General features: G+C 35.2%; 56 protein-coding genes, 1 tRNA gene, 1 other RNA gene and 1 pseudogene (1 of these 59 only partly in view). 29 read left to right on the top strand and 30 right to left on the bottom strand.

Features of this window, described 5'->3' with window-relative positions:
* Window positions 1–118: 118 nt before the first annotated feature.
* Entirely contained in the window at window positions 119–925 is an 807-nt protein-coding gene (locus tag R3E91_06125; protein MEZ5315761.1) for a SpoIID/LytB domain-containing protein, read from the bottom strand.
* 2 nt (window positions 926–927) lie between these two features.
* Window positions 928–1,932 (bottom strand): Holliday junction branch migration DNA helicase RuvB, encoded by a 1,005-nt coding sequence (gene ruvB, locus R3E91_06120; protein MEZ5315760.1) that lies wholly within the window; start codon window positions 1,930–1,932, stop codon window positions 928–930.
* Window positions 1,933–1,996: 64 nt separating this feature from the next.
* On the opposite strand from ruvB, the gene dcd reads away from it, so the two are divergent.
* From dcd to R3E91_06100, 4 genes are read left to right on the top strand one after another with little or no spacing between them, the layout of a single operon-like run.
* A complete protein-coding gene (gene dcd, locus R3E91_06115; protein MEZ5315759.1) occupies window positions 1,997–2,566 on the top strand; it encodes a dCTP deaminase in 570 nt (189 codons plus the stop codon).
* Window positions 2,567–2,575: 9 nt separating this feature from the next.
* On the top strand, window positions 2,576–2,887 hold the full coding sequence (locus R3E91_06110) for a hypothetical protein (protein MEZ5315758.1): 312 nt from the start codon (window positions 2,576–2,578) through the stop codon (window positions 2,885–2,887).
* Window positions 2,884–4,122: a hemolysin family protein gene (locus tag R3E91_06105; protein ID MEZ5315757.1), complete on the top strand. Its 1,239-nt coding sequence runs from the start codon at window positions 2,884–2,886 to the stop codon at window positions 4,120–4,122. Before R3E91_06110 ends, R3E91_06105 begins: the two co-directional genes overlap by 4 nt.
* Window positions 4,115–5,332, top strand: a complete 1,218-nt coding sequence (locus R3E91_06100) for a hemolysin family protein (GenBank protein MEZ5315756.1) — start codon at window positions 4,115–4,117, stop codon at window positions 5,330–5,332. Before R3E91_06105 ends, R3E91_06100 begins: the two co-directional genes overlap by 8 nt.
* A gap of 90 nt (window positions 5,333–5,422) precedes the next feature.
* On the opposite strand, the gene R3E91_06095 is transcribed toward R3E91_06100, so the two are convergent.
* The gene (locus tag R3E91_06095; protein ID MEZ5315755.1) at window positions 5,423–6,556 is read right to left on the bottom strand and encodes a glycoside hydrolase family 3 protein; all 1,134 of its coding nucleotides are present in this window, start codon (window positions 6,554–6,556) and stop codon (window positions 5,423–5,425) included.
* Window positions 6,557–6,646: 90 nt separating this feature from the next.
* On the opposite strand from R3E91_06095, the gene R3E91_06090 reads away from it, so the two are divergent.
* The gene (locus R3E91_06090; protein MEZ5315754.1) at window positions 6,647–7,426 is read left to right on the top strand and encodes a hypothetical protein; all 780 of its coding nucleotides are present in this window, start codon (window positions 6,647–6,649) and stop codon (window positions 7,424–7,426) included.
* A 25-nt stretch (window positions 7,427–7,451) separates the two neighbouring features.
* On the opposite strand, the gene R3E91_06085 is transcribed toward R3E91_06090, so the two are convergent.
* Window positions 7,452–8,555, bottom strand: coding sequence for a cysteine desulfurase family protein (locus tag R3E91_06085; GenBank protein MEZ5315753.1), 1,104 nt, complete (start codon window positions 8,553–8,555; stop codon window positions 7,452–7,454).
* Window positions 8,533–9,300 (bottom strand): Stp1/IreP family PP2C-type Ser/Thr phosphatase, encoded by a 768-nt coding sequence (locus tag R3E91_06080; protein ID MEZ5315752.1) that lies wholly within the window; start codon window positions 9,298–9,300, stop codon window positions 8,533–8,535. The genes R3E91_06085 and R3E91_06080 overlap by 23 nt, the downstream gene beginning before the upstream one ends.
* Window positions 9,301–9,571: 271 nt before the next feature.
* Between R3E91_06080 and R3E91_06075 the strand changes: the two genes are divergently transcribed.
* Window positions 9,572–10,426 carry a hypothetical protein gene (locus tag R3E91_06075; protein MEZ5315751.1) on the top strand — a complete coding sequence of 285 codons (855 nt, stop codon included), beginning with the start codon at window positions 9,572–9,574 and terminating at the stop codon, window positions 10,424–10,426.
* A 26-nt stretch (window positions 10,427–10,452) separates the two neighbouring features.
* Here the strand turns inward: R3E91_06075 and R3E91_06070 are convergent, their stop codons facing one another.
* A complete protein-coding gene (locus R3E91_06070; protein MEZ5315750.1) occupies window positions 10,453–11,316 on the bottom strand; it encodes a type II CAAX endopeptidase family protein in 864 nt (287 codons plus the stop codon).
* Window positions 11,317–11,358: 42 nt separating this feature from the next.
* Window positions 11,359–11,459: signal recognition particle sRNA small type (gene ffs / locus R3E91_06065), an RNA gene on the bottom strand.
* Window positions 11,460–11,633: 174 nt separating this feature from the next.
* Here ffs and R3E91_06060 point away from each other — a divergent pair.
* Window positions 11,634–12,128: an NUDIX domain-containing protein gene (locus tag R3E91_06060; protein ID MEZ5315749.1), complete on the top strand. Its 495-nt coding sequence runs from the start codon at window positions 11,634–11,636 to the stop codon at window positions 12,126–12,128.
* 107 nt (window positions 12,129–12,235) lie between these two features.
* Here R3E91_06060 and R3E91_06055 read toward each other — a convergent pair whose 3' ends face one another.
* Window positions 12,236–12,463, bottom strand: a complete 228-nt coding sequence (locus tag R3E91_06055; GenBank protein MEZ5315748.1) for a hypothetical protein — start codon at window positions 12,461–12,463, stop codon at window positions 12,236–12,238.
* 178 nt (window positions 12,464–12,641) lie between these two features.
* A complete protein-coding gene (mutY, locus tag R3E91_06050) occupies window positions 12,642–13,655 on the bottom strand; it encodes an A/G-specific adenine glycosylase (protein MEZ5315747.1) in 1,014 nt (337 codons plus the stop codon).
* Window positions 13,656–13,681: 26 nt separating this feature from the next.
* On the opposite strand from mutY, the gene R3E91_06045 reads away from it, so the two are divergent.
* Window positions 13,682–14,767 carry an AAA family ATPase gene (locus R3E91_06045; protein ID MEZ5315746.1) on the top strand — a complete coding sequence of 362 codons (1,086 nt, stop codon included), beginning with the start codon at window positions 13,682–13,684 and terminating at the stop codon, window positions 14,765–14,767.
* A gap of 51 nt (window positions 14,768–14,818) precedes the next feature.
* On the opposite strand, the gene R3E91_06040 is transcribed toward R3E91_06045, so the two are convergent.
* Window positions 14,819–15,811 (bottom strand): glycosyltransferase family 9 protein, encoded by a 993-nt coding sequence (locus R3E91_06040; GenBank protein ID MEZ5315745.1) that lies wholly within the window; start codon window positions 15,809–15,811, stop codon window positions 14,819–14,821.
* A gap of 94 nt (window positions 15,812–15,905) precedes the next feature.
* Here R3E91_06040 and R3E91_06035 point away from each other — a divergent pair, with 94 nt between their 5' ends.
* A complete protein-coding gene (locus R3E91_06035; protein ID MEZ5315744.1) occupies window positions 15,906–16,715 on the top strand; it encodes an RluA family pseudouridine synthase in 810 nt (269 codons plus the stop codon).
* A gap of 93 nt (window positions 16,716–16,808) precedes the next feature.
* Complete coding sequence (locus R3E91_06030; GenBank protein ID MEZ5315743.1) at window positions 16,809–17,714, top strand: enoyl-[acyl-carrier-protein] reductase; 906 nt, start codon at window positions 16,809–16,811, stop codon at window positions 17,712–17,714.
* 18 nt (window positions 17,715–17,732) lie between these two features.
* On the opposite strand, the gene R3E91_06025 is transcribed toward R3E91_06030, so the two are convergent.
* The 3 genes from R3E91_06025 to R3E91_06015 are packed head-to-tail and all read right to left on the bottom strand — an operon-like array spanning window position 17,733 to window position 19,662.
* Window positions 17,733–18,455, bottom strand: a complete 723-nt coding sequence (locus tag R3E91_06025) for an SDR family NAD(P)-dependent oxidoreductase (protein ID MEZ5315742.1) — start codon at window positions 18,453–18,455, stop codon at window positions 17,733–17,735.
* A complete protein-coding gene (gene folB / locus R3E91_06020; protein ID MEZ5315741.1) occupies window positions 18,452–18,808 on the bottom strand; it encodes a dihydroneopterin aldolase in 357 nt (118 codons plus the stop codon). Before folB ends, R3E91_06025 begins: the two co-directional genes overlap by 4 nt.
* 23 nt (window positions 18,809–18,831) lie before the next feature.
* A complete protein-coding gene (locus R3E91_06015) occupies window positions 18,832–19,662 on the bottom strand; it encodes an HAD family hydrolase (GenBank protein ID MEZ5315740.1) in 831 nt (276 codons plus the stop codon).
* Window positions 19,663–19,767: 105 nt separating this feature from the next.
* On the opposite strand from R3E91_06015, the gene R3E91_06010 reads away from it, so the two are divergent.
* The 9 genes from R3E91_06010 to R3E91_05970 all read left to right on the top strand — a co-directional run bounded on the left by R3E91_06010 (window position 19,768) and on the right by R3E91_05970 (window position 25,534).
* On the top strand, window positions 19,768–20,193 hold the full coding sequence (locus R3E91_06010) for a flagellar biosynthetic protein FliO (protein ID MEZ5315739.1): 426 nt from the start codon (window positions 19,768–19,770) through the stop codon (window positions 20,191–20,193).
* 41 nt (window positions 20,194–20,234) lie between these two features.
* Complete coding sequence (fliP, locus tag R3E91_06005; GenBank protein ID MEZ5315738.1) at window positions 20,235–20,858, top strand: flagellar type III secretion system pore protein FliP; 624 nt, start codon at window positions 20,235–20,237, stop codon at window positions 20,856–20,858.
* A gap of 33 nt (window positions 20,859–20,891) precedes the next feature.
* Entirely contained in the window at window positions 20,892–21,182 is a 291-nt protein-coding gene (locus R3E91_06000) for a flagellar biosynthetic protein FliQ (protein MEZ5315737.1), read from the top strand.
* Window positions 21,163–21,909 carry a flagellar biosynthetic protein FliR gene (locus R3E91_05995; GenBank protein ID MEZ5315736.1) on the top strand — a complete coding sequence of 249 codons (747 nt, stop codon included), beginning with the start codon at window positions 21,163–21,165 and terminating at the stop codon, window positions 21,907–21,909. The genes R3E91_06000 and R3E91_05995 overlap by 20 nt, the downstream gene beginning before the upstream one ends.
* 46 nt (window positions 21,910–21,955) lie before the next feature.
* A complete protein-coding gene (locus tag R3E91_05990; protein MEZ5315735.1) occupies window positions 21,956–22,108 on the top strand; it encodes a hypothetical protein in 153 nt (50 codons plus the stop codon).
* 138 nt (window positions 22,109–22,246) lie between these two features.
* The gene (locus tag R3E91_05985) at window positions 22,247–22,924 is read left to right on the top strand and encodes a DUF3820 family protein (protein MEZ5315734.1); all 678 of its coding nucleotides are present in this window, start codon (window positions 22,247–22,249) and stop codon (window positions 22,922–22,924) included.
* Window positions 22,925–23,092: 168 nt separating this feature from the next.
* Window positions 23,093–23,842, top strand: a complete 750-nt coding sequence (locus R3E91_05980; protein MEZ5315733.1) for an MqnA/MqnD/SBP family protein — start codon at window positions 23,093–23,095, stop codon at window positions 23,840–23,842.
* The gene (locus R3E91_05975; GenBank protein MEZ5315732.1) at window positions 23,794–24,438 is read left to right on the top strand and encodes a hypothetical protein; all 645 of its coding nucleotides are present in this window, start codon (window positions 23,794–23,796) and stop codon (window positions 24,436–24,438) included. The genes R3E91_05980 and R3E91_05975 overlap by 49 nt, the downstream gene beginning before the upstream one ends.
* Before the next feature lie 163 nt (window positions 24,439–24,601).
* On the top strand, window positions 24,602–25,534 hold the full coding sequence (locus tag R3E91_05970; protein ID MEZ5315731.1) for a hypothetical protein: 933 nt from the start codon (window positions 24,602–24,604) through the stop codon (window positions 25,532–25,534).
* A 211-nt stretch (window positions 25,535–25,745) separates the two neighbouring features.
* Here the strand turns inward: R3E91_05970 and R3E91_05965 are convergent, their stop codons facing one another.
* The 5 genes from R3E91_05965 to tyrS form a co-directional block, all read right to left on the bottom strand.
* Window positions 25,746–27,668 (bottom strand): ABC transporter ATP-binding protein, encoded by a 1,923-nt coding sequence (locus R3E91_05965; GenBank protein MEZ5315730.1) that lies wholly within the window; start codon window positions 27,666–27,668, stop codon window positions 25,746–25,748.
* The gene (locus R3E91_05960) at window positions 27,631–28,623 is read right to left on the bottom strand and encodes an acetyl-CoA carboxylase carboxyltransferase subunit alpha (GenBank protein ID MEZ5315729.1); all 993 of its coding nucleotides are present in this window, start codon (window positions 28,621–28,623) and stop codon (window positions 27,631–27,633) included. Before R3E91_05960 ends, R3E91_05965 begins: the two co-directional genes overlap by 38 nt.
* A 338-nt stretch (window positions 28,624–28,961) precedes the next feature.
* Entirely contained in the window at window positions 28,962–29,891 is a 930-nt protein-coding gene (locus R3E91_05955; GenBank protein MEZ5315728.1) for a hypothetical protein, read from the bottom strand.
* Window positions 29,892–29,953: 62 nt separating this feature from the next.
* Window positions 29,954–30,253 carry an HU family DNA-binding protein gene (locus R3E91_05950; protein MEZ5315727.1) on the bottom strand — a complete coding sequence of 100 codons (300 nt, stop codon included), beginning with the start codon at window positions 30,251–30,253 and terminating at the stop codon, window positions 29,954–29,956.
* Window positions 30,254–30,563: 310 nt separating this feature from the next.
* Window positions 30,564–31,820 carry a tyrosine--tRNA ligase gene (tyrS, locus tag R3E91_05945; GenBank protein MEZ5315726.1) on the bottom strand — a complete coding sequence of 419 codons (1,257 nt, stop codon included), beginning with the start codon at window positions 31,818–31,820 and terminating at the stop codon, window positions 30,564–30,566.
* Window positions 31,821–31,903: 83 nt separating this feature from the next.
* Between tyrS and R3E91_05940 the strand changes: the two genes are divergently transcribed.
* The gene (locus tag R3E91_05940; protein ID MEZ5315725.1) at window positions 31,904–32,290 is read left to right on the top strand and encodes a hypothetical protein; all 387 of its coding nucleotides are present in this window, start codon (window positions 31,904–31,906) and stop codon (window positions 32,288–32,290) included.
* Window positions 32,291–32,351: 61 nt separating this feature from the next.
* On the opposite strand, the gene R3E91_05935 is transcribed toward R3E91_05940, so the two are convergent.
* A complete protein-coding gene (locus tag R3E91_05935; GenBank protein MEZ5315724.1) occupies window positions 32,352–33,104 on the bottom strand; it encodes a Nif3-like dinuclear metal center hexameric protein in 753 nt (250 codons plus the stop codon).
* A 54-nt stretch (window positions 33,105–33,158) separates the two neighbouring features.
* Here R3E91_05935 and rpiA point away from each other — a divergent pair, with 54 nt between their 5' ends.
* From rpiA to R3E91_05895, 8 genes are all read left to right on the top strand, one after another.
* Window positions 33,159–33,866 carry a ribose-5-phosphate isomerase RpiA gene (gene rpiA / locus R3E91_05930; GenBank protein MEZ5315723.1) on the top strand — a complete coding sequence of 236 codons (708 nt, stop codon included), beginning with the start codon at window positions 33,159–33,161 and terminating at the stop codon, window positions 33,864–33,866.
* Window positions 33,867–33,881: 15 nt separating this feature from the next.
* Window positions 33,882–34,301: a DUF151 domain-containing protein gene (locus tag R3E91_05925; GenBank protein ID MEZ5315722.1), complete on the top strand. Its 420-nt coding sequence runs from the start codon at window positions 33,882–33,884 to the stop codon at window positions 34,299–34,301.
* 92 nt (window positions 34,302–34,393) lie between these two features.
* Window positions 34,394–34,723, top strand: coding sequence for an HPr family phosphocarrier protein (locus R3E91_05920; GenBank protein ID MEZ5315721.1), 330 nt, complete (start codon window positions 34,394–34,396; stop codon window positions 34,721–34,723).
* A 9-nt stretch (window positions 34,724–34,732) separates the two neighbouring features.
* Window positions 34,733–36,556: an oligoendopeptidase F gene (pepF, locus tag R3E91_05915; GenBank protein ID MEZ5315720.1), complete on the top strand. Its 1,824-nt coding sequence runs from the start codon at window positions 34,733–34,735 to the stop codon at window positions 36,554–36,556.
* 168 nt (window positions 36,557–36,724) lie between these two features.
* Window positions 36,725–37,033: a co-chaperone GroES gene (locus R3E91_05910; GenBank protein ID MEZ5315719.1), complete on the top strand. Its 309-nt coding sequence runs from the start codon at window positions 36,725–36,727 to the stop codon at window positions 37,031–37,033.
* 24 nt (window positions 37,034–37,057) lie between these two features.
* Window positions 37,058–38,683: a chaperonin GroEL gene (groL, locus tag R3E91_05905; GenBank protein MEZ5315718.1), complete on the top strand. Its 1,626-nt coding sequence runs from the start codon at window positions 37,058–37,060 to the stop codon at window positions 38,681–38,683.
* Between the two features lie 147 nt (window positions 38,684–38,830).
* Window positions 38,831–38,902: transfer RNA gene (locus R3E91_05900), tRNA-Asn, on the top strand.
* A 289-nt stretch (window positions 38,903–39,191) separates the two neighbouring features.
* Entirely contained in the window at window positions 39,192–39,710 is a 519-nt protein-coding gene (locus R3E91_05895) for a methylated-DNA--[protein]-cysteine S-methyltransferase (GenBank protein MEZ5315717.1), read from the top strand.
* Between the two features lie 170 nt (window positions 39,711–39,880).
* Here R3E91_05895 and R3E91_05890 read toward each other — a convergent pair whose 3' ends face one another.
* A complete protein-coding gene (locus R3E91_05890; GenBank protein MEZ5315716.1) occupies window positions 39,881–40,867 on the bottom strand; it encodes a DMT family transporter in 987 nt (328 codons plus the stop codon).
* A 165-nt stretch (window positions 40,868–41,032) separates the two neighbouring features.
* Between R3E91_05890 and R3E91_05885 the strand changes: the two genes are divergently transcribed.
* Window positions 41,033–43,165, top strand: coding sequence for an ATP-dependent RecD-like DNA helicase (locus R3E91_05885; GenBank protein MEZ5315715.1), 2,133 nt, complete (start codon window positions 41,033–41,035; stop codon window positions 43,163–43,165).
* Between the two features lie 59 nt (window positions 43,166–43,224).
* Here R3E91_05885 and metG read toward each other — a convergent pair whose 3' ends face one another.
* From metG to prmC, 10 genes and pseudogenes are all read right to left on the bottom strand, one after another.
* Complete coding sequence (metG, locus tag R3E91_05880; protein MEZ5315714.1) at window positions 43,225–44,913, bottom strand: methionine--tRNA ligase; 1,689 nt, start codon at window positions 44,911–44,913, stop codon at window positions 43,225–43,227.
* Window positions 44,914–44,920: 7 nt separating this feature from the next.
* Window positions 44,921–45,139 carry a hypothetical protein gene (locus R3E91_05875; GenBank protein MEZ5315713.1) on the bottom strand — a complete coding sequence of 73 codons (219 nt, stop codon included), beginning with the start codon at window positions 45,137–45,139 and terminating at the stop codon, window positions 44,921–44,923.
* Between the two features lie 2 nt (window positions 45,140–45,141).
* Window positions 45,142–45,735, bottom strand: coding sequence for a guanylate kinase (gmk, locus tag R3E91_05870; GenBank protein ID MEZ5315712.1), 594 nt, complete (start codon window positions 45,733–45,735; stop codon window positions 45,142–45,144).
* Window positions 45,728–46,636, bottom strand: coding sequence for a YicC/YloC family endoribonuclease (locus R3E91_05865; protein MEZ5315711.1), 909 nt, complete (start codon window positions 46,634–46,636; stop codon window positions 45,728–45,730). The genes gmk and R3E91_05865 overlap by 8 nt, the downstream gene beginning before the upstream one ends.
* A 137-nt stretch (window positions 46,637–46,773) precedes the next feature.
* Complete coding sequence (locus R3E91_05860; GenBank protein MEZ5315710.1) at window positions 46,774–47,448, bottom strand: ribonuclease HII; 675 nt, start codon at window positions 47,446–47,448, stop codon at window positions 46,774–46,776.
* Between the two features lie 25 nt (window positions 47,449–47,473).
* A pseudogene (rplS, locus tag R3E91_05855) lies at window positions 47,474–47,830 on the bottom strand (50S ribosomal protein L19).
* Window positions 47,831–47,866: 36 nt separating this feature from the next.
* On the bottom strand, window positions 47,867–48,538 hold the full coding sequence (trmD, locus tag R3E91_05850; protein MEZ5315709.1) for a tRNA (guanosine(37)-N1)-methyltransferase TrmD: 672 nt from the start codon (window positions 48,536–48,538) through the stop codon (window positions 47,867–47,869).
* 8 nt (window positions 48,539–48,546) lie between these two features.
* Window positions 48,547–48,888 (bottom strand): 30S ribosomal protein S16, encoded by a 342-nt coding sequence (gene rpsP, locus R3E91_05845; GenBank protein ID MEZ5315708.1) that lies wholly within the window; start codon window positions 48,886–48,888, stop codon window positions 48,547–48,549.
* Entirely contained in the window at window positions 48,879–50,201 is a 1,323-nt protein-coding gene (gene ffh / locus R3E91_05840; GenBank protein ID MEZ5315707.1) for a signal recognition particle protein, read from the bottom strand. Before ffh ends, rpsP begins: the two co-directional genes overlap by 10 nt.
* A 23-nt stretch (window positions 50,202–50,224) precedes the next feature.
* Window positions 50,225–50,283 carry the final stretch of a peptide chain release factor N(5)-glutamine methyltransferase gene (gene prmC, locus R3E91_05835; protein ID MEZ5315706.1) on the bottom strand. 754 nt of this gene lie beyond the right edge of the window, so 59 of the gene's 813 nt are visible here — the last part of the coding sequence; the start codon falls outside the window, past its right edge; the stop codon is at window positions 50,225–50,227.

Below are 50,283 nucleotides of genomic sequence, written 5' to 3'. Positions count from 1 at the left end.
AGAAAACCAAGCCCCGGTTCATAGTAAAAATACTATCATTCTTGACCCCCATTCATCGGTTGTTCTAAAAACTTATCTCATCTAAAACAAATCGATATACTGATTAAAAAATATGGAATTATCTATATACCACTTCATTTTCATTAAGGGTGATCGCCATTTTATGTTTTGGAAAGAAAAAATGAAGAATTTTTTGTGCATCATATCCCTCATGAGCAAGCTCTTGTGCTTTGGAACGAGAAAAATCAAGGCTTTGAATCTGATCTTTTTGGCTAGAGGATTCTAACACCATATAACGGGTCCAATCTACCGCTTTTTCGACGCCATGATTGCATTTTTGAATCACCCCAGAATAACCAGCTTCTTGAGCTGTAATAGACCAAGGAAGATTCAAAGACTGACTTTTTAATAATCTATTATAAGCTTCAGTACGCGCTGTAATGGCAATTGCGCACATCGCCTCTTTATCGAAAGGAAGTTGATCATCAAATGCTAATGTTGACTTCAAAAAGTCTTCAATTGCCACTTCATTTACAATAGCAATTTTATGATTACGCACATGGTAAACTGAGACTGTTCCTTTGTATTGAATCCCATCAACATATAATAAAGTGTGAGGATGAGTAGGAAGAATGGTAATCTGATAAACATCTGGGTATTCTTCACCCCAACGCAATCCATCCTGTAAAGCATGAATCATATAATGCTTTTCTGATCTACCTAAACTCAAAGTAGAGCCAGTATCCTTTCTTATCACGCGATAAGGGCCTTTGACTTCTAAAAAAGCTGATTCAGCATTTTTTTGAAGAAGAACTTTAATTTTTGGACCAACGGGCATAGCATTAGCAGTCTTTTTCGGACTACAAAGGGGAGCAGCACCGAGAGGTATCATCAACAATAATCCACAAAACACTAATGTTCGCATATCTATTTCCTCTTTTTCCCTAAATGAAGATAAGCACGATTAGTCGCCACTCTTCCTCTAGGTGTTCGTTTTAAATATCCTTGTAAAATAAGAAAAGGTTCATAAACTTCTTCAACGGTTTTTCCTTCCTCTCCGATTGCTAAAGCAAGTGTATTGAGGCCAACCGGTCCCCCTCCATAGTGATTAATTAAGACTGTAAGAATCCTAGTATCTATCTCATCAAGCCCTTTTTCATCAATAGCTAATAATTTAAGTGCATTATGCACAATTTCTTTATTCACTGGATGACCATCCGCACGCATTTGAGCAAAATCTCGTACCCAACGAAGAAGACTATTTGCAATCCGAGGGGTTCCTCGAGCTCGATGGCTAATTTCAGATAATCCTTCTTGATCAATTTCAAGATTAAGCAACCTCCCAGTACGAGCTAAAATTTTTTCGAGAACACCTGGAGGATAATAATCCAGACGGCAAGTAAATGCAAACCGAGAACGCATGGGAGCTGTGATTAAACCAGCACGAGTTGTAGCTCCTACAAGAGTGAATCTATTGAGCTTTACCCGTACCGAACGAGCGTTTGGTCCACTATCAATCATAAGATCAAGTAAATAATCTTCCATCGCAGAATAAAGATACTCTTCAATAGATCTTGGCATCCGATGAATCTCATCAATAAATAGAAGATCTCCTTCTTGAAGATTAGTTAAAAGCCCAGCGAGATCAGCTGCCTTCTCAAGGGTAGGTCCTGAGGTCACAATTAAAGAGCCACCCATCGTTTTAGCAATAATATTAGCAAGGGTTGTTTTCCCAAGACCAGGAGGGCCAGCAAGAAGGCAATGGCCAAGTGTTTCAAAACGTTTTTTTGCCGCTCCTATGAAAACATCAAGGCGTTCTTTAATTTCATCCTGTCCTAAAAATTCCTCAAGTGACTGAGGGCGCAAAGGAACTTCAAAATTATGGTCCTCTACGACAAAAGTCGATTTAGTAAAATTTTTCTCCTTTTCCATTAAGAAGATAAACTAGCAAAAAACTGATTCAAAAGCTATATATTATTCAAACAATGGAGTTCTTATGAGCGTCAAAGAAGATCAATGGATCCGAAAGATGGCAATCGAAAAAAAGATGATCGAACCTTATGTTGAAAAACTTATAAGATTTGACCCTCATGGTGAAAAAATCGTAAGCTATGGGCAATCTAGCTATGGATACGACATTCGTCTCTCAGATGAATTTAAAGTTTTTACAAATGTTTATAACTCTATTGTAGATCCTAAGAATTTTACAGAAGATGCTTTTATTGATATTCAAACACAGGCATGCATTATCCCTCCTAATTCTTTTGCTCTTGCACGCAGCATGGAATATTTTCGAATTCCAAGAAATATTTTAACTATTTGTCTTGGAAAATCGACTTATGCCCGTTGCGGAATCATTGTCAATGTCACTCCTTTTGAACCTGAATGGGAAGGACACGTCACTATTGAGATTTCTAACACAACTCCCCTACCTGCTAAAGTATATGCTAATGAAGGAATCGCTCAAGTGATCTTTTTTGAAGCGAAAAACATCTGCACAGTTTCCTATGCAGAAAGAGGTGGAAAATATCAAAAGCAGACTGGAATTACTATTCCAACAGTCTAGGGAGGTAGATTGGAGACGATACCAAGATCGCGTTTGTTTGACGAGATGGTTTTTAAATCATGGTGGGTGATTCTCTTTTTTTTCTTATGTTATTTTACCTATGATCAGGCTGTCCAACACAAAGCTTTGGAAGAAAAAAAACTCTTGAAAAAACTCCAATCTTTGGAAGAAAAAAAAGAGAAATTACTAGTTAAGCAAGAAGACTTAAAACTTCAAATCACAAGTCAAAAAGATGATAGCTTCATTGAACTCACATTAATGAAATGTATCGGTCTAGTTCCTGAAGGGCAAACAAAAGTACACTTTATTCAAATTCCATGATGCTCTCATCATTCATTCTATTACTCATTTTTACATTGAGTTCAGGTTTTTTTTCGCTTTCTCAGATTGCATTGTTCTCTATTTCGTCCACTGAATTAAAACTCTATAAGTATGATTCCGATAAGAGAAAACAATTGATTGCTTCTATCCTCTCTCGCCCTCGCGATCTTCTTGTGACTCTGCTTTTTTGTGATATTGGCTCTAACATCTTAATTCAAAATACGGCAGCTAACCTCTTTGGTAGCTATTCTAGTTGGTTATTGAAAGTCAGTATTCCTCTTTTAATCACTCTTTTGATTGGCGAAATTATTCCAAAAACACTTGCTCTTTCTTATAATAAAAAACTTGCACAACGTGTGGTTGGAATCATCATCTTTTTAGAAAAAATCTTAGGTCCCACTCTACGTCTGATGACTATGATCACAACGCATATTTCTCATTTCCTTTTCTTTTTCTTAAAACGTGAAAAAGAATTATCAAAAGAAGAACTCCACCATCTCCTTCATTCTTCTGAAAAAACAGGGATTTTAACTTTGGAAGAAACCAAATTAATTGGAGGATATCTCTCTCTTACTGAATATACAGTCAAAGAACGGATGCATCCACGTGATGAAATTCTTTATTATAATATTTCTGATCCGATTAACAAACTCATTTCTCTATTTATTGATAAAGAATGCACTCGTGTACCTGTTTGTGACGGTGATTTACAAAATATGGTTGGAATTATTGGAGCAAAAAAATTTTTTCTCTACCGCAAAAACATGTCAACAGGCAAAAACCTCATTCCTTTTTTAACAAAACCCTACTATGTACCTGAGACAATTTTAGCTCGAACACTCCTCCATCAATTTTTTTACCATGACGTGACCATTGGAATTGTTGTCGACGAATATGGATCAATTTCTGGAATTATCACTCAAGAAGATTTGTATGAAATTGTAGTAGGTGAAATTACCGATAGTAGAGATGAAAAAACTCGCTACACGATAGCAGGCAGTAATGTGATTATCACAAGTGGAAAATTCGAATTAAGCGAATTTGAGGAGCTATTTCGTGTTAAACTGACAAGTGAAAATAATACTGTTACACTAGGGGGATGGTTAACTGAAAAATTAGGAGATATTCCTAAAAGTGGAACAAAGTATCAATCACAAGGATTTCTATTTCAAGTTTTAGCTGCCGATCCTAATAGAGTAAGAAGAATTTATGTCCGGCGGTTAAAAAATGAATAATGGTCTCATTTGGCTATTCGTTACCTTATTTTGCATTGCTGTGCAAGGGTTTTATTCTATGCTTGAAATGGCTATCGTATCCTTTAATCGAGTTCGGCTTCAATATTATGTTAATCAAGGAATTAAACGGGCTATTTGGCTTCAGTATATTCTTCAGAAACCCTCGCGTTTGTTTGGGACAATCATGCTAGGAGTGAATATTGCTCTACAAATTGGTTCTCAAAGTGCGCGTGATTTTTATCGAATGATTGGCCTTAATCCTGACTTTGCACCTATTACCCAAATTTTTTTAGTTGTGATTTTTGCTGAACTTGCTCCTATCTTTGCTGCCAGACGTTTTTCTGAACATGTCATTATGCTAGGGATTCCTATTGTCTACGCGACACATCGCCTCTTTGCACCATTGATCTGGATGATTGGACTTATTACCCGCCTGATTCATCTCTTCTTTGGCAAAAAGGAAGAGAATTTTGACTTTTTTTTGAGTCGTGAGGAACTCCAGAAAGTCTTTGAAAGCCACCAAGAAGAAAGTGAGTTAAATATTGTTGTCTCTAATATTTTTTCCCTTCGTCATAAAACTGCTGCACACGTCATGACACCTCTCAAACAAGTGCAAATGATTCATTTAAATACAAAAATCTCCGATCTATATTCTCGACTACCTGGATTAACTCAAAAATATATTCCCCTATTTCATAAAAGCCGCTCTAACATTGTAGCCATTGCGATTCCAAGAGATTTTGTCAGTTTATCAGATCATCATTTCATACGAGAAAATGCACGTCCTCCATGGTTTATTACTTCTTCAACAAAACTTTTACCAATTCTTAGTCAATTTAGACAAAATAAACAAACAGTGGCAATTGTTCTTGATCCAAATGGTGCAGCAATAGGCATGCTAACTCTTGACGCAATTTTGGAGGAAATTTTTGGTCACCACCATCCACTCGAAGAAAGAAAAAAAAGAACCAAAGACCCAATGATTCATCGCACATTTCCTGGTAATAAAAAAATTCTTGATTTAAATAAAGAGTACGGAACTTCTATATGTTCACATGAAGTAGAAACACTAGCACAATTAATGATTTCTCAACTTGATCATAAACCTATTGAGGGAGATACGATCACTGTTGGTGAATTTGAATTAATTGCTGAAGAAACAACTCTACTCGGCATTAAATCTATTACTGTAAAAACATTAGAAAATTAGTGACCTAGTTGATTCATCATGAAATCACAATGAACATGAAAAACACTCTTACCATCATTCCTTAGAATACACATCATCTTTTCAATCGATCTATCCTTTTGACTTCCTTTTTAGATATTTGATTTTGATCTGCAAAATACGTGCAACTGCCTCATTTAACTTAGATTCACTGATGATACCTGCGGTCACTGCGCAAACAATAGATCGATGAATTTTTTGAAGATCCGATAGATTCAATTCATATCCTTGCTTTTCTTCAAGCAACTGTTTCCCTCCTAAAAGTAAGATGTCACATCCTGCGTTAAATGCTCTAATTGCAATTTCATCTATAGATTCAGAGCCTTTTTGGATCCCTTTCATCACCAATGAATCAGAGATGATTAATCCTTTAAAACCCATGGTATTCCTTAGATAAGATAAAATTTTAGATGAAAGTGTTGCACAATGTTTAGGATCTAATGCTGGGACTAAAATATGGGCAGTCATGATTGCATCAACTTGGCTGGCAAGTTGAAAAAATGGCCACAAATCTATCTTTTCTAAATCTTTTAAAAGACGGCCATTAGTTGGCAAATCAACATGTGGATCTATGGAAACATTTCCATAACCAGGGTAATGTTTAATCGTGGGAATGACACTTTTATCTTGATATCCTTTAATTGCTGCTTTAGCAAAAGCAGTCACTATTTTAGGATCATTTGCAAAACATCGTTCTCTTAAAACTCCATCATTGTTGACATCAACAACAGGAGCAAAATTCATATTGACTCCCACATCCATAAGTTCTTTAGCAATAATAGAAGAATAGATTTGTGCGAGAAAAGGATCTCCACTCATACCAATCGCTCGACTAGATGGAATGACTGTAAATCCTTCCTTCAATCTACAAATAGAACCCCCTTCTTGGTCGATAGCAATAAATAGTTCTAATGCTAGGGGTGTCTCTAATGCACATTTTTGTAAACTCTGACTTAACTCTCTGACTTTTTCAGGATTGGAGAGGTTATTCGCCCATCCATAATAAATGATTCCACCAATATGCAGATCTTCTATCAATATTTTTGCGATCTCATTACATTCTTCTCCTTGAAAATGGACAATCAATAATTGACCTACTTTCTCTTCTATCGTCATTTTACTGATTAAATTGTCTATAAAAGGGTCTTTTTGATAGATATCAATTGCACAAAGTGTTTCATATCCAAAAAGAAAACAAAAAAGCATACACGTAAGCTTTTTAATCACTAACAGTGAATAGAAAGTATCGTGAAAAAATGATGAGCGGATCATAATAAATGATGTTTAGGATTTTTTATGAAAAGATGTTTTATTTTTCAACTTGCTTTATTTTTATGCTATTTATCTCCTGTCTTTTCAATCACAAATCAAGATTTAGAAAAAATTGGAGAAAAAATATGGGATAACGAATGTAAAAAAAGTCTCAATGGTCTTACCAGTTGGAATGATAGAGAAGATTTTGCCTCAATAGGCATAGGCCATTTTATCTGGTACCCTGACCATAAGGAGAGAAAATTTGAAGAGTCTTTTCCTCAATTCATTGGATTTATTAAACAAAAAAAACCTCAAGGTCTCCCACAATTTTTACTCGATCATCAATCTTGCCCTTGGAATTCAAAAGAAGCATTTTATGAAAATTTTTATTCCTCTGACATGCAAGAATTAAGAGAGTTTTTAATTGCAAATAAACATTTGCAAATTGGATTTATGTTTCATCGTTTAAAATTGAGTTTACCAAAAATGATTAAAGCCTGTTCTAAAAAAGAAAAAAGAAAAGTGACCATGCTCTTTAAAAACCTCTCTAAAAGTATAAAAGGACTCTATGTTCTTATAGACTACTTAAATTTTAAAGGATCAGGTATCAATCCTGAAGAAAACTACGAAGGATATAGATGGGGACTCTTACAAGTTTTACTTCTAATTCCAGATCATTCTTCAGAGCCTATTGGGGATTTTGTAAAAACAGCAAAAACTCTATTATTAAGAAGGGTCTCTCATGCTCCTGTCGAAAGACAAGAAGAAAAGTGGGTTAAAGGGTGGATGAATCGACTTAATACTTATCTAGAAGATATTTAATCATATATAATAAAAGTAGGATTTTTTAAAATTTTTTTGCATTTCTTATACATTTGGTCACAATGGACAGAGCTTTATCAATTTCACTCAATGTCGTAAACCTACTGATCGAAAAACGAATAGAGCTACGTGCAAGACTAGGTTCAATTCCCATGTTGAGCAAAACCCGAGAAGTTTCTAAAGCGCCAGATGAGCAAGCTGATCCATGACTCGCACTAATCCCTAATAAGTCTAGTTGCATCAGTAGAGTTTCGCCATCAACGCCTTCAAATGCAATATTCGATGTATTACAAAGCCTTGATTCATTGATTCCATGAATAAAAATCCCAGATAGATTTTGAGTTAAACCATTCTCAAAATAATCGCGAAGATCTCTCATTTTCTTACCAGAAGTGGGTAAAAACTTTAATGCTTCTGCAAAACCGAGAATCCCCGCTAAATTTTCTGTCCCTCCTCGCATACGATATTGTTGAGGACCACCAACTATTATTGGATGACATGTATATGATTTACGAATCACAGCCACACCTACTCCACTTGGTCCATGAATTTTGTGTCCACTAAAACAAGCTGCTGACACTCCTTTAGGTAAAACCCAATTTCCTTTTCCAAGGCGCGCTACCCCATCAATAATTAAAGCAACTCCATATCTTTGAGAAAGATCAGCAATAAGTTCAATATCTGTAATAATCCCCGTTTCATTATTGGCAGCTGTTAGAATAATGGCAGAAGTATTAGAACGCATAGCCTCTTGTACTTGAAGAGATGTTATGGAGCCATAACCAGGGCATGGATTGAGATAGTCTATTTCACAATGAATCATTTTTAAAGCCTCTAGTACAGCAATATGCTCGAGCGAAGAGGTGATAACATGACTTTTAGCAGGAAGACTACGTATGACCATATTTAGTGCTTCAGTTGCTCCAGAAGTAAAGACAATTTCAGAGGGTTGGACAGAAAAAAAATTCGCTACATCTTTTGTAGCTTTAGCTAAAATTGCTCGACCAATTTGTCCATAAGAGTGAATGCTAGATGGATTTCCAACTTTTTGTCTCAATAAAGCTTCAATTGAAGCTAAGACTCGAGGATCAAGAAAAGTGGTTGCATTATTGTCTAGGTAGATCGTCATTTATTTTTACAAGAATCACAGTGATATTATCTCTGCCTCCACCTTCTTTTGCCAAATCAACAAGCAACTGTGCACGCACACTCAGAGGAATATTTTTATTTAAAATGGATTCAATAGTATTGTCGTCGACATGGTTATTTAAACCATCAGAACAGATAAGAAAACAATCCTGAAAATCTATTTTTAGATAGTTCACTCGAGGTTTGACATGTGGATGAATACCTATCGCACTTGTTAGAATATGTTTGTAGGGAGATGTCGCACGCTCGTCATCTTTCAACGTGCCAAGAGCAATTAAATTGGATACAAGGGAATGATCTTCTGTTAATTGCCTCAATACACCCTCCCTTAAATGATAAATTCTGCTATCTCCTACATGTGCAAAAGTCGCATAGATTTCATCAATATAAAGTGCACAAATTGTCGTTCCCATCCCAGCACAAGCAGATTCTTGCCTTCCTTTTTCATAGATTGCGTTGTTGACTTCAATAAGAGCATGATAAAAAAAATCAACCGTTTTTTCAGGAGCACTTTCTTTACTAGGGTGCCATTTTTCTACCAGTCTATACAGATAAGAAACTGACTCATCAGCAGCCACCTCTCCTGCAGCATGACCACCCATCCCATCAGCTAGAGTAAAGAAACCAAGATTTGGATAGGCTTTCCAAACATCTTCGTTATGATCACGAATAAGGCCAATATCACTGATACCGACACATTCTATTACAGAGGTTGGCTGGATCACATTGATTACCTAAAATGCACAGTGTTTTAACATAATATATCAATTTGGTTATAATAAAAAAAAGTTTATCCTAAAATAATTCTTTCAAAAAAAATATCGGTCTCTTTTTCTCAGCTTAAGCAAGATCATTCAATAAAAAACTGATCTCCTGATTGAAACTTGTTCTACTTCTAATCAGACTCATTTTTCTTATTGAAATTCCATAGAAAAACACCTATATCTAAGTTGTTCTATCAGATATTTTAATAAATGTGGTTTAGAAACATCGAAGATGAAAAAATATATATTAGCTTTCTTGATCATTCTAACAACAGGTGTTAGTCATGCTCTTCCGGTTAGCAATCCTGCTGATCCATGCTTAATCTGTGATGGATTATTTTTAGAGGGTCATTGTGGAGACCCTTCTGATCCCTCTTTAACTTGGCTCGACACTTTCAGTGTCAGATTTGGTTTTTATGGAAACTATGTCTTTAATAGACATATGGAAGTAGATAGTAGTCGATATCGTTGTGATATTGAAGAGACAAAAATTAATACAAATGCAGGTTTTTTAGCGTGTAACTTTTGGGATTACTTTGATATCTTTGCTACTTTTGGTGGAACAAATATCTTAATTAATACAAATGAACAAGCATTTGCATTAAACGGGTCAGGTCGATTTCAAATTGAAACTAACACCCAATTTTCTTGGAGTATTGGAGTCCGGACGCTGATTTGGGATTGTGGGTCGACAACATTGGGAGCAGAAGCACAATATTTCTATACAAAACCCAATATTAGTCGCTTAACTCAGACAGATTCTCTCAGCATTTACCCTAATGAATTAAACGGAAAATATCAAGAGTGGCAAATTGGTCTTGGAATTTCCCATCGCATTAACCTGCTTGTTCCTTATATCGCAATTAAATTTTCTCAATCACAACTGCAATTCAACCACACTATTGTAGATGGATTTTTTAATGAAGCACTCCCAGCTGAAGCCATCTTATATAATTTAGGTAGTAAAAAAAGATGGGGTTATACAATAGGAGTCTCTTTTGTCAACTGTGAGAAAATTAGTTTAACTGCTGAAGGAGATTGGGGTGATGAGAAAGGCGCCTATTTAAGTAGCCAAATTCGATTCTAAGATTTTATTTATAAAATTCTAAAAATTTATTTTGAAAACGTAAGTAGTATTAAACTAAACCCATTAAATGTAGCGTGTAAGGCTATTGGAGCCCAAAGAGTCTGTTCTTTTTCGTAGATAAAACCAAGAAACAGAGAAAGAATAAAAAGAGAAGCAATGAGTTGAAAATTCCCTAAACCCTGGCTGAGAGAAAAATGGACCAATGCAAATATGAGTGCTGTGAGAATAAGACTCCAGGTACGTCCTATATAAAGTTTTAATAATGTTTGTAGAAACCCTCGGAATAAAAGCTCTTCCATAAAAGGAACTAAACCTACCACGAAAAACACCATACAAATAAACATAACTGGATAGCCTTGAGTCATTTTTATTTGATTCACAGCTACTTGTTCAACTGCCACCTCTCCCCAAATCCAAAAAGAGATTAATCCTGTGAAAAAACCTATCCACAAAACAAAGGGGTAGCTTATTAAAAAACTCAAAAAACCTAGTCCTATTGATCTAAAAAACCTCTTTGAAGAGGGCTTATGATGTCCCCAAAAGATATAGCGACGCAACCCACTTCGGATGGAAAAGCAATAAGTTAAAAGAGAAAGGAAAATAATAAAAAGAGAGGAGATTTGAGCCCATCCTAACCAATGGTTAGAAATACGTGTTTCTCCAAATGCAATATAGAAAATCCCTCCATTGATGGCTGGTAAAATCAAAAATGCAAGGGAGAGGTAGATCAAAAATATTCCCATGACCTCTTGCCATCTAATAGAATAGGGATTGACTAACGATGAAAGGCGAAAATAGTCTGAACGTAAAATGAAAAAGAGAAACAAAAGAATGAACAGAGAAGCAGATAAAAGATTGCCAAGAGACTGTTTGATTTCAATGATTTCCATGACTAATAGAGCTGATTCTTTCTGATAAAGATCGGATGAAAAAAAGCCGGAGATATTCTCTGAGGCAGACTCATCCATCCTTAAGGCTGCTACCTTCCGATCCTGACCTAGTTCAGAGTTTCATCTTCCACGAGGTCCCCGGCAAAAAAATGATCTTTATTTATTTATAAAAATACAATCTTTTTCTTCTCTACAGATGAAAAAATTTTTCACAAAAAAAATGAAAAACATTCATAATTTCTTTCTCTAAAATCTCTTTAAAACTCATTACTGAATGAAAAAAAATTTGGAAATACAAAATACCTCTTAAAAAAACGATGATCCAACATACTGCAACTGTCTTTATCCTTGAAAATCAACAAACTTTGCTTATCTATCATAAAAAAATGAAAAAATGGCTTCCACCTGGAGGGCATTTAAAATCAAATGAATTGCCTCCTGAAGGAGCTATTCGTGAAGCAAAAGAAGAAACTGGCTTAGATATTCAACTCATCTCTCAAGAAAATATCTGGGTCAAGCCACGATTTAATGGAAAAAGCTTTCAACGTCCTTACATGTGTTTATTAGAACAGATTCCTAAATATAATAATGAACCTGCTCATCAACACATCGATTTTATCTATTTAGGAAAACCATTGGCTGGTCAGCTAAGATGTAATCAATACGAGACATGTGGGTTAAAATGGTTTACTTTAAGAGAAATTGAGACCTTAGATAGAGGCATAGAAATTTTTGATGAAACTTATCTAATCATCCACCATCTCATAAAGAATAAATCTGATTCATCCTATTTCACATATGAAGAAGTGTAAAATTCTTTACTGCAAGCTTTTTTCCATTCTATCCAAAAGGATGAAAAAAGACAGCCAGTAAAAATCATACTCTTCTCCAAACCTAATTCTCTATCTTCTTTTAAAAATTACTTTTTGCTGATTCCTGATCCGACAACTATCCATTTAAGTTGAGGAAGATTTTTTAAAATGTTTGCTGCATCAAGAAAATCAAAAATTCTTTCCCAACCTCTTAATATACCTAGTATACCTACTAGGCAATCCTCTGGATCAATTTCTAGTGGGCATACTACGGTAACGATTCCGAATAGTGCTTGAAAATGAGATAATTCAGATAAAAGATTTGGAGCATTCATCTCTTTTTAAAGATAAGCTTATGGACAAAAAAAGCCAGCTTCTCTTGCCTTCTGTACTAACTTCCTTCCACCTTGAATTGCTAAAATTAATTTATGGTCATGTCTATACATCCCCTCATATTCGATCAAAATAGGCATTTCCTGCCCTAACCAAGTGAGATTTTTGTATCTATAATACTCATCTTTTTGATAATGATTTTAAAATTCTTTTATGACCTGCAGAAAAAGGTAGTTCATTGAGCTCTTCTAATGTCTTCCACTCAAAACGTTCATCTTGCTTAGATGTCTGAAATAGATGTGGATAAAGGTATGCATGAAAATGGGTAAAGGTATGTTTTTGTTCAGGAAGTGGATAACTATAATCCAGTGGAAGAGCAAAATTTTCTTGAAAAACCTCTTTTACATCTCCTTTTCTATCTACATATGGAAATTCATACAAATCCGCCATGATTTTTCCTTTTTCTCCTTTTTGAATCATAAATTTTCCTCTACAATTAATAATTGCAACATATCTGTGCAAAAACACCGTTTTTTGACGTGAGATTCGGACAGGAAACTGATCTGTTTTTTTATACCGAAACGCCAAACAATCTTCAATTAAAGGACATTGCGAACAAATAGGCTGTTTTTTACAAACTAAGGCTCCTAGCTCAATCAATCCTTCACTTACAAGCCATGGCTCTTCATTAGGTAGGAGATTTTCCGCAAGTTGTTGAATTTTTTTACGTGTTGTCTCTCTATCAATTGGTTCAATAATTGCAAAAAAACGACTTAAAACTCGCAAAACATTACCATCAATAGCGATTGTCTTTGCTTTAAAAGCAAAGCTTCGTATAGCTGACTGTGTATATGGTCCTATTCCATGAATTTTCGCTAAGTTCATCGGATCAGAGGGAAGCTCACCTCCATATTCAGAGACTAAAAAACGCGCTCCTTCATGGAGATAACGAGCACGAGAATAATACCCTAATCCTTCCCATATTTTTAAAACATCTGTTAAAGAGGCAGAAGCCAAAGCATGGATTGTAGGAAATACCTTCATCCAATGTAAGAAATAAGGAATCACGATACTCACCTGTGTCTGCTGAAGCATCACTTCTGAAACCCATACTCTATAAGGAGTTGGATGATCTCGCCAGGGAAGCGAACGACGATGAGACAAAAACCATTGTTTTATGTTATTAAAATTCATCGGAAAAACAAGATAGAGTTTTTAGCATGTCAAGAAAAGCAATTTTTGTAGCTGCAACAGGGCAAAATGTCGGAAAAACTACAATTTGTTTAGGTATAATCGCAGCCATGAAGAAAAAAATCCCACAACTCGGATTTATGAAGCCAGTAGGACAACAACATGAATGCGTTGATGAATGTCTACTTGTTGATAAAGATGTTGTTTTATTTAAAGAATACTTTCAACTACCTGCTAAGTATGAAGAGATGAGTCCTGTCATTTTTTCACGTGGTTTTACCCGAGAGTATTTAGATGGAAGAATCGATGCTAATCTATTAAAGAAAAAAATTATTGACTCGTTTCAACATATTTCTTCAAAGAATGACTTCACAATTGTTGAAGGAACTGGCCATATTGGTGTAGGTTCTATTATTCAACTGAACAACGCAACTGTTGCGAAAACTCTTGGCCTTGACTTAGTGATTATCGCAGAAGGAGGCCTTGGAAATACTTTTGATCAGCTTGCTCTGAATAAAGCTCTATGTGACAGATTAGGTGTAAAAATTTCTGGTGTAATCCTTAACCGGGTCATTCCTGAAAAACAAACAATGGTTAATAGCTATATCAATAAAGCTCTTAAATGTTGGAATATTCCTCTTATTGGGAGTATACCTTATAATAAATTCTTAAACACCCCAACAATGGGAGATTTTGAAACTCTCTTCAAAACACATCTTTTATCTGGTGAAACCTACCATTATCGTCATTTTGAATCAATACGCCTTGTTGCAACTTCTCTAGAAGCATTTAAAAAACGACTATCTGCGAATCAACTCATTATTACCCCTGCAATAAGAGAAGATATTATCTTGTGTATGATTAATCACCGAAAGAATCCCAATGAAGAACCTCAAAATGGCTTAATCCTTACAGGGCATTATCCACCATCTGCTAACTTAGTTGAAGGGTTAAAAAAAGCTAATATCCCGAGCCTCTATGCTAACCATTCTAGCTTTAATGCGATGCGTATGATCACATCTTTTACTGCAAAAATCTGCAAAGAAGATATTTCAAAAATTAAAAAAGCCATTGAGCTAGTCGAATCAAATCTCGATTTTTCGAAATTTTTATAATCTATGGATAATTGATCCGAGATTAAAAAATAGAAACATATTCATATATACTTAGATTAGAGTTTCGTCAATAACCAGTGTTTTCAGACACGCTCCCGTTTTGCAAGTTCTTAATTTAGGGCATCTCTTTTCAAATTTTATTTTATAGGGACAATCTCCTTGAATTTTCCGATGCATTTCCCCAATAGGTCCATATTTTTTTGCTAATGAAGGTCCAAAAAAACCAATCGTAGGGGTCTGAGTAGTTCCACATAAATGAAGGGGAAGAGAATCCATCGCAATGACACAAAGAGATTTTGCCATCATATGTTGTAAAACTGGTAAGCGATAGCGTTCTAAAACTAGACTACCAGAAAAATTTTTAACTAAACGCATACTGATCTCTTTTTCTTTCTGATTTCCCCAAATAAATATATAAAAACTTTTTCCAAGTATTTTTAAAAAAGCATGGATTTGCTCATAAGAAAGCTGTTTATTTGGCCAAGCCGTACCTGGACAAACCATGGTTCCACCTGAAGGAAAAGCTTTGATAAGAGGCTGTTCCGAATCATGAATACGTAATTTAATCGGTTCAATAGGGAAAAAATTTTCATCTTTAAAATAACTCTGAACGATTGATAAATAATCTTCTCGAATGTTTCTCCCTTGTGGTGGGTTGATTTTCTGTGTAGTAAAAAGAGCATTAGGCCATTCAGAAAGTGTTTTCCAACCAAATCCCACTTTAATCTTAGCTCTAACTTGTGCAAGTATCATTGCAGATTTAATATTGCCCTGCAGATCAAACACTACATCATAAACAGACTGATGGAGAGACGCACGAAAAGCTTTGATCTCTTGCCAATGAGTACAAGAACGTAACCATTTTTTACTCTCAACTGTTAAAACTCGATTGACATGAGGGTGTGCCTCTATTATTTCAGTTAAAGAAGCTTCAACAATCCAATCGATCTCAGCCGAGGGAAATCGTTGCCTAAGATAACTAACTACAGGAAAAGTATGGATTAAATCCCCTGCTGCTGACATTTTTACAATTAAAATCTTCATCAAAAATGCAGAATGCCATTTATGGGATACAAAGATCGTCCATCGATTTGAATATCATTTTATGTTCAAAATGATATAAAATGTTCTATTAATCATGAAGAAATTAAAGGTTTTGGGTTCTACTCGTCTTCTTACTTTTATAAAAAATCACTGTGATTTTTCAACAAAAGATCTACGTTGGTCTATTGAGCATGGTAGATGCTTCGTTAATGGGAATACTGAACGTTTTTGTTCTACTTATCTGAAAAAAGGAGACGAAATCCTAGTTTGGCCAGAAAAACACCCTATCTTTGTTAAAGATCAACAACGTATTCTTTTTGAAGATGATTCTATTCTTTTTTATAACAAACCTGCCTTTATCTCTTCTTCAGATCTCGCGCAGATATTAAAACTCAATCTTGTTCACCGTCTAGATCGTGATACAACTGGTGTAATTTTGTTTTCTAAAAATCATCCAATACCCTATGAAAACCTTTTCCGAGAAAGAAAAATCAAAAAAACTTATCATCTTTTAGTGTCAGGTGTCCCTGTGGATCAAAAGGGGATTTTTAAGGGGAAAATGAAGAAAATACAAACACGTGATGGCGCAGTAAAATGGGGGATGTCTAAGAATGGAGTTTTTTCAGCAACCGAATGGGAATGTGTGGAGTCAAATCGACAGTATTCCTATATCTGCTGTCATCCTATTACAGGACGCACTCACCAAATTCGTCTCCATATGAAAATGCTAGGATCTCCTGTCATTGGAGATCGTGAATATGGCAATAAAAAAGGAATACCCGGGCTCTTCCGACCACTTTTACATGCATCTAAGCTTGCCTTCGGACCTTATGAAGTATCTGCTCCTTTTCCAAATGATTTGATTCGATGGAAGAAAAAATTGATTGATAATTTTGATCACTGATCTTTTGATTTGATGACTATTCAACCATTTTTCTTGAGGAATCTATCTTGATTAGTTATAAATAGCCCTTTTTAATTTCATTAGGTGAATAAGATGTTAAAAATTGATCTAAGTGGGAAAAAAGCATTTGTTGCTGGAATTGGCGATAATCAGGGATTTGGGTGGGCAATTGCCAAAGCTCTTGCTGAAGCTGGCGCTCAAATTCTTGTTGGAACTTGGACACCTATTTTAAATATTTTTACAAATGGAATGACCTCAGGAAAATTTGACGAATCTCGTCGTTTGCATGACGGATCACTCATGGAATTTAAAAAAATTTATCCTCTTGATGCAAGCTTTGATAGACAAGAAGACATACCTGAAGATATTAGAAATAACAAACGCTATAAAAATACAATCGGTTATACGATTTCTGAAACTGCTGAAAAGATCAAAGAAGATTTTGGGAATATTGATTTTTTAGTTCATGCTCTTGCAAATGGTCCTGAAATTAAAAAACCTTTGCTTGAAACCAGTCGTCAAGGCTATCTAGCAGCAATGAGCTCATCAGCCTATTCTTTTGTGAGTCTACTTGCCCATTTTGGTCCTCTAATGAATCGAGGAGGAGCCACCCTATCTCTTACTTACCTTGCTTCTGAACGCACTATTCCTGGTTATGGTGGAGGGATGAGTTCCGCAAAAGCTGCCCTTGAAAGTGATACTCGTACTTTAGCATGGGAAGCTGGTCGTAAATGGGGGCTTCGTGTAAATACGATTTCTGCAGGCGCTCTAGCTAGTCGAGCTGCTAAAGCAATTGGATTTATTGAACAAATGATCGACTATACAAAAAAAGGAGCACCTCTTCCAAAACCCATGGATGCAATGGAAGTTGGAAATGTTGCTGCTTTTCTTCTTTCAAATTTGGCTAGTGCAATCACTGGGGTAACTCTGTATGTCGATAACGGGATGCATGTTATGGGAGTTGGACCAGAGATGCTCTCTACTGAAAAATCCTTATGATCTTTCCCAATACTAGTTTTATAATCCAAAGCCACCAGCGACTTCTATATTTTGTCCTGTGATATATTGATTTTCAGGTTCGAAAAAAAAAGTTACAACTGAAGCTACCTCTTCCAATTTAGCAGGTCTTCCCATAGGTAAAATAGGGACGAATTTTGAATTTTTATCTAAATCAATTGCTGTTTCCAAAAAACCAGGCGAAACCATATTCACAGTGATGTGATCGTTGGCTAACTCTTTTGCAAGCGAGCGTGTATATAACCAAAGTGCTGATTTTGTGATCGCATAAGCTGTAATATTTAAAAATGCTTTCATAGGCAAAAGACCACTTGTTCCTAAGTTAACAATCCTACCTTTCTCTTGCTTTAATTGAGGTAAAATGCTTTGAATCAGAGAAACTGGTGCAAAAAAATTCGTCTGAAAAAGCGATTGCCAATCCTCTTTCTCTACTTTTGAAGGTAAAGAAATTAAATAGTTCCCTACATTGTTTACAATTCCTTTTGTAGAAGGAAACCTATCTAAATATTCTTGAGTAAACAGATCTAGAGAAGATGTTGTAGAAAAATCCCCCTGAATGGTTTCAGCCATCACTCCTAGATTCTGACAAACCTTCATGGTTGACTCGGCTTCGCGTTCACTTTTATGAAAATGAATCACGATTTCATGCCCTCTTGCTGCTAATTGCTTACAAAGCATAGCACCCAAACCCTTAGCTCCACCAGTGACAAGAATTGGTTTCATTCTTTTCCCCTTTCAAATTCCACAGCAGCAGAGTAAAGAAAAGGGAGGGTTTGCTTCTTGCGGACACATACTTTTATCCATATCAAAGGAAATTTTGCAGAAACTGCTTCAAGAGCCTCATAAGCAAAAGTTTCAATCAAATGATAAGCCCGAGATTGGGCTAATTGCGCACATATGATACACACTTTTTGGTAATCTACAGTATCAGTAATTGAATCACTTTTAGTAGCTTCAGTTAAATTAATTTTCATAGATAAATCAAGAGACAGTTCTTGCGTATTAATGCGTTCATGAGCATGCACTCCTATGATACATTGAATGCGAAAATCTTCAATCTTAATGATCCCATTCATAAATCACCGATAGAAAGATGGGTTTAAAAAAAATTCCTGTCTATTATCTCTTTAATGGCATCAATAATTCCAAAATTTTCTACTGGAGGAGCTATTAAATGGGCTAGATTTTTCAGCTCTTCAGGAGCATCAGGCATGACAATCTTAAAAGTGCTTCTTTGTAACATATCTAAATCATTTAAGTCATTGCCTGCACTAATCACAGGTAAGTTAGAGGGATAAAATTGTTGAAAAGCTGCAAGTATATTTCCTTTTGATGCCTGAATATGATTGAGAAAAATGATGTATTGGTCTAGCTTGAAGGGATCACGTATTAGTTGAGTACGTAGTTCTGTAAATTGATTCATTTTTTTTATAAAAACATTCACTTTTCTTTTATCACCAAAATATTTTCCAACCGCAAAATCTGTAATGTCTAAATTCTCAAATCCATGAACTACAACCCATTTTTCAGGAAAAAAAGAGATTCGAGAGTGAATCAATTCTAATTCTTCTCTCCTAAAATCCATTGGACAATAATAGCAAAGATCATCATTTTCTTTTCCTGATTCAATCACAATATTTCTAGGAAGTTTGGTAAGAAGATGAATCGGTAGATAATGTTTTTTAACCAGTTGGATAAGAGGCATTTTATAAAGAGCAGCCCCATTTTGTACAGCAAGATAATATTCTCCTTTTAATTTTGATAACACTGGATAGGCAAAAGAGAACATCCTTCCGGTTAAAAAAATTAACTGCCATCCATCTTCTATTAAAAAATTAAGAAAATCTTGCACTTTTTCATGAATCTGAGACTTATCAATCGTAATTGTTCCATCAATATCAAGGGCAATAATTCCCTTAAATTCTTGCATTATCTATCCTAATCTTAAATTTTTACTAAGATAGAAAATTTATAAAAAGAAAGATAGACTGATTCTATGAATTTATTTTTTTTTTTTGATATAAGGAGTTAAAAGATGGTTTTTTTAGGAACAGGTTTGGTAACTGAAACAGTGTCTGAAGAAGTTGTGGGACAAAGCTACGATTACTGGGGGCAGTTTATAAATATGTTAACCATGTTAGGACTGATTCTCATTTTGATTTTTGTGAGTGTTTATATCATGAAATGGTTAATGCGTTCGCGTATTGCTCATCTTAATCGTTCAACTGGAATTAAAATTCTTGAACGACGTGCATTAAACTCAAAATCTTCTCTTTATTTAATTGATGTTTTCGGTACAGGTGTATTAATTGCTGAATCACAAGCTGGAATTCAACTCGTGACTCAACTACCTCCTGATATCAAAATAGAGGAGAAAATGACTGAATACAGTCAAGAAAAAAGCCTGACTAAAGAACCCTTGATAAAAAGATTAAAAAAACTAGCCTCTAAGAATAATTAATCGATTGGATCTTTTTCCGAATCGAGAATTTTGGAAAATATGTGAATAACCCTTATCTTGTTGGTTCTACTCTTTTTCTCATTCTTATCCCTTTTGTATTTATTCTCATGACATCATTTACTCGTATTTCGATTGTTTTGACATTTTTACGTCAGGCATTAAGTACATCTGTTCCCTCCTCACAAATTATTATTGGCCTCTCTTTGATTTTGACAGGATATATCATGCATCCAGTCATTACAGAAATCTACGAAAAAGCCATTACTCCTTATATACAAGAGAAAGAAACCCCTTATGAAAAAATCCTGGAAAAGGCATGGCCTCCCTTAAGAACATTTATGATTTACCATACTCGTGAGAAAGATTTAGAGCTTTTCTTAGATATGGCTCGTATTAAACTAATGAATAATAAATTAGATGAAATTCCTTGGTATTGCGTGATTCCTGGGTTTGTCCTCTCTGAACTTCGCACTGCTTTTATGCTTGGTTTTCTACTATTTTTACCCTTTCTTGTGATTGATATGGTCATTACCTCATTATTGATGTCGATGGGAATGGTAATGCTTCCACCAGTCATGATCTCATTCCCTTTTAAAATCCTCTTCTTTGTGGTAGTCGATGGATGGAGACTTGTGGTACAACAAATTGTTGGAGGCTATCAATGAATCGACCTTCAAATTTAAATAAGTATTTCTAAAATGACACCAGAGCAAATCACATACATCGTACGTCAAACGCTTTATACAGCAATTGAAATTAGCACCCCTTTTCTTCTTCTAGCCATGATTGTTGGTTTAATCATTTCACTGATTCAGTCGATTACACAAATCCAAGAGATGACCTTAACGTTTGTTCCAAAAATCCTTCTCCTTGCGTTTGCTTTAACACTATTTTTTCCATGGATACTTAAAATTCTTACTAAGTTCACAAACAATCTTTTGATTCACCAATGGGATAAGGTCTCCTCACTTGTCAATTATATCCAATGAATTTTTACCTTTCTTGCTTCTATTTTCTCGTAGTATAGGATTTTTTCTCTTTTCTCCTTTTTTCCATAAACACAATATCTCTTTATGGATCCGTATTGGGCTGGCCCTATCCTCTTCTCTTATTCTTTTTCCACCCTTCTTTGTTCAGTCGAGACTTATACCAGATCATCCTCTCCTTTTAGCTATGCAAATCATGCGTGAGGCGATGATCGGTTATCTGATCGGTTTTCTTTGCTCTCTAATCTTTCAAGCAGCTGCTTTTGCTGGACAAATTATTGGAACATTAGGAGGGTTTTCTGCTTATGAAATTCTCAATCCTTTATCTCATAATGAGTATCCTCTTATGTCTTATTTTTTTATGACCACAGTTTTCACTATTTTCTTTTCTCTTGACTTTCATCATGTTGTACTACGTTTGTTATACGAGAGCCATTTTGTTTTTTCTTTTCATCTTATCACGGGATTCACTGAAGCCTTTGGAAAACTTTTTATACAAGGCCTCTCATATGCACTTTTTCCAATGATTTTTCTCCTAATCTTGATCTCTTCTTTTGCTATTTTGGCCCGTTTTTTCCCTTTCTTACATATCTTTTGGAACGGATTTCCAATCCAAATCTTTGTTGGACTGACAATCATTGCTGTTACAGGAGGATTTTTTAGTCAAATTTTACAAGGAGCATTTAATGAAATCATTGCAATTGCAAAAAAAGCTCTTTTTTCATTGTGATTATCTTTTCTATTGATTAATGTCCTCACTAAAATTAAGGTTTGTTATGAAACTGAGTCTTCTCTCTCTTACTATCCTTTTTACCCTCACTAGTTGTATCTATAAAATGCCAAATAACGATTCTATTTCAACGCTGCCTAATACAAATAACCCTCATGTTACAGGTGAAAAACCCCGATCACTGATTCCAGGGAGATAATAGAATTAAAAGATAATAACCTATTAAAAGTGTATATTGGTTTTTTATCCATAGTGTGTGATTGCAGAATCACAGAGATAAGCATTAAGATGAATGATTGTTTAAAAACCCAATGAGTTAAAAATTCCTAAGCATTTTATTTATTACGATACTGAAACGACTGGAATAAGGCCTGATAAAGATCGTATTGTCGAGATCGCGGCCTATGATCCAACAACAGAGCGTACCTTTTCAAAGCTTGTGAATCCTGGAATCCCTATTCCTAAAGAAGCTTCTGATATCCATGGGATTACGAATGATATGGTAGCTCAAGCCCCCTCTTTTGCTGAAGTAGGAAATGCATTTCTAGCCTTTTGTAATGAAGACACTATTCTCGTGGCACATAACAATGAGAATTTTGATAAACATTTTCTGATTCAAGAATTTAAACGAAATCAAATTGAACTACTTAATTACGATATGGTTGATTCTTTGAAATGGGCTCGTAAATACCGTCCTGACTTACCACGCCATAATCTGCAATTTCTACGTCAGATTTACGGATTTAATATGAATAATGCTCACCGTGCTTTGGATGATGTTATGACTCTCTATCAGATTTTCACTGTCATGATCGATGATTTATTACCCGAAATCGTATTAGATTTACTCGATGAGGAAAAAAAAAGCGATACGATGCCTTTTGGAAAATATCAAGGAAAACCTCTAAGTGAAGTCCCAGTGTCCTATTTAAAATGGCTAAAAAATCAAGGCGCATTTGATAAGCCTGAAAATACTGAACTAAAATCTGCAATTGAAAAAATGCATGCATTATAAAAAATTATTTTATTTTGAGTAAAAGAAGAGATTTTCATTTAAATGGTTTTCAATGTAATTTGTAAAGAATCTGACAACTTTTAAAACTCTTTTCAAAGAACAACAAGTTTCATGATAAAGATCGCCATCTCTCCGTGTCCTAATGATATATATTTATTTTATGGCTGGATGAAAGGATTAATCTCTCCTCCTCCTAAGGTCCTTCTCGCAGATATTCAGCATTTAAATCAATTAGCTTATCGAGGAGACTATCCTTTGATTAAAATTTCTTTTAATTGTTTTAAAAATGTATGTGATCACTACCAACTCCTCCCCATTGGATCAGCATTTGGATTCGACTGTGGTCCAAAAGTTCTATCAAAGACTCCTTTTTCCATCGATGAAATATCAGAAAAACGGATCGCTATTCCTGGCGAAGAGACAACAGCCCATTTGCTGATAAAAAAATTTCTACCGATGATAAGTAAAAAAAAATTTTGCTTATATCATGAAGTCATAGACTTGATCAATCATGGTAGTGTTGATTGTGGTGTGGTGATTCACGAAACTTGTTTCACCTATTCTTCAATGCAGCTCTTCGAGATTACTGACCTTGGTAAACTCTGGTATCAACGCTTTCAACTACCTCTCCCTTTAGGAGGTCTAGCCATTCATCATACATGTCCTGATAAGGAAAATATTATCAAAATACTACGTCAGTCTCTTGCTTATGCACACAGAAATTTTTTTTCAATACAACCCTTCATTTTGAAATACAGCCAAGAAAAAAATCCTAATGTGATTGAAAATCATATCAAGACTTATGTCACTGAAGAAACAGAGAACCTATCAGAAGTTGGTTTTAAAGCTATTGAAACTCTACTAGAAATATGTCTAGAAAAATACTTATATTTGCCACAGAGATTGAAGCATACGTAACACTTTGCCATCTAAAGATTAAATCATTTAGTTTGGAAAAAAATACAACTTCAAAACAAAGAACCCCTCTTGCTTATCTATTCGATGAAGGATTAATTGTGATTAGCGGGGTAGGCATCAATGCAGCAGAACAAGCTGTTTACAAATATTTTTCACATGATTTTAAAGAAATCTGGAACTTTGGAATGGCAGGAGCTTTACAAGATACTTTTTCTATTGGTCAGATTTTTGAAATCGGAATGATTGGAAAATATCACTATCCTCAATTCAATCAATCAACCATAGAAACAAATAACTCAGAATCTTTCATTTTTAAAAAAGGTGCCAGATTAGTTTCATCTTACTTTCCTATTCATCATGAAACCCATCGTAACTATTTACGCCAGAATTGGGAATTAGTAGATATGGAGGGATATGGAATTGCTTATGCAGCCTCATCCCTTAAAATATCGTGTAGAATATGGAAGATTGTTTCAGACTTTGCCTCACCAGGAGGGAAAAAAATCATTCAAACTAATAAGATGATGATTTCTAAATCTATATTTAAATTAGTAACAAAATTATTAGATGCTGATCGATCCCCCTTCCATTGTTAAGATAAAAAACATATCATTTTTTAATGACTTTTTTTAGGGTGAGCTTTTTAAAAAACTTTATAGTTTGGATATGTATCCCACTGGATCATTAAAACACTCTAATCTTGATAGAACAATCATAAAACAATCTCAGTATCAAAATGCGTCTTGGCAAGGAGATAGTATGAGACAAATGCCCCCTCATAGTTCTGTGTATCCTCCTTATGCAAAAGAACTATCCTTTTTTTTTGATCGAGTCAAACCTCTTTCTCAGGCTCAAAAAAAACAGATTATTTCTACAATAAAAAAAAGAAAGCACAATGAAATTAAAAAGATCATATTCATTGTCATAGCGGTATTTGCGCTGATTGCAGTGATTGTTTCTGCTCTTGCTGCTCTCTCCTTTCATGGAATCTCTCTACTAAATTCTATAAATACATTTGCTAACTTGCTAGGAAAAGGAGGAGTCTATGGCATGCTGATTGGAGGAGTCGGGATCTTTATCATTGATATAGCAATGATTCTGAATTTAATGAATAGTTATTACAAAAAACAGGTGTCTAGAGAAGAAATAGCAACACTCTTGCCATCTTTAAAGAAGTATATTAAAGAACAAGAAATCGATCTAAAAATTGGACTAGGTCAATTCTGGTTACTCAGTGGGCAGCGTTTTGATAGTATCGAAGTGACTCATTGGTTCTCAATCCAAAGAGATAGCGAAGATGAGGAGATTAAAGTCTTCTGTTTTAAAGATAGAAAAGAATTAGATCACCATGCTAGAGGACTAAAAAGCTCGCTTTATAAAAATGCTGCATCACAATTCAACGAGACTACGCCTAGTTATCCTTCTCACTATGTTAAACGTAAATATCCTAAATTTTTTAAACAAACACAATCTTTACAAGCAACGTATAATAAAACATTTGGCTTATTAGATAAGGGTCAGTATCGATTCATATCTAAGTATGATTTCAGTGATCATCTAATAGGCTATGAAATTCATCTGCATTCTCAACCGAGAATTTGCTACTATAAGTCATTAAAAAAAGCAGAAGAAGATATGGAGAAGTTACATCTAAAAGAACAGTCTGCTTTTTCTTTTAATGAGAAGACATAATATTTTTCTTTCAATAGTTATTTTTTTTCGCTTCCTATCGCGATGACTATGAATAACTTATTACCTGGTCTTTCATTCAACTGAAGAAAATCTTCTTCAAACATATCTTACAAATCTGGTTGATAAAGATGATTCTGAGATTGACGAAAATAATGAAGCAAAAGATGAAAAGGATTGATAGTCAAAAATCAATAAAATACTCTCGGGGAGTTTATTCTAAACCTGTTCCCTGCTTATGCCACAGGCTATACATGCGATGAAAACTAGGACAATTTTTGATTAATTCTTCTTTAGATCCTTCTCCTATCTTAGTGCCATTTTCTAAGTAAACAATTTTATCAGCATGTTCAATCGTTGAAAACCGATGAGCAATAATAATTTGTGTCAATTTTCCATGTAAATTACAAATCGCATCTCGAATTCTTCCTTCACTGACCACATCAAGTGAAGAAGTTGCTTCATCCATGACAAGAATCGGAGCATTTTTTACTAAAGCACGAGCTATTGCAATTCTTTGCTGTTGACCACCAGACAGATTTTTCCCCGACTCTTCTAATTGAAAATCAAAACTATTAGGTAACTGAACAATAAATTCTTCAGCATGAGCAGAACGAGCAGCTGCACGAATCTCCTGATCTGTAAAGTTTTGCCCAAAAGCAATATTTGCACGAATCGTATCAAAAAAAAGAAAAGGTTTTTGAGGAATGAAAGCGATACCTTCTCTTAAGGATTTTTGAGTATATTTTTTGATCGATCTTCCATCAATCAAAATATCTCCTTCTTGAATGTCATAGAGCCTTGGAAGGAGTTTAACAAGAGTAGATTTACCAGCTCCAGTAGGTCCTAAAAGAGCGACGGTTTCTCCTTTTTTAATTGTAAAACTTACATTTTTGATAATCCATTCATCTCGATATCGAAAAGAGACATTACGGAATTCAATGAGCTCTTTGAGTTCTATAAAATTCATTGCATCTGGCTCATCTTGAATTGCTGAATCGATATTAAGCACTTCATACATCCGTTCAGAAGCAGCGATTCCACGAAAAATATTATTATTTTCTTCAGCAAATTTTTTAATAGGCTCATAAAAGACATAAAGAAGGCCGCAAAAAACAAATAATTCTGCTGCAGCTAAGTGAAAAAAATAGAGTCCAAATAAGATAACCAATGCGAAAAAAAGAGAAGAGATAGTATGGAGCAACGGACGTGCAGCTGTGCCAAAACGTGCACTACACTCTTCAAGATAGGCCATCTTGTTATTTTGTTCTTTGTATTTCTTGAGAGAAAAAGACTCCATAGCAAACACTTTAATGGTCATCACCCCACTTAAAAAATCCAATAAGACGGCTGCAAATCCTTCTTGGTTTCGTTGCATTTGCTTAGAAATAGCTTTAATCTTTTTCGCAATATAAATGATAGGAAGGACAATAATTGGAAACCCAATAAAAATAACAACTGAAAGCTTCCAAGAAATGTAAAAACAAGCAAAAAGAGTGGAAATCACAGCAAAAGGAGCTTGGATATAGTTCAATAAAAGGGAATTAATCGCAGATGCTACAACTCCTGCATCACCAGACACACGAGCTGAAAGGCTGCCAATATCGTAATCATGATAAAACTTCATTGGAAGTGATTGAATATGCTCAAAATACTGTTGACGTAAATCACGACTAACACGAATCGAAATCAACTGAGTCAAATAGCGATGAAAAAAAAGCGCTGTGGCTTTGAAAAAAGCAACAAAAATCAAAATAAAAGCCAAGTGAACAAGATGCCTATGAATATCAAAATGTCGATCTAAAAAAGCCACAAGCCTTTGAACAATCGTCATTCCTCCTCGATGACTGATATAAGCATTGGCTGCATCAATACTAATCGGGCCCCGTGGTGTTGAAGCAATTACTCCCCATTTCGATTCAACTTGATCTAAAGTGACACTATTTGCTTGCTGTAGTCTACCCTCTTTTTCTGTCCCAAAAAGAGTAAAAAAATCGGGACCCATTTTTGTAATTACGCCTAGTGCAAACATTTCCATTTGCGAACCAATAGTCAGCATGAACATCGCTAAAATTGTCACTAAAAGAAGTGCATAGTGTTTACGATTCAGCAGAGCTGACTTGAGAAGAAGTTTCATGATTTACCGTTTGGAATTGCCCCATTTTGCGAAATTTTTGATAGCGTCTTTCGAGTAGTACTTCAGGAGGATAGCATTTGAGTAGATCCCATTTTTCTAAAATAAAAGCTTTTACATCTCGATAAATCTGATCTCGATCATGATGAGCACCTCCCATCGGTTCATAGATAATATGATCAATTACAGAAAAATTCACTAGATCCTCAGCTTGCATTTTAAGAGTTGCTGCTGCCTCACTATTTTTTCCAGCATCTTTCCATAAAATAGATGCACACCCTTCAGGAGAAATCACAGAATAATAGGCATGTTCAAGCATCCCAATCACATCTCCTATTCCCATTCCAAGAGCACCTCCTGAACATCCTTCGCCCACAATCAATACAATCACCGGTGTTGTAAGACGGACAAGCTCTCTTAAATTATAGGCAATTGCCCAACCTTGTCCACGTTCCTCAGCCGTTAATCCGGGGTACGCTCCAGGAGTATCAAGAAGAAAAACAACAGGAAGATGAAATTTTTCAGCCAATCTAGCAAGACGAAGTCCTTTACGAAAACCTTCTGGATGAAGCATCCCAAAATTCCGATGAAGGCGACTTTCTGTATCGTTTCCCTTCTCTTGACCAATGATCATAAATTTCCGTCCATTAATCTTACCAAGCCCCCCAATTACAGCACGGTCATCACTAAAATGACGATCTCCAAAAATTTCAATAAAATCTTCACAAATATTTTGAATATAGTCAGTAGAACGTGGACGCTTCGGATGACGACAAATTTGAACCCGTTCCCATGGAGTTAGATTGGAATATATATTTTCTTTTAACTTATTCAGTTTTTTTTGAAATTTATGGATCTCTTCTTGAGAAAATAAAGAATTTTTTTGATTTTGCTCTTTAAATTGTTGAATAGTTCTTTCATATTCAACAATTTGTTTTTCATGAGGCAAAATATCCATCGATAGTCCCTAAATAACTTTAAAAGAAAATGATACAATATAGAAGATTAACTTTCAACTTACCTATTTAAATCTTTTTAGTTAATATATTTAGTATACTAAGAAAATCAGATCTAAAAACTATTATGATTCATTTGAAAACCCTGTTTTTCTCATAGAAGATTTGAGCTCTAGACAACTGATCATGCTTTAATACTCCAAATTTGCCTAATGCTTTTTTTGAAAAGTACTCATTTCATCTTTAAAGTCCATCTGTCGCTCAGATAGTATTAAAGCATGCTGTGGTCTTTGGTAAATGATCTGTAGTCATAGACTCTATGAGAAATAAGAAAGTAGTTTTACTTCAATGAGAGATTTTTATAGGTGTTGATCGTAAAATGAAAATTTTTCCTTAATATCTTAAAAGAAATCATAAAATCTGCTTCCCAAAAACTATTATCTCCAGCTAATGGGATCACTTCCATGTTGCAAAACCCTTCACATGGGTTAACTACTAAACCATCGATTTTGATTGGTTGAGGTGGACCTTGATAACGATCAAGTGAATGAGCAGTCAATTTATGAGATCCAGCAACATAACAAGTTTGCGCTTTCATAAAGTAAGTAAAAATAAAATCAGAAAGGGGGCGAAACCCTTCAATCCGACTCGTGATATCTAAACAATTATCATCTATTGCACATCTACTTTCAATCCAAGCTCCGCAGTAACCTGAATCTTTTAACCAAGAAATACCAGTATCTCTATGATGCGGGGCAGCTAAACGACATTGGTAACTTAAAAGATTTTCTGAAATCTCTATATTTCTTCCTTTCCCAGCTAGCCCAAATCCAGAACAGTCGCCAAGTGGCTTTAACTGTGGACCAAAATTCACCACCCCTACTTTACCAACAAAAAAAGCACCCATCCCACTTTTACAACCTGATCCCAAACAAAGAATAGTTTGTTCTTCTTGTCGATGATAAAGGATCCCTAATTGAGAGTCGATAAAATGGTATTGAGATAATGGTTGAACATCACATGCTTTTAAAAAGGCATGACTCGCTCTCTCAAGCTCCTGAAAACGCCCTCCTTTTTCTTGTTGAAAAAATGAATAAATCGGTCGATCATAGTGGTCAAGAGTCGCTTGGTAAAATCTTGTCATTTTCTTCGCTTTTTCAATTTCTCCTCTTTGTGCTAGATCGAAACCTCTCTTTGCGTATTCGCAAGGATAAGGAAGATCGCCCCATGGAAACAGTGCCTCTTCAAATGACATTTCTCTTTCTTGCATAAAAAAACCCTTAGCTTTTACTAAGGGTAACATATTGAATTAGGAAAAAAACACCTGTTTTTTTATTCACCTTTTGATGTTTCAATTAAGCGACGCATCTTCTTTCCTGGCGTAAATTTAACCGCTCGACGTGCTGGAATATGAATGGGAACAGATGAGTTCTTTGGATTACGACCAATTTTTGGTTTTCTTTTCACAACTTGTAAAACTCCAAAATCACGAAATTCTAGACGGTCTCCTTTTGCTAAGGCTTCTGTCATCTTATCGAGAAAATTTTGGATAACTGCACGAACATGATTTGGATGAAGTCCTTCATCCTGCGAGATGGTCGTGATCAATTTCTTCTTGGTCATGGTTGCCATAATTTGTGCCTCCTAGTTTGAACTTGTCGGTAGTACCGAAATTGAGAATGCTAAAACTAAGCATTCTCTCTCTTATTTTATTGAGTTATAGCCGTATAATATCTATCTACATTTTCGTTTCAAGAGAATTTTTACAAAAAGACATTTTTTTTAGCTAAATTTCCATTATTTTAAAGAGATTTATTTTATAAGATATTGATTTCTATCAATATATAAAGATTCATATTCAGAAAAAATATAAATCTATTTTACTCTTGGTTATCAACTAGTTGGGATTAGAATAGAATAGAAAAAGATCATAAAAACGCACTTAAGAAATGCGAATGACTAACTTCTTTTTTTTACCTAAACTGATAAGAACAAATTCATTTTCTACAAGATGAGTTTTGGATAAGACCAACTCCTCATCACTGACCTTAACATTATTGAGAGAAACTCCCCCTCCTATAATCATACGGCGTGCTTCTCCTTTGCTTTCTAAAAGATGACATTTAACAAGTAAATCAATTAACTTGACTCCAACTACTTTGTCGACTAAAAGAGTCTGACTGGGTAGACCAGAAACAAGGGTACGAAGCGTTTCCGATGTAAGTTGAGTATGACTTCCTGGTTGAGCAGCTTTAGTAATAGAAATTGCTTCGTTCAATCCTTGTTGACCATGAACAATTTTCGTGACCTCTTCTGCTAATCGTCTTTGTGCTGAATTAGGGATATAGTCTTTTGCTCTCATTGAATCTTCTATCTCACGAATTTCCTCAAGATCTAAAAATGTAAGCATGCGAAACATTTTCGGAATATCCGCATCAGGAATAGAAAAAAAATACTGATAAAAATCGTAAGAAGGAAGGCGATCAGGATTGAGCCAAATTGCACCTTTTTCACTTTTTCCAAATTTTTTACCATCACTACGAGTAAGAAGAGGAAAAGTCATTCCATTCACTGATGTGCCTGTTAATCTACGGACTAACTCAGTTCCAGCAACAATGTTCCCCCACTGATCACTTCCTCCAATTTGAAGAGTGACCTCATGCTCTCTAAAAAGATGAAGAAAATCATACGCTTGAAATAGTTGATAACTGAATTCCGTATAGCTAATCCCTTCTTTTGAAGTCAGACGCGTTTTAACACTCTCTTTAGCTAACATAGGTCCTAGACGAAAAAATTTGCCAATATCTCGTAAAAAAGAAATATATCCCATCTCTCTAAACCAAGAAGCGTTATCTAAAATCATCACATCAGTTTTTAACACTGCTTCAAGAGAGCGGCGAATTCCAATTGAGTTGATATGAATTGTCTTGCTATCCAGAATATTGCGTTCGGTATTTCTTCCAGAAGGATCTCCAATCATTCCAGTTGCCCCCCCAATAAGAGCAATAGGTTTGTGACCAAAACGGTGAAACCATGCAAGCCCTATCATCGCAATTAAATTTCCAAGATGTAAACTATTCGAAGTAGGGTCAAATCCAGCATATACTTTGATAGGATGTTTCGTTAAACTAAAGAGTTTGTGATCTGTAACACTATCAATAAAACCTCGTTCTTTAAGTTTGTAAATAAGATTTTTCATTCATTCCTTTTCAACTATTTCTTAGAAAATTAAATTCTGTTATCATACGAAATCATCGTATCAGAGTAAAGGAGCTTCTATAGATGAACAAAGGAGAACATGCCGACAAAGAAGAAATTATCGAGTATCCTGAAAATTATGAAGAAATGGTTAAAAAGCTCCAAGAGCGAGAAGATGAGCAACTGCAAAAAGCATTGACAAAACAAAAAGCAAATTCCGAAGAAGAACTCAGAAAAATTGCTATTAATGCGATTGAAAAGCGACAATTAAGGACATCTAAAAACTATAAACCTTTAAAAGACAGAAACATTCTTACTGAACCAAAATCAGAAGATGTCGCTCAACTAAAAGATTCTCTAAAGAAAGAAACCTCAGGGTTAGCAAATCAAATTCTCAAACAACTACAAGAAAAATCCTCAAATCTTCAAGAAGAACTCAAAGGACGCATTAAACCTGGCTTGAGTCAATAGATAGTTAAGTCTTTCAAAAAAAAATGAAATAAAAAATCCTATTGAAACTAGACTTTTTTGTTTAAAAAGGATTTTGAACATCAATGAATTCACTATCTAATTTCATTTCTCTGGAGAGATATTCAGCAAGTGCTTTAGGAGCTACTCTTTCTGTTGCTGAGTGCCCTAAAGCCAAAAAATGAATATTTTCTTCGTAAGCCATTGCCCATGCAGGCTCATCGAAATTACCAGTGATAAAACAATCGATTCCTGCTTCGGCTACTACAATCAACTCTCGATAAGCCCCACCTGAAATGAGAGCAGCATTTTCCAAATATTCTTTTCCTCCTAAAGCTAAATGAGCCGGATGTTCATAATAAGTTTCTAAAGTTTTAATAAAATGCTCAATGAATATGGATTTGAATCGTCCTTTTACTCCAATATCCATGCCTTTTCGACTCTTAAAAGATTCAAGATTTTCCCATCCAAGGTCTTGAGCAGCTTTCCAATTATTTCCAATTTCCTGATGAGCATCTAGCGGAAGATGGTAAGCTAAAAGAGAAATCTGGTTATCTAAAAGAAGTTTGATTTTCTTTTTTTTCGCCCCCCTAATAGGATAGGGATCACCATTCCAAAAAAGACCATGATGTACCACAAGTGCATCACAATGTTTATCAATAGCCATTTGAATGGTTTTTAAATTTGCTGATACTGCAGTAGCAATGCGATGGACCTCTTCTTTTCCTTCTACTTGAATGCCATTAGGGCCATAATCCTGAAAAAAATCAGATTTTAGATAACGATTCAATTGCTCAGAAAATTCTCCAAGAAGCATCCTACCTCCTTTTTCCTTTGACCTGAAGATCATCGTAAGGTATACACAAGTTTTATGAAATTGAATTGTGACCTTCAAAATCAACTTAAAAAATCTGTTGCTAAAAAAGCTGTCGAGTTTGTTAAAGAGGGAATGTTAATTGGGCTAGGGACAGGTTCAACGACTGCTTTTTTTATTGATAGTTTAATTGAAAAATGCCGTGCTGGATTAAAAATTAAAGCCGTGGCTTCTTCGCTCCATTCCTCTGAAAAAGCAAAAGCAGGTGGAATCCCTCTCCTTTCAATGGATGCTGTCAATAGAATCGATCTCACGATTGATAGTGCTGATGAGATCGACTCTAAGCTACGTTGTATTAAAGGAGGTGGAGGAGCCCTTTTACGGGAAAAAATTATTGCAAGTACAAGCAAAAAAGTCATCATTATTGCAGATGAAAGCAAGCTAGTCCCCATGCTTGGCAAATTTGGTTTACCTATTGAAATCCTTCCCTTTGGATACCACGCAACGATTGCTAAAATCCATAGTGCAGGCTACGAAGGCAGTTTACGCACAAAAGATGGTCTTCCTTATTTAACTGACAATGGCAATTTTATTTATGATATCCAAAAAACTGAGGGCTTTATCGAGCCTGAAAAAGATCATAAAGTACTTATTCAGTTTCCTGGTGTTGTCGAAACAGGCTTTTTTATTAGTTCTCTCTTAGGGCTTGTATCCCTACAGATTCTTGTCGCATATAAGAATGGAAATATAGATTTTATTACTTAAGAAAAACAGGTCATCATGCAAGAAATTTCGGAACTTATACCAGTCAATTTTGAAAAAGTTATGCAATCGCGCTCTTATACATGTGTAGTGCTTGAAGCTGAGGAAAAAAAATTTGCTATTTACACAGATTTATCGATTGGCAAAACTATGCAATTATACCTTTCCTCAATCGAAAAACAGCGTCCCAATACCTATGACTTGATAAATCAAGTTTTCTATGGACTAGAAATTAAAGTGAAGCAAGTTGTCATAAACGATTTAAAAGATACGACTTATTTTGCACGCCTTTTCTTAGAACATAAGGCAGGTGAGATTCTTTCTATTATTGAGATTGATGCTCGTCCAAGTGATTGCATTATGTTTGCTCTCTTAAACAAAACACCTATCTACTGCACACGGGAAGTTTTTGAAAGGACAATCTACTATGAAGAATAAAAATGAGAGAGAAAACATAATCACTAAAATTTTTGATTGCTAATTTTTAAAAAAATCTATACCCTTCTTTTTCTCTTCTTTCGTGCATAGTTATGGTTAGAAAAAAAAACAAAAACCTACATTCTGAAGAAAAAGTGATAAAGACTGCTAATAAAGCAGAGGGAGTTTTTGTTGTCATTAATGATAAAGGATTACATACCCGTCCTTCGACTGAGCTGGTTAAATGCACAACAAATTTCAAATCTCATGTGAATTTGATTTATCAAGATCTCATCGTCAATGGCAAATCTCTTCTTGGGATTCTTACTTTAGCGGCTACACGTGGATCTCGGATTCGGATTGAAGCAGATGGAGAAGATGCTTTTCAAGTAGTTGAAGAAGTGATCAAGCTTGCAAGAAATAAATTTCACATACAATATTGAACAGAATCCATGTCAAAACAAATGAAAACACGAGCTCAGCTTTCTCCTGAAGAATCCTGGAACATTCAAGCACTTTACTCTTCTTTAGAGGATTGGGAAAAAGCTTTTCAAAATGTCCGTGAAAAACCTACTCCTCCCTATTGGCCAAATTTAAATCGCTATCGAGGGCGGCTTAAAGAGGGGGAAGAAATGATCAAAGAAACTCTGAACCTTTCGTTTAAAATTTCAAGAACTCTTGATAAACTTCATACTTATGCTCATAACCGTCATAATGAAGAAATCACTGAAGATCGTTTTAAAAAAGCCTATCAACAGATCTCTTCTTTGTTGCTCGATTTTCAAGAAGAAAGTGCATGGATTGAACCCGAGATTTTGATGCTACCACTTCCATTGATTCAATCTTATTTGGATAAACCAGAACTTACAATTTACCGATTTTACCTTGAGAAAATTCTCCGTATGCGTCCTTATAGACTGGATGCTGATAGGGAAAAATTAATCGCTATCGCTTGTAAACCCATGCAAACTTCTTCAAAAACTTTTTCAGCTCTTAATGATGCTGATATGAAAATTGGAACAATTATTGATAGCCAAGGACAAGAACATCCATTGACTCAAGGTACATATCAAGTTTATATGCGATCACAAGATCCAATTTTGCGACAAAATGCATTTAAAAGAATGCATTCCACACTTCAAGAATTTGAAAACACCTTTTCAGAACTTCTCTATGGCCAAGTTCAATCTCACTTATTTAATGCTCGGGCTCGTTCCTATACTTCTTGTCTTGATGCAGCTCTTTTTCCTAAAAATATTCCTACGTCAATCTACTATTCTCTGATTAAAGCTGTGCGTGAAAGGATACAAACTCTTCATCGTTATGTCCATCTTCGAAAAAACGTTCTTAAACTTCGTGAAATCCATCTCTATGACATGTATGTTCCTCTTGTTTCTCATATTGACTTCAAAATGTCTTATACCGAAGCAGAAGATCTCACTTTAGAATCAGTGATTCCTTTGGGTAAGGAGTATCAAAATATTTTGAAGCAAGGATTAAAAAAAGATCGTTGGGTGGATCCTTACGAAAACAAGCATAAACGCTCGGGGGCTTATTCAAATGGATGTTTTGATAGCTTTCCCTATATTCTTATGAACTTCCATGGCATTCTACGGGATACTTTCACACTTGCTCATGAAGCAGGACATAGTATGCATTCATATCTAAGTAGGACACACCAACCCTATCATTACTCTGATTACTCAATTTTTGTGGCTGAAGTTGCTTCGACTTTTAATGAAGAGTTGTTAATGGCCCTCCTTCTTAAGCGTTCTACAAAAAAAGAAGAAAAACTCTTTTTACTAAATGAAAAAATTGAGGATATCCGTGCGACTTTTTTCCGCCAAACTATGTTTGCTGAATTCGAACTAAAAATTCATGAGCTTGTGGAAAACAATATTCCCCTAACCCCCTCTTTACTTAAAACAATATATTATCAATTGAATGTTGACTATTTTGGTCCTGATGCTTTTATTGATGAAGAAATTCAGATTGAATGGGCTCGGATCCCCCATTTTTATTATAATTTTTATGTTTATCAATATGCGACCGGCATCAGTGCAGCACTCACTCTCGCAGAAAAGGTTCTTTCTGGAGATGCAAAAGCTCGTGATCACTATTTGCAATTTCTGAAAGGAGGATCTTCATTATTCCCTATTGAACTACTAAAACTCGCTGGAGTAGATATGATTTCTACTGAACCCATTGAGGGAATTTTTCATAAATTCAATTCTCTGCTCGATCAATTCGAATTAATAGCCTGTGAAAAATGTTAGTTTCAAATCTCTAAGACTTTTTAAAGATCATCTTGTCATCTGACTGATTTGTTTAAAAATTTATTTATTAGCACTTACATTGAAAAAGTGCTAATTTTTCATTGCTCAAAAAAAACCTTCTTGTTATTTTTGTTCTCAAAATAATCCTTCTTGAAACCAGGAGTAGTTATGACAGAACAAGCTATACAAACAAAACTCAAACCTTTAGGAAATAGAGTACTAGTCAAAAGACTAGAAGCTGAAGAAAAAGCAAAAGGAGGAATCATTCTTCCTGATACAGCAAAAAAAAAGCAAGAAACCGCTGAAGTAATAGCAATTGGAACTGGAAAAAAGGACAAGAGCGGTAACCTCATTCCCTTTCCTGTAAGGTTAGGAGATAAGATTTTAATGGAAAAATACTCAGGAACTGAAGTTACTCTGGATGGCGAAGATTACGTTATTTTGGGTACTGATGATATTATCGCAATTGTTGAATAAATAATCATAAGGAGCTGATTTGCTATGACAGCAAAAGATATCAAATATAAAGAAGAAGCAAGACAAAAGATTCTCAAAGGGGTAAAAACTCTAGCTGAAGCTGTTAAAGTCACTTTAGGTCCGAAAGGCCGAAATGTCGTGATTGACAAATCTTTTGGAGCACCTCAAGTGACTAAAGACGGTGTAACCGTTGCTAAAGAAATTGAGCTTGAAGAGAAGCATGAAAATATGGGCGCACAGATGGTGAAAGAGGTTGCGAGCAAAACAGCTGATCAAGCTGGTGATGGCACAACCACAGCCACTGTTTTAGCTGAAGCCCTTTATACTACAGGGTTAAAAAACATAGCTGCCGGAGCTAATCCTATGGATCTAAAGCGTGGGATTGAAAAAGCTGTAAAAACGGTAGTGGAAGAGTTAAGAAAAATTGCTAAACCTGTCTCAAACCAAAAAGAAATTGCTCAAGTGGCTACCATTTCAGCTAATAATGATGAGGAAATCGGTGCTATTATTGCCAAGGCAATGGAAAAAGTGGGTAAAAATGGAACCATTACTGTTGAAGAAGCTAAACGTTTTGAAACAACCCTTGATGTTGTGGAAGGAATGAACTTCGATCGTGGCTATCTTTCTGCTTATTTTACAACAAATCCAGATACTCAAGAGGCAGTTCTAGAAGATGCATTTGTCTTGATTTATGAAAAAAAGATTTCTGCTATAAAAGAATTACTTCCTATTCTTCAATCAGTTGTTGAATCAGGACGCCCCCTATTAATTATCTCTGAAGACGTTGAAGGAGAGGCACTCGCAACACTTGTTGTGAATCGTCTTCGTGCTGGTCTAAAAGTATGTGCTGTTAAAGCACCTGGTTTTGGTGATCGACGTAAAGCAATGCTTGAAGACATTGCGATCTTGACAAATGGACAAGTGATTAGCGAAGAGCTTGGCATGAAGCTTGAAAATACAACAATAGATATGCTTGGAAAAGTAAAAAAAGTTGTAGTAAAAAAAGAAGAAACCACTCTTATAGAAGGTAGTGGTTCTAAAAAAGATATTGAAGCACGTTGTCAACAGATTCAGCGTCAGATTGAAGAGAGCACATCTGATTACGATAAAGAAAAACTACAAGAAAGGCTTGCTAAACTTTCTGGTGGTGTAGCTGTGATTTACGTTGGTGCTGCTACAGAAATTGAAATGAAAGAAAAAAAAGACCGTGTAGAAGATGCTCAACACGCAACTAAAGCTGCGGTTGAAGAGGGTATCCTTCCTGGAGGAGGAACTGCATTTGTACGTTGTATTCCAGAAGTGCAAAAGCTTGCTAATTCCCTTGAGCATGATGAACGCATTGGAGCTATGATTGTGGCAAATGCGCTTTCTGCGCCTTTAAAACAAATTGCTGAAAACGCAGGACAAGAAGGATCTATTATCTTTCAAAAAGTATTAAGCCTTTCTACAAATGAAGGATACAATGCTTTGCTTGATGAATTTGTAGATATGATCAAAAATGGAATTCTTGATCCAATGAAAGTCGCACGTTCAGCAATTGAAAGTGCAGCTTCAATTTCTGCTATGTTGCTTACAACCGAAGCAATTATTGCTGAAATTCCAGACGAAAAACAACAAGCCATGCCCATGCCAAGTGGAATGGATTATTAATTGAATTTAAACAACCCCTCTTTTTAGAGGGGTTGTTGCATACAAAAACCCATCTTTGATTTTCTTCCTTTTTTTCTAGTCACTCTAATGAATTTTCACCAAATTTCTGGTAATTAATTCGATCACTCTCTACCATTTTTATTTTGTTCCGGATTAGCTCAGCGGTAGAGCAGTGGACTGTTAATCCATTGGTCGCTGGTTCGAATCCAGCATCCGGAGTTTCTTTTTTTTTATCATAAATAGCTCTGGTTTAATGAATTTAGACACCATGGACTTGTATGAAACATTGGATACAACAACCCCATTTCTATACCTTTTAGGCTTTATTTGATCTACAAGCGTTTATCCCAATCTCAATATGGATAAATATCTTTCTTCTAATGTCTTAAGCTCACAAACACAATAGTTGATAGTTTGATAATCTCTAAATTTGATTAATCGACTATCTAATTAATAGGGTTAATCTATACAATTATTTGATATTTTAGAAATTAAAAGATCTCCTAATTTGAAACCGCATATACTCTATACAAGTCAGTTTGCATCCCCAATCGGTTCGATGACAGCAATTGCTGATGAAGAAGCTCTTCTTTTTCTAGATTTTTCTGATTCTCAAGAACTTAAAAACTATCATCAATTTAATTTAAAGGAGTTAGTCGAAGAAAAATCTACTACACCACTACGAATGATTGAAAAAGAAATGCAGCTCTATTTTCAAGGGAAACAGATTGAATTTCGCACTCCTATTAAAATGTTTGGATCCTCTTTTAAAAAGCAAGTATGGCATGCACTCCAAAAAATTCCATTTGGGAAAACCTGTTCATATTCTGATATTGCCTGTCGAATGAATCATCCAAAAGCAACACGTGCTGTTGGTAATGCAAATAAAATGAATCCATTAGTCATTATTATCCCTTGTCATCGAGTCATTTGTCATAATCATACTCTTGGAGGATATCGAGGGGGAATTATGAGAAAAAAATGGCTCCTTAATCATGAGTCTCATGATAAAAATAAAGTCATCTGACAAGAAGAACATCGAGAGCTTACTAGTTCAATGAATTTAGAAAATGAGCAATCTCTCTATTTCTTAAAACCTAAATCTTCTTAATTCTAGACGTTATAAACTTCATACTGACTTAGTATGAAGTTTATACTATTTTTTTCAAAGACTTGTAACTTAAAAAAAAGTGATTTTTAAGCCTTTTTATTGAGCTGCTTACGAAAAGCAATAATCGATAAAATAATCCCTCCGAGCATTGTACTCATGCCAAAAACTTCAAGGAGAGATGGAAGATGAGATTCGAAAGAAAAAACGAGAAGGATCCCAAAAATCGATTCAAAAATTAAAAATGGACCCATAAGAGAGACAGGTAAGTAAAGGCTAGCGCGATTCCATAAATAACAAGGCAACCAAGAACAAATCCCCCCAAGAATCAGAGCAGCAATAGTAAAGCGCATTGTTTCCTGAGAAAAATGGATAAATCTCGAAATATCGATCTCTTTTTCTATGATAAAGGCAAAAAAGATGGTTGTGAGACATGCCCAGAACAAAGTAGCTATCCCAATGATTGATGTCCATTCAGTGACATCGATATGCGGATTGCGTTTTAAAAAGCGTGCATTATGTACAGCATACCAACTCCAAGCTAATAGAGAAATCACTGCTGCAAAAAATCCTAAGAGATATCCTTCAAGAGAATTTGAAGAAAAAGTCCAGTCAATTTCCGCAATATTTACAATAATTAAGCCAGATAAAATACATAAAACAGGAAAAATCATACTTGTAAAGACGATCTCTCGTGCATACCAATTTCCATATAATGCAACTGCAACTGGAGACATACTAGCAATTAGGATGGTTAAAGAAGGAGAAGCGAAACGCAATCCAATGATAATACCTAGGTAGTAAATAATATTAGAGAAAAATGCAAATGTCAGTGCTTTAATCCAAATCATTTTAGAAATTTGGCGTGCTTTATTCAACCCTCCTTTAAAGAACAAGATCGCTGAAATCAATCCATAAACAAAATAGCGACCCAAGACAACTTCTAGCCCAGAAAAGTCAGAAAGGAAACTAGGAATGACAAAAATCCATCCCCATAAAAAGCATGCAGATATCGCAAATAACAATCCTAACCACATGAATCCATTATAAGGCTCAATAGAATATGGTTTAAACAAAATTCCTATTTAAGAAAAATATTTTATCGCCACACACCTGAATCGACTACAAATTCCATTTTCAACTAAAGAAGAATAACTCTGTTATATCCTAGACATTTGATAATATGAGAGATTATGAAATATGTTTTTCATTAAGAATATTCTTAGATATAATTGCATTTTATGGATCAGATCTTCGGTTATGTTGAACGAGTTACATTTACAAATTCTGAAAATGGTTTTACAGTTGCACGACTACAGCAATCACGTAAAAAAGAACTCACCACCATTGTGGGTACCATGCCTACTCTTACTCCAGGTGAAAATCTTCGCTTAATAGGTGAATGGAAAAAACATGTCACACATGGGATTCAATTCATTGTTTCAGAGTATTTTATCGAAAAGCCTACAGATTTATTAGGAATCCAAAAATATCTTGAATCCGGTATGGTTAGAGGGATAGGTCCTATCTACGCTGAACGGATTGTAAAAATATTCGGAGAACAAACCCTTGATATTATTGATCAATCTCCCGACTTCTTGATTAAAGTGAATGGAATTGGACAAAAACGGATCGAAAAAATCAAATCCTGTTGGCAGGCACAAAAATCTATCCGTAATGTGATGATATTTCTGCAAAAATATGGAATTAGTTCTATTTTTGCTCAAAAATTATATAAATTATATGGAAATGAAACTGTCTCTTATCTTCAAGCGAATCCCTATATGCTTGCTAGAGAGATGCGAGGGATTGGATTTAAATCAGCAGATAAAATTGCAGAAAAATTAGGCTTTCCTAAAGATGCGCATCAACGGATAGACTCAGGAATTGAGTACTTACTTACTGAATTAGCCGATCAGGGCCATGTGTGCTATCCACTTGATGAGTTATGCTCAAAAGCTCAAGAAATATTGGAAATTCATCCTCAAGAAAGAATTCAAACATTACAAAATGAAGGACATATCGTCATTTCCGAAGGAAACGTTTGGTTAAAAAGGCTTTGGATTGCTGAAACAGGCATTGCTCGTGAACTAGATCGACTCATGAATCATCGAAGCCATCTTAGACAGATCGATACAGAAAAGGCAATCAGTTGGGTAGAAAAAACACTAAATATTCAATTAGCTAAAAAACAAAAAACGGCTATTGAATATGCTCTTAAAAAAAAAATTCATATCATCACTGGAGGACCCGGAACAGGCAAAAGTACGATCATAAATGCCATTCTTGCGATTACTAAGCAGCTAAGCCAATTTATTATCCTAGCAGCTCCAACAGGAAGAGCAGCGAAACGTATGAGTGAAATTACCAAACAAGAAGCGACTACTATTCATAGTCTTTTACAATTTGACTTCATTAAAAAAGGGTTTAAACGCAATAGAGATAATCCTCTTCATTGTGACTTAATTGTGATTGATGAAGCAAGTATGATTGATACAAATCTCATGTATGGTCTCCTTAAAGCTATTCCTGGGCATGCGCGACTGATTATTGTAGGAGATGTCTACCAATTACCTAGTGTGGGACCAGGACTTGTTTTAAAAGATATGATTGATAGTCAAATAATCTCTGTGACTGCATTAAACGAAATATTTAGACAAGCCGCCGGTTCTCGTATTATTACAAATGCCCACAAAATTAATGCTGGGGAGTTTCCTGATTTAACTACAGAAAAAACATCAGACTTTTTCTTTCTTAAAGGTGAAGAGCCTGAATCTATCCTTGATAAAATCATCGAGCTAATTTCAAAAAGGTTACCTAAAAGTTATCATCTTAATCCAATCGAAGATATTCAAGTACTGGCCCCAATGAAACGCGGTCCAATTGGGATAGAAAATCTAAATGTCATTTTACAGAAAATACTCAATCCACAAAAAAATATGATCCCCCATGGAGCAGGCTACTTGGGGATTGGTGATAAAGTCATGCAAATTCGCAATGATTATAAAAAAGAAGTCTATAATGGAGATATTGGACGTATTAAAATGATTAACCAAGAAGACCAAGAATTGATTATAAACTATGAAGGTCATCTAGTGACTTATCCTTTCTGTGATCTTGATGAATTAGTTTTAGCTTATGCTACCTCTATCCATAAATATCAAGGAAGCGAATCCCCTTGCGTAGTGATTCCTATTCATACGACTCACTTTATGATGCTCCAAAGAAATCTCCTTTATACAGCTGTAACTAGAGGTAAGAAAATCGTAATTCTTATTGGCACTGGAAAAGCGATTGGCATCGCTGTTTCTAATAATGAAACTCTTAAAAGACATACTGGCCTCAAAGAAGCCCTAATTCAAAAAACTTTCTAATTAATGCTGATACGACAAAAGAATTTTAATAAATGTTTCATTTCATGTAAGCGACTTACCTAGATGCATTTTTTTTTAACGTCTCTGATTTTATTGATTTGCATTTCAATAATCTCATCTTCAACTTTCTGAAAAAGAAGTGAAGGAACCGGAAGTACCTTGCCTATTTCACAAGACATTTCAATAACAGTTTTCCATGAATATAATTCCAAAGGTTTTTGAAAACCTATCATTTTCCAAATTTTTTCTCCAGTTTGTGGCATAATTGGAAATGAAGTAAGAGCTAATGCCTTAAGCAAAACAAAAGAGAGTCCTATTGTTGTCTGTAAAGATGAATATTTTTGGTCTTTGATATCTTTCCAAGGAGTTTTTGCATCAAAATAGGTATTCCCTATTTGTGCGAGTTCCATAATCAGCTGACTAGCACGTCGCATTTTATACGCAGCATAGGCATGTTCTATATCATCAGTCAATTCATTGATTTTCTCTAGAAAACGATGGTCTATGTCTTGCATTCTTTCATATTGAGGAATGCGTCTATTACAATGATTCTGTACAAAGATGAGTACTCTATTGACTAGATTCCCTAATTTACCAAGAAGCTCACTATTGCAGCGAGTTTGAAAATCTCTCCAAGTAAACTCCGTATCGCTTGTTTCAGGGGCATTAGCAGCAATCACATAGCGAATTTGATCAGAATGAAAATAAGAAAAAAAATCCTCTATATCAATCACCCAACCTTCAGACTTGCTAAACTGTCTTCCTTCAAAATTATAAAATTCATTAGCTACTAAGTCATCAACAAGCTTATAAGGAGAGTTCTGTCCCAGAATCATAGCAGGGAAAAATATGGCATGAAAAGGAATATTATCTTTTCCTATAAATTGTACATATTTTGTCTGTGGGTCACACCAATAGCTTTTCCAAGCCTCTGGGTTTCCTCTTTCCTTAGCCCAATCCTGTGTCGCACTAATATAGCCAATTGGAGCATCAAACCACACATAAAATACTTTACCTACAGCTTCTTTTAAAGGGACAGGGATGCCCCATTCAAGATCACGTGTAATCGCACGGGGACGAAGATCATCAAGATAGGCTTGAGCAAAATGCACGACGTTTGCTTTCCAAGAACGATTTGAAATAAAGGAAGCTAATTGTTCTTTAAACCGATCAAAACGCATAAACCAATGAGTCGTTTTTTTCCAACCAAGAGATTTTCCTGTGATTTTTGAACGAGGCTTTTTTAAATCACTCGTCTCATAGCTTGCTCCACACTTCATACATTCATCGCCTCGAGCCTCTTCAAATCCACATCTAGGACAAGTCCCAATCACATACCGATCAGCTAGAAAACGTTTGTCAATTTCAGAATAAAGCTGTTCAGTCTCAATTGCTTCAATATAACCATTAGCTTTAAGATCATGAAAAAAATCTTGCACAATAGGGATATGTGTTGGCGATGTTGTACGTGAAAAATAATCAAAATCAATCCACAATTTATCAAAGAAATTCTTTATTACTTGATGAAAATGGTCTACATGCTCTTTAGGAGTCTGTCTTGCAATTTCAGCACTTAAAGTAATTGCAACACCATATTCATCAGATCCGCAGATATAAAGTACATCATTTCCACGAAGCCGCTCGAAACGAGCGTAACAATCTGCTGGCAAATAAGCTCCGGCAATATGACCAAAGTGTAAAGGACCGTTTGCGTAAGGTAAAGCAGAAGTAATTAAGATTTTTTTCATCAAACATTTATTCTTTAACTATTTTACTCTTTTCACTATCTAATTCAAGTAACTGATCTTTACTTGCTCCAATCAATTCTATCACATCATTGGCTAAATTGGATTCAATTCCTTCCCCCTTTTCTATTCTCATTTTAGCAAATGAAATTGCATAATTAACCAGAGAAAATGGACTATTGAATTTTCGATTCAATGTTTCATTAGTTAAAGTATTTTTTAGTGACATAATTATCTCCTTTTGTGCTCTTCAGCAATAAGAATGCTGCGTAGAATTTGATAGGTAACTTCTAGATCATCGTTCACAATATAATAATCATAAAAACAAGCAAAACGCATCTCTTGTTTTGCCCATAAAAGACGCTCTTGAATCTTTTGGTCATTTTCTGTAGATCGCTTGACTAAACGATTTCTAAGTTCTTTAAAGGAAGGAGGAGCAATAAAAATAAACACCGCAGGAATTTTTTTCATAATCTGCATAGCTCCTTGAGTATCAATAATTAAAAGAACATGTTTCCCCTGTTCTTGAAGATCAGCTACTTCTTCTTTTCGCGTCCCATAGTAATTCCCAAAGACTTCGACTTGTTCAAGAAATTCTCCAGAAGTTATTTTTTGATGAAAATCGGTGATGGAAATAAAATCATAATGGTGTGTTAAAACTTCTTGAGGACGCGGATCACGAGTGGTACATGAACGACTCTTAGCAATCTGATCTGGAAATTCTTTTAAAATCATTTCCACAAGAGTGGATTTTCCAGTTCCAGCAGGAGCTGAAATCACAAATAATATCCCTTGATTTCTATTTCCTAATAGATTTTTACTCAATGTTTTGTGTTTGCTCCCGAATTTTTTCTAATTCACTTTTTACTTCTACGACTCTCTTATTAACAACAACATTCATCGATTTTGATCCAATAGTATTGATCTCCCGATTGAGCTCTTGAATCAAAAAATCCAATGTTTTACCACGTGTTTCATCTCTTTTCACTAATGGTGTTTTAATGACTTCAAGAAATTGAGTCATATGACTCTTAAATCGTATAATTTCTTCTGAGATATCAATACGTTCAGCAAATAAAACCACCTCACGAAGAATTCTCTCTTCATTTTCGGTCTGCCCAGTTAAAAACTCTTCGACTCGTTTAATCAATTTATCATGATAGTTTTTTACCTTTTTAGGCGCCTCTTCCTCAATTGTTTCTATTAATGTTTCGATGTTTTGCATACGCTTATAGAGATCTTGTGCCAGCAAGCCTCCTTCTTTTTTTCTCATCTCTAAAAGCATATCAAGAGCTTCCTCTAAACTTGATTCTAATCCTTTATATAATAACTCTTCTGGAGGAAGCTTCTCTTTAAAAGATAGAAAATGTTTCTCATGAGCTAGTAAATGCAAGTCAATTTTTTCTTCTAATCCAAGTTCATATGCAGCCTCTTCCCAAGCTCTTTTGAGACTTCTTAACAAAGATAGATTGGGAATCACTTGAGTAGGTATTTGGGGATCAGCTTGCCAATTGACTAGAACTCTCACCATACCTCTTCCAAGATAATTGGTGATTTTCTTCCGTAAAGGAATCTCATAAAAGGTAAAAAAACGAGGTAAATTCATCTGAAATTCAAGATAACGATGATTCGTGCTTTGAATTTCTAAAGATAAACGCCCATAGTCAGAGGAATAAGTTCCACGTCCATAAGCCGTCATGCTATTTAATTGGAAAGCGTTTGACATACTCAAAAAGAATCTAGAAAAACAGCTAAATTGTCAATTAATAATACTCTTTTTAAGATAAAATCTTAAAATTTGTTAAATAGATGGTTAAAACCTTTATCTATTATTCAAAAATATTAGAAGTGAAATATTGCACTTCAATCATATTTTTTTTTTAGATGAAACGTCTTTCGATGAATAGGCGAAGGCCCGTATTTTGCAAGAGCTAAACAATGTTTTTTCGTTCCATATCCTTTATGCTGATCAAAGCCATACTCAGGATAAAGCCGATGATAATCCATCATCAATTTATCTCTTGTTTCTTTTGCAATAATAGAGGAAGCTGCAATTAACTGAGATCGTTGATCCCCTCTAATAAGAGCTTCAGACTGAATATTTTCTATATGTAAATTTACATTCCCATCAATTAAGAGATAGTCTGGCTGTTCAGAAAGAGATTCAACTGCCTTACGCATAGCATATAAAGTCGCTTGTAAAATATTGATCTCATCTATAACTAATGGTTCGACTATTCCAGTTGCGTAGTCCAAATCAGGATGCTGAATGATGTCTTGGTAGAGAGCTTTACGTTTACTAGGGGTTAAAAGCTTACTGTCATTCAATCCTGAGAAAAATACTTGTTTTCTAAAAACCGTAGCTGCTGCAACTACAGGACCAGCTAAAGGCCCTCTTCCTGCTTCATCAATTCCTGCAATTCGACTAAAACCTTTTGCTTGAATCTTCTGTTCTAATTCTATCAGATATAAGAGACGAGATTGCTCAATCTTTGGTATGCATTCCAATAGTTTCTGATTCTGTTTTGTCTCTTTCACGATTTTGATTCTCATTTATTGATAAAGATTTAGGGAATCCAAATTTCTCTTTTACTTTTGCTGCTTTACCTTTCTTACCCCGCAAATCATAGAGCTTGGCACGTCTGACATGGCCTCTTTTAATGATTTCAATCTTTACGATTCGAGGACTACGGAGACAAAATACTCTTTCCATTCCTTCACCATAAGAAATCCGATGAAGAGAAAATGTTTCAGAGATACCACCTCCTTTACGAGCAATCACGGTCCCCTGAAAAGCTTGCACACGCTCTTTTTCTCCTTCAATAATTTTTGTTGAAACTCGAATAGTATCCCCAATAGAGAAGTCAGGAATATCTTTTTTCAACTGTTCACTTTCTAAATCTTCAATCAAAGTATTCATTGTTCACTCATCCTTAGTTGTTCTGCACCTAAATTATCATCCTTCAAAAAGATCTGGACGAATACTTTTTGTTTTAGCAATAGCCCATTCTTTCCTCTTGGCAGCAATCTCCATGTGATTCCCCGTCAAAAGAACCTTTGGCACTGTTAATCCTTCAAAAACCTCCGGCCTTGTGTAATGCGGACAATCGAAAATGCCTTTTTCAAAAGAGTCTTCCTTAGCTGCCTCTTTATTTCCTAAAACACCAGGAATAAATCGAGAAACTGCATCAAGCAATACAATGGCTGCAAGTGCCCCATTAGTCAGCACATAATCGCCAATGCTAATCTCTTCATCAACTTCCTTAACTATTATCCTTTCATCTATCCCTTCATAATGACCACAAAGCAAAATTAAGTGAGATTTTTCTGCAAGTTGGCGGCATTTTGATGCATTCAGAGTCTTTCCTTGAGGGGAAAGATAAATAACATATGAATCTTCCCTCCTAACATGACGAATAGCACGACTCGCTGGCTCAGCCTTTAAAACCATTCCAGGTCCTCCTCCATAGGGACGATCGTCAACTCTATGATGCTTATCAAAAGCAAAATCTCGTAATTGGGTATAGCGAATATTTAGAAACTTTCTTTCTCTAGCCCTTTTCAAAATACTTTCATTAAAAGGCCCTAAAAAATACTTCCGAAAGAGAGAGATAATCTCAACATCCATAAAGCCTTTTAGGCAGGACTCACTTTTTGACTACGAACCACTTTGCGTTGTTGTCTCTTTTTTATACGCTTTTCTTCTTCCCTTCTACGCATTTCATTGAATACTTCAGGAGCACCACGTGCAACAAGATTCTTTGCCTTGTCTGTGAGAATCGCTCCTTTTTGTAACCAATAGAGAACACGTCCACTTTTAATCATCACATTTTTTGTTTCTGTTTCTTCATGAGGATTATACCATCCTAAAAATTCAGTGTATTTTCCATCACGTGGAGAACGAGAATCACTTAATACCAAACGATAGACAAGGAAATTTTTCCTTCCTTGTTGACGTAATCGAATTTTTAATGCCATTGCATACCTCCTATTTTTTCTAACATCTTCTTATTTGAGGTACTTTTGAATAATTGCTTTGACCTCTTAAAACTCTTTTTGAGCTTATTAATTTCTTGAATTGTTGATGCACTTCCTTTTGCAATACGCTTCATACGACTCATAGTTAATTGATCTTTTTCTTGACGCTCACGAATTGTCATTGAAAAGATGATAGCTTCAATTTTAAAAAACTCTTTTTCTGATTGTTCAAAATCAGAAAAAGGCAAGCGAGGCATCATTTTAAGTAATCCTTTTAACGAACCCATCTTCTTAACCGACTGTATCTGCTTAAGATAATCTTCATAGGTAAAACTAGCCTTACGCATTTTCTTTTCTAATTCCTCTGCTTCCCTATCAGAAATATGCTCTTTTGCTTTTTTTACGAAATTAATTGTGTCCCCCATACCAAGGATCCTATCAGCCATTGATTTAGCATTGAAAAGCTGAATATCCTCGAGCTTTTCTCCAATCCCTTCGAATTTTAAAGGTTTACCTGTGATTGCTTGAATAGAAATAGCTGCACCTGCACGGGCATCTCCATCTAACATTGTCAGAATAGTCCCAGTGATAGATAATTCCTTATTAAAAACATCAGCATGATCTACAGCATCTTGACCTGTAGCTGCATTTGCAATAAACAAAACTTCATGTGGATTGACTGCTGTTTTGATCTCTTTAAGCTCTTTCATTAACGAGCTATCAATATGGAGCCGTCCAGCTGTGTCAATAATCAGACAATCATATCCTTGTTCTCTTGCCATAACAAGAGCCTTTTTAGCGACTACAACAGGGTTTTTTTCTCCCTCAATTGAAAAAACAGGAACACCAATTTCACTACCAAGAATCTGAATCTGCTCAATAGCTGCTGGGCGTTGTAAATCACAGGCAACAAGAAGAGGTTTCTTTTTATACTCTGGCTTTGAAAATAGGAAAGCTAGTTTAGCAGCATGTGTGGTTTTACCTGTTCCCTGAAGACCACAAAGCATTAAAACAGTTAGTTTTGAATCAAATGCTAAAGAAGCTTCTCCGCCACCCATAAGTAAAACAAGTTCATCATGAATCAATTTAACAAACTGCTGGCCGGGTGAAACCGATTTAATCACCTCTTCACCAATGACTTTCTCTTTAATGCGTTTCACAAAGTTTTTAGCAACACTATAGTTTACATCAGCCTCTAAAAGTGCTAAACGGACTTCTCTTACCGCATTAGATAAATTTTCCTCATTGAGTCGTTTCTGACCCACAAGTTTTGAAAAAATACCGGTGAATTTATCAGTTAAAGATCCAAACATGAAAATAAGCATACATGAGCAAATTAATCTCTTTCAAGGGAAAAGAAACGGTTATGTCCTGCCCAATCATTTTCAACCTTTC

It is taken from the genome of Chlamydiales bacterium (assembly GCA_041395025.1).
Classification (GTDB): Bacteria; Chlamydiota; Chlamydiia; order Chlamydiales; family JAAKFR01; genus JAJACP01.
The sequence above is the reverse complement of the archived record's forward strand: the minus strand, read 5'-3'. Positions and strand labels throughout refer to the sequence as shown.

Bases quoted from the DNA above. Each gene is read 5' to 3' on its own strand.
- R3E91_06010 (MEZ5315739.1), top strand. From the start codon at position 19,768: ATGGTTTTTTTAGGAACAGGTTTGGTAACTGAAACAGTGTCTGAAGAA.
- R3E91_06125 (MEZ5315761.1), bottom strand. From the start codon at position 925: ATGCGAACATTAGTGTTTTGTGGATTATTGTTGATGATACCTCTCGGT.
- R3E91_05885 (MEZ5315715.1), top strand. From the start codon at position 41,033: ATGGATCAGATCTTCGGTTATGTTGAACGAGTTACATTTACAAATTCT.
- R3E91_06060 (MEZ5315749.1), top strand. From the start codon at position 11,634: ATGATCCAACATACTGCAACTGTCTTTATCCTTGAAAATCAACAAACT.
- R3E91_06100 (MEZ5315756.1), top strand. From the start codon at position 4,115: ATGAATAATGGTCTCATTTGGCTATTCGTTACCTTATTTTGCATTGCT.
- R3E91_06055 (MEZ5315748.1), bottom strand. From the start codon at position 12,463: ATGAATGCTCCAAATCTTTTATCTGAATTATCTCATTTTCAAGCACTA.
- ffh (MEZ5315707.1), bottom strand. From the start codon at position 50,201: ATGTTTGGATCTTTAACTGATAAATTCACCGGTATTTTTTCAAAACTT.
- R3E91_05970 (MEZ5315731.1), top strand. From the start codon at position 24,602: ATGAGACAAATGCCCCCTCATAGTTCTGTGTATCCTCCTTATGCAAAA.
- trmD (MEZ5315709.1), bottom strand. From the start codon at position 48,538: ATGGATGTTGAGATTATCTCTCTCTTTCGGAAGTATTTTTTAGGGCCT.
- dcd (MEZ5315759.1), top strand. From the start codon at position 1,997: ATGAGCGTCAAAGAAGATCAATGGATCCGAAAGATGGCAATCGAAAAA.
- groL (MEZ5315718.1), top strand. From the start codon at position 37,058: ATGACAGCAAAAGATATCAAATATAAAGAAGAAGCAAGACAAAAGATT.
- R3E91_06045 (MEZ5315746.1), top strand. From the start codon at position 13,682: ATGTCAAGAAAAGCAATTTTTGTAGCTGCAACAGGGCAAAATGTCGGA.
- R3E91_05990 (MEZ5315735.1), top strand. From the start codon at position 21,956: ATGAAACTGAGTCTTCTCTCTCTTACTATCCTTTTTACCCTCACTAGT.
- R3E91_06070 (MEZ5315750.1), bottom strand. From the start codon at position 11,316: ATGGAAATCATTGAAATCAAACAGTCTCTTGGCAATCTTTTATCTGCT.
- R3E91_05920 (MEZ5315721.1), top strand. From the start codon at position 34,394: ATGGTTAGAAAAAAAAACAAAAACCTACATTCTGAAGAAAAAGTGATA.
- R3E91_06015 (MEZ5315740.1), bottom strand. From the start codon at position 19,662: ATGCAAGAATTTAAGGGAATTATTGCCCTTGATATTGATGGAACAATT.
- R3E91_05980 (MEZ5315733.1), top strand. From the start codon at position 23,093: ATGAAAGGATTAATCTCTCCTCCTCCTAAGGTCCTTCTCGCAGATATT.
- R3E91_05960 (MEZ5315729.1), bottom strand. From the start codon at position 28,623: ATGGATATTTTGCCTCATGAAAAACAAATTGTTGAATATGAAAGAACT.
- R3E91_06075 (MEZ5315751.1), top strand. From the start codon at position 9,572: ATGAAAAAATATATATTAGCTTTCTTGATCATTCTAACAACAGGTGTT.
- R3E91_06000 (MEZ5315737.1), top strand. From the start codon at position 20,892: ATGACACCAGAGCAAATCACATACATCGTACGTCAAACGCTTTATACA.
- rpsP (MEZ5315708.1), bottom strand. From the start codon at position 48,888: ATGGCATTAAAAATTCGATTACGTCAACAAGGAAGGAAAAATTTCCTT.
- R3E91_05965 (MEZ5315730.1), bottom strand. From the start codon at position 27,668: ATGAAACTTCTTCTCAAGTCAGCTCTGCTGAATCGTAAACACTATGCA.
- R3E91_05940 (MEZ5315725.1), top strand. From the start codon at position 31,904: ATGAACAAAGGAGAACATGCCGACAAAGAAGAAATTATCGAGTATCCT.
- R3E91_05975 (MEZ5315732.1), top strand. From the start codon at position 23,794: ATGTCTAGAAAAATACTTATATTTGCCACAGAGATTGAAGCATACGTA.
- mutY (MEZ5315747.1), bottom strand. From the start codon at position 13,655: ATGAATTTTAATAACATAAAACAATGGTTTTTGTCTCATCGTCGTTCG.
- pepF (MEZ5315720.1), top strand. From the start codon at position 34,733: ATGTCAAAACAAATGAAAACACGAGCTCAGCTTTCTCCTGAAGAATCC.
- R3E91_06035 (MEZ5315744.1), top strand. From the start codon at position 15,906: ATGAAGAAATTAAAGGTTTTGGGTTCTACTCGTCTTCTTACTTTTATA.
- metG (MEZ5315714.1), bottom strand. From the start codon at position 44,913: ATGAAAAAAATCTTAATTACTTCTGCTTTACCTTACGCAAACGGTCCT.
- R3E91_06105 (MEZ5315757.1), top strand. From the start codon at position 2,884: ATGATGCTCTCATCATTCATTCTATTACTCATTTTTACATTGAGTTCA.
- R3E91_05875 (MEZ5315713.1), bottom strand. From the start codon at position 45,139: ATGTCACTAAAAAATACTTTAACTAATGAAACATTGAATCGAAAATTC.
- R3E91_06085 (MEZ5315753.1), bottom strand. From the start codon at position 8,555: ATGACGATCTACCTAGACAATAATGCAACCACTTTTCTTGATCCTCGA.
- R3E91_05865 (MEZ5315711.1), bottom strand. From the start codon at position 46,636: ATGTCAAACGCTTTCCAATTAAATAGCATGACGGCTTATGGACGTGGA.
- tyrS (MEZ5315726.1), bottom strand. From the start codon at position 31,820: ATGAAAAATCTTATTTACAAACTTAAAGAACGAGGTTTTATTGATAGT.
- rpiA (MEZ5315723.1), top strand. From the start codon at position 33,159: ATGAAATTGAATTGTGACCTTCAAAATCAACTTAAAAAATCTGTTGCT.
- R3E91_05935 (MEZ5315724.1), bottom strand. From the start codon at position 33,104: ATGCTTCTTGGAGAATTTTCTGAGCAATTGAATCGTTATCTAAAATCT.
- folB (MEZ5315741.1), bottom strand. From the start codon at position 18,808: ATGAATGGGATCATTAAGATTGAAGATTTTCGCATTCAATGTATCATA.
- R3E91_06025 (MEZ5315742.1), bottom strand. From the start codon at position 18,455: ATGAAACCAATTCTTGTCACTGGTGGAGCTAAGGGTTTGGGTGCTATG.
- R3E91_05955 (MEZ5315728.1), bottom strand. From the start codon at position 29,891: ATGCAAGAAAGAGAAATGTCATTTGAAGAGGCACTGTTTCCATGGGGC.
- R3E91_05910 (MEZ5315719.1), top strand. From the start codon at position 36,725: ATGACAGAACAAGCTATACAAACAAAACTCAAACCTTTAGGAAATAGA.
- R3E91_05925 (MEZ5315722.1), top strand. From the start codon at position 33,882: ATGCAAGAAATTTCGGAACTTATACCAGTCAATTTTGAAAAAGTTATG.
- R3E91_06040 (MEZ5315745.1), bottom strand. From the start codon at position 15,811: ATGAAGATTTTAATTGTAAAAATGTCAGCAGCAGGGGATTTAATCCAT.
- R3E91_06090 (MEZ5315754.1), top strand. From the start codon at position 6,647: ATGAAAAGATGTTTTATTTTTCAACTTGCTTTATTTTTATGCTATTTA.
- R3E91_05950 (MEZ5315727.1), bottom strand. From the start codon at position 30,253: ATGGCAACCATGACCAAGAAGAAATTGATCACGACCATCTCGCAGGAT.
- ruvB (MEZ5315760.1), bottom strand. From the start codon at position 1,932: ATGGAAAAGGAGAAAAATTTTACTAAATCGACTTTTGTCGTAGAGGAC.
- R3E91_06095 (MEZ5315755.1), bottom strand. From the start codon at position 6,556: ATGCTTTTTTGTTTTCTTTTTGGATATGAAACACTTTGTGCAATTGAT.
- R3E91_06030 (MEZ5315743.1), top strand. From the start codon at position 16,809: ATGTTAAAAATTGATCTAAGTGGGAAAAAAGCATTTGTTGCTGGAATT.